We start from the raw sequence: 55,755 nt of genomic DNA on the forward strand, positions 1-55,755 counted from the left end.
CTTGGCTTCACCCGACCCAGCCGCACCCAACCTGGCCGCACCCAACCTGGCCGCACTCAGCCCAGCCGCAACCGAGCCGGCCGCGCTCAGCCCAGCCGCAACCGAGCCGGCCGCGCTCAGCCCAGCCCTGCCCGAACCGGCCGTAGCTCCTGAAGCCGTGGTGGGGCGGGTGGCGGCGGGCGAACCCGGGCGGATCTCGTTGGTTACCTCGAGGATGACGCCGCTGGGGGCGTATTCGATGAGGAGGCGGACGGGGCCGATGCCGTGTTTGTGGGCGTTGGTGAGGGCTTCCTGGACGATGCGGTACGCGGCGAGGTCGACCAGGGCGGGCAGCTCGCGGGCCAGGCCTCGCTGCTGGGGGCGTACCGAGAAGTGGGCGCTTTCGAGGGCGGTCAGGAGCTCGGGGAGGCGGGCGAGGCCGGGGGCGGGCTCGGTGCTGGTGGCTTCGTCCTCGTTGCGGAGGACGCCGACCACGGACTGGATCTCTCTCAGGACGGTGTCGGAGGCTTCGCGGATGTGGGCGAGGGCGGGGCCGACCTGGTCGGGGCGGCGTTCGAGGATGTGGGCCGCGGCGCCGGCCTGGACGCTGATGACGGCGATGTGGTGGGCGACGACGTCGTGGAGCTCGCGGGCGATGCGGACGCGTTCGTCCATGACGCGGCGGCGGGCCTCGTCCTCGCGGGTCTGTTCGGCGTGGCGGGCGCGTTCCTCGACCTCGTGGATGTAGGCCTTGTGGGTGCGGACCGCGTCGCCGACCGCCGCGGCCATGAAGATCCAGGCGAAGACGGCGAGGCTCTCGAATCGCCACCAGTCGCCGGGGGCGACGATCAGGCCGGTGACGTAGATGAGGGCCGACCCCAGCAGGGCGCAGGCGAGGCCCTTGCGGCGGCTGGTGTGGGCGGCGATCGAGTAGGTGATGACGCCGAGCGCGGCGATCAGGCCGGGGTTGCTCACGCCGTGCAGGATCGCGCCGACGGTGGAGGCGACCGCGATGCCCAGCGCGACGCGGGGGCGGACCCGGCGCAGCAGCACGGCGACGAAGGCCACGAACGCGACGATGACGTCACCCATGGCCACGTGGTCGTCGGCGGCGGCCTTGCGCAGCACCGCCCACGAGAGCACGCCGGCGAACAGGATGTCGAGCAGGAGCGGCTTCTCGGCCGCGTGCTTGAACGCCTTGATCCGCTTGAGGTCCCAGGTATCCATCACCAAGCACCGTACGCGCGATCGGCCGGTGCCTCGTCATCCCGATGTAGTAAGCAGGCCCCCGGCCGGCTACCACGATCATGGTAGGGAGCTGACTGCGCTGGGAGGACGATTTCCGGGGCCGGGAACGGGACCGTTCTGGGGTGGCTACCTACCTGTACCGGCTCGGCAAGTTCAGCTTCCGTAAGCGGAAGCTGATCCTCGCGTTGTGGCTCGCGATGATCGCGGCCCTGGGCGTCGGCGCGTTCACCCTGAACGGCCCGACCGCCGAAAGCTTCTCCATCCCGGGCACCGAGGCCCAGGAGGCACAGGACCTGCTCGCGCAGCGGTTCCCGCAGGCCGGCGCGGGTGGCGCCCAGGCCAGGGTCGTCTTCGCGGCACCGGCGGGCGCGAAGCTCACCGACAAGGCGAACAAGTCGGCGATCGAGGACACCGTCGCCGAGCTGAAGAAGGGCGCGCAGGTCGCGAACGTCTCCGACCCGCTGCAGGCCACGATCAACCAGGCGGGCACGGTCGCGTACGCCACGGTGTCGTACAAAGTGCAGGCCATTGATCTGACCGGCACCGACCGGGACGCGCTGAAGGAGGCCATGACCACCGGCCGGGACGCGGGCCTGACCGTCGAGGCGGGCGGGGACGCGATCCAGGAACCGGGTGAGCAGGGTGCCGGGGAGGCGATCGGGTTCCTCGTCGCCGCGGTCGTGCTGGTGATCACGTTCGGCTCGCTGGTCGCGGCGGGGCTGCCGCTGCTCACCGCGATCCTCGGGGTGGCCGCCGCGATGGCCGGTATCCAGATCGCCACCGGGTTCGTCGGCCTCAGCAGCACCACGCCCACGCTCGCGCTGATGCTCGGGCTCGCCGTGGCCATCGACTACGCGCTGTTCATCGTCTCCCGCTACCGCCACGAGCTCACCGAGGGACGCACAGGCATAGAAGCAGCAGGACGTGCGACGGGTACGGCCGGTTCCGCGGTCACCTTCGCCGGCCTGACCGTCGTGATCGCGCTCGCCGCGCTGACCGTCGCGAACGTCCCGTTCCTCACCCAGATGGGCCTGGCCGCCGCCGGCGCGGTCGTCATCGCCGTCCTGATCGCGCTCACCCTGCTCCCGGCCATGCTCGGTTTCGCCGGCAAGCGCGTGAACTCCTCCCCCAAGCGCCGCGTCCGCACCAAGGAACCCGCAGGCCGCCGCTGGGCGAAGATCGTCACCCGCCGCCCCGTGCTCACCCTGGTCGGCGCCGTCGTCGGCCTCCTGATCATCGCGATCCCCGCCCTCGACCTGCGGCTCGGCCTGCCCGGCGACGGCACGGCCGCCGAGGAGACCACCCAGCGCAAGGCGTACGACCTGCTGAGCGCGGGCTTCGGCGCCGGCTTCAACGGTCCGCTGATCGTGGTCGTCGACGCCGCGGGCAGCACCGACCCGAAGGGCGCGGCGGACGCCACGGCTCAGACGATCAAGGGTCTCGCGGACGTCGTCGCGGTCAGCCCCGCCACCCTCAACCCGGCCGGCAACACCGCCATCATCCAGGTCATCCCGTCCAGTGCCCCGGACAGTCAGGAGACGACCGACCTGGTGCACGCGATCCGTGACCTGCCCGAGTCCGGCGGGGCCACCCTTGCGGTGACCGGCGCCACGGCGGTCAGCATCGACATCTCCGCGAAGATGGGTGCGGCGCTGCTGCCGTACCTGGCAACGATCGTGGTCCTGGCCTTCCTGCTCCTGACCCTGCTCTTCCGCTCGATCCTGGTGCCGCTCAAGGCGATCGGCGGCTTCCTGCTCAGCGTCGCCGCGACGTTCGGCGCGGTGGTCGCGGTCTTCCAGTGGGGCTGGGGCGCCGACCTGCTCGGCGTCTCCGAGACCGGCCCGATCGTCAGCCTGATCCCGGTCCTGCTGATCGGCATCGTCTTCGGCCTGGCCATGGACTACGAGGTGTTCCTGGTCAGCCGGATGCGCGAGGAACACGTGCACGGCGCCGCCCCGACCGACGCGGTGGTCAACGGTTTCAGCCACGGCGCCCGGGTCGTCACGGCCGCGGCGATCATCATGGTCAGCGTCTTCTCGGGCTTCATCCTCTCCCCCGAGTCCATCATCAAGTCCATCGGCTTCGCGCTGGCCGCCGCGATCCTGCTGGACGCGTTCGTGGTCCGGATGACCATCGTGCCGGCGGTGATGACGCTGCTCGGGCGGCGGGCGTGGGCGCTGCCCCGCTGGCTGGACCGCGTTCTGCCGGACGTGGACGTGGAGGGCGACAAGCTGCGTACCACCCCGGATGCGGAGGAACCGGACCGGGAACTCGTCGGCGCCGCCCGGTAGCCCCGGTCAGCCCGCAGGCCGGCCGTCCCAGGAATGGGGCGGCCGGTCTTTTCATTGATCTTCCTCGATCTTAGGATGCGTGAAAGTGCTGAGGTAAGCGCATTCCTGAGGAGAGCCGATGAGCATTGCACGATGGATCACGGCCGCGGCCACGGTAGCGGTCACGGCACTGGCGAGCAGCCCGGCGGCCGCGGCAGTCGGTCCCGCGGCGAGCGGTCCGGCTGCGAGCGGTCCGGCTGCGAGCGGTCCGAGACAGACGACCGGGCTCACCGCACCGGGAACGGTGACGCGGCCGGTGCTGTCGCGCGCGGAGGCCGCTCCGTTCGTACCAGCAAATTATTTAGGATTTTCCGGGCTTTATGCCGCTCCGGTGGCGGATCCGTGGCGGCCTGCGCCGATCAGGAAGGCGCCGCCTGACTTCGTGGTCGGGGGACACGGATTCGCGACGGTGCAGGAGGCGGTGAACGCGGCTTTCCGCAAGGGCGGGACCAAGCGGTTGTATCTCGCGATCCGGCCGGGGACATACACCGGGACCGTGTTCATTCCGGCGGGCACTCCCCCGCTGACCATTTACGGGATCGGCAACCCGCGCCTCGAATTCACCGTCGACGCGATCATCACACCGGCCGCCTGGGCGGAATTGGTGAACCCCGGCGGATCGCGGTACGCGCAGGGCGACCCGGCCTGGGACATGTTCCAGTCGTGTGCGACGAGGACCAGCACCAATGCGGGCCTCTGCGCGACCGTGGTCTGGGGGCAGAGCACGGACCTGCAGCTCAAGGGGCTGACGATCACCAACACCCTGCTGGACACCGTGGACCGTGGGACGCATCAGGCACTTGCGTTGCGTACGGACGCCGATCGCACCCAGCTGGAGGAAATGCACCTGATCAGCCGGCAGGACACCTTCATGGCGAACGCGAACGACGTCGAGCGGATCGCGCGCGTCTCCGTCCGGAACAGCTACATCGAGGGCGACACCGATTTCGTCTTCGGCCGCGCCGCCGCCGTTTTCGACCACACCCGATTCCACCTCGTCTCGACCCGCAAGCCCTCCGGCGGCGTCATCTTCGCCCCGAACACCGCACCCCTTTATCCGTACGGTTTCCTGGTCACCCATTCCCTCATGACAGCCGACGCGGGGTACGCAGCCGCGCCCACCGGTTTCCTCGGCCGCGCCTGGGACCAGGGAGCGAGCGCAACCGGTTACCTCCCCGGCGTCACCCCGAACGGCCAGCTCGTCATCCGCAACAGCGTGATCGGCGCAGGCTTCACCACGGCCACCCCCTGGGCACCGGCGGCGACCACCGCGCGCCCGTTCACGGCCCCGATCGAGCCGGGCCGCGACCTGAACGACGTCAACCACAACCGCCTCTGGGAGTACGCGACCCTGATGCAACCCGTTGCCGTCCCGGGTGCGACAAGTCAGGGAGACCTCAGGACGGACTGAGCGGGAGGAGCGGGATGCGGCCCGAATTGGAGCGGCAGTACGTCGAGTATGTGCAGGGGCGGCTGCCGCGGCTGCACCGGACGGCGTATCTGCTCTGCGCCGACGCGTTCCAGGCGGATGACATCGTGCAGGCGACGCTGACATCGCTCTACACGAATTGGAGGAAGGCGTCGGCGGCCGACAACCTCGACGGGTACGTGCACCGGATCATGGTGCGGCGGTTCCTGGACGAGAAGCGGCGCAAGTGGTCGCAGGTGCTGCTCGGGGACCGGTTGCCGGATGACGGCAGGGCCGCGGCGCCGGATGTCGAGCAGCGGGACGAGGTGCTGACGGCGCTGCGGGCGTTGCCCAAGCGGCAGCGGGCCGTCGTCGTCCTGCGGTATTTCCATGACCTGTCGGTCGACGCGACCGCCGAGGCGCTCGGCTGCACGGCGGGCACCGTCAAGAGTCAATGTTCGCGCGGCCTCGCCACGCTCCGGGAAGTTCTGCCGATGGCCACCGCGGAAGGAACACGATGACCGAGAACCAGTTGCACGAGCGGCTCGCAGCGGTGCCGGTGCCGCCGAGCCGGGTCGACGTGGCCGGGCTGCTGCTGGCCGGGCGGCGGCGTACGCGCAGGCGGCGGGCCCTGCAGGCGGCGGGCAGCATCGCCCTGGTCACCGGGGTGCTGATCGGCGTGCCCCTGCTGACCCCGAAGCCCGCCCCGAAAGCGGCCCCTGTCGCCGTCGTGCCCTCGCCGGCGCCGTCGCCGGTGACAACAGGGAAGTCGTCGTGCGTGATGACGAAGCTGGCCGTGCCGAAGGGGGTCAAGGACGTCATCGCCGAGGCCGTCGACCCGACCGGGAAGTACATCGCCGGCAACGGCACGGTCGGCCAGGACTTCCGGGGCGTGCTGTGGACCGGCGGGCGCGCGGAGGCGTTGCCGGTGGACGGCGACTCGGTGCAGGCCTCCGCGGTCAACGAGCACGGCGTGGTGGTCGGGCTGCTCACGGAGAACAACCGGGACTCCGTCTTCCGCTTCGAGAACCACAAGCTGACCATTTTGCGTACGCCGCCAGGGAGCTGGACGATCTACCCGGAGCCGGCGATCAACGCGGCCGGCGACATCGTCATCAACCTGGAGCCGCTCGGCAATTCGGGCGGTAAGGACAGCTTCGCGGTGATCTGGAAGGACGGCGCCACCACCGCGACGAGGCTGCCGCTGCCCGAGGGTGCGAACGTGCACGCCATCCTCGACGACGGCACGCTGATCGGCTCGATCTACGTGGACGGCAGCGCGGTGGCCGGCTACACGTGGGACCAGCAGGGCCGGGGCACCAAGCTCAAGGTGCCGGCCGGGCAGGTCGCCGCCGCGTACGCGGGCCGCGGCGACTGGGCGACGGGCGGTCTCTGGCCGGCGCAGGAGGTCGCGCTCTGGAACCTGCGCACCGGCGAGCTGACCAGGCCCGGCAAGGAGGGACCCGCCGACACCGTGAACAGCGAAGGCTGGGTGGTCGCCGGCGGCAGCGTCTGGCACGGCGAGGACGAGATCCGGCTCGCCACCCCGGCGGGGCAGGGCGGCACCGCGATGGCCGTCTCGGACAGCAGCCTGGTCGTCGGCAGCGCCGTCTCCCTGAAGGACGGCAAGGAACCGGTCGGACCGCGCTCCTGGCAGTGCTGACGACGTGAGGGCTGACCCCGTCGGGCAGACTTGCGGGGTGACTTCGGTGAGAGAGACGGCTGCGGCCGTCGTCGGTGGGCGGATCGGGTACGAGGACGGGCTCGATCTGCTCACCGTCTCCCCCGCCGGTGAGGTCGACCCGGTGCTGACCGGGATGCTGTTCGACGCCGTCGGCCGCCTCCTGCGCGCCGGATGGCAGCCCGCGGAGCTGCACAGGGTCACGGCCCGGCGCGGCAACCCGGCCTGCGGGCACCTGATCGTCGACGCCGTGGCCGCGTACCAGAAGGATTTCAAGGCCAGGACGATCGATCCGCGCTGGCGCGCCCAGGCCGAGGATCTCGGTGCCACGGTCTGGTGGGGTTCCGACGACGGCTACGTGACCCAGGTCGTCCAGCACCGGCGTGCCGACCGCGTCACGCTCATCGACGCCGTGCTGCAGGCGCTGAAGGTGCTGACCACGCTGCCGCCGATCGAGATCCTGATCCCGCCGCCGGGGCAGGTCGCCCGTCCGGCGCGGTCCCCGGGCTCCGAGGCCCTGCTCAGCCGGGTGCGGGCGCTGCTGGCCAAGGCCGAGTCGACCACGTTCCCTGCCGAGGCGGAGGCCTACAGCGCCAAGGCCCAGGAGCTGATCTCCCGGCACAGCCTGGACGAGGCGTTGCTGGAGGCGTCGGGTGACGCCCAGGTCGTTCCGTACGCCCGCCGCATCGGCATCGACCACCCGTACGAGAGCGAGAAGGCGTCCCTGCTCGACGCCGTCGCCGGTGCGAACAGATGTCACGTGGTGTGGTCGCCCGAGTTCGGGTTCGCCACCGTTTTCGGCTTCGACGCCGACCTGGACGCCGTCGACCTGCTGCACGCCTCGCTGCTGGTGCAGGCGCACCGGGCGATGTCGCGCGCCGAGCCGCCGGGCGGCAAGGCCGGCCGGGCCCGGCTCAAGACGTTCCGGCAGTCTTTCCTGATCGGGTACGCCGTCCGCATCGGTGAACGCCTCGCCGAAGCCGACCGGGCAGCGCTGGAGGAGAGCCGGGACGCCGCCGCGCTTCTGCCCGTGCTGCGCTCACGCGACGTGCAGGTTCAACAGGCTCGGGACAAGGCCTTTCCGCGTACGGTGCGGGGCCGGGGTTTCCGGGTGGACAGCGAGGAAGGCTGGGAGTCCGGGCGCATCGCGGCCGACGCGGCGACGCTGCGCTGAACTCCCAGCCCTTCGTGTTACCGGTGCTGGTGTGCCGCGCGGATCTTGGCCAGTGACGCCGGGGCCTTGACCGGGGTTTTGGCGGCTTTTGCGGCTTTTGCCCCGGCGGCGCTGTCCAGGGCGGGCTTGGCCGGCGTGTAGAGCCAGGTCTGGAACAGGTCGTCGAGCTGCAGCCCGGAGATCTGCTCCGACAGCGCGATGAACTGCGCGGTGGTCGCGTGGTCGTAGCGGTGCTGGGCGACCCACGTCCGGAGGATCGCGAAGAAGTCGTCGTCGCCGACGGCCTTGCGCAGCTGGTGCAGGGTCATCGCGCCGCGGTCGTACACCGCGCCGTCGAAGACGTTCGCCGGTCCCGGGTCACCCGGTTCGACGGTCCAGAAATCGTCGGACTCGGTGGCGTACAGATAATCGAAGATCTCGTCCGCCGTGCCCTCGCCCTCCTTCTCCGACCAGAGCCACTCGGCGTAACTCGCGAACCCCTCGTTGAGCCAGATCTCCTTCCACTGCGCCACCGAGACCGCGTCACCGAACCACTGGTGACCGTTCTCGTGCACCACGACGTACGGGTTGGCACCGCTGCGGAAGAACGCGGCCGAATAGTTCGGGCGCGACTGGTTCTCCAGCGCGAACCCGAGCGACCCCGGCGGCGCGACAACCCCGCCGCGCGCGGTGAACGGCCACGGCCCGAAGATCGTCGACTCCCAGTCGGTGATCTCGGCGGTCCGCTCCACGCTCGCCCGCGCCGCGGCCGCATAATCCTCGGGCAACAGCTGCGAGTACGCGTTGATCACGGGCGTCCCGTCCGCGGTCACGTCCCGGGTGATGTCGTACTGCCCGATCGCGATGAACGCCAGATAGGTGGCCTGCGGCTTCGCCGAGCGCCAGTACCAGCGGCTCCACCCGAGCAGCTCCCGGGACGGGTTGCGCGGCTGCACGCCGTTGCTGATCACCTCGACGCCGTCGGGCACCGCGACGGACACGTCGAACGTCGCCTTGTCACTCGGGTGATCGTTGCTCGGGAACCACCACCAGGCCTCCTCCGGCTCCCCGACCGCGAGGGCGCCGTCGGGCGTCCGGATCCACGCCGTGTATCCCGCGGCGACCTTGTTGGACGGCACCCCCGAATAGGTGACCACAACCGTCAGCGCCTGCCCCTTGGCAACCGCCCGCGCGGGCGTGACGACCAGCTCGTGATCGCCCTGCCGCTGGAAGGTCGCGGCACGGTTGTTCACCCGGATCGAGGACACGTCGAGAATGAAGTCGAGGTTGAAGGAGCTGAGATCCTGCTCGGCGCTCGCCAGGATCGTCGTCGTCCCGGTCAGCCGATCCTGATCCGGGTAGTACCGCAGCCGGATGTCGTAGTGGGACACGTCGTAGCCGCCGTTGCCATAATCGGGAAAATACTCATCCCCGAGGCCCGCCCCACCGGGCGCGGGCGCGGCAGCGGCGGGGGCGGCCGTCCCGGCGAGAGCCAGCACCGTGGCGGTAACCGCCACCAGTAGTCGTCGCACGGTCGAGCTTCCTTCCGTCGAAGAACCAGTCAGCCCGAACATATCGAAGACAATCGCTCCCCGGGCCCCCGCACCACCCGCGATCTCAACAAATTACGGTAAACGCATGGCCTCAATCACCGCCGAGACCGACATCGAAGCACCGCTCGCCACCGTCTGGGCCGGAGTGGACCGGGCCATCATCGAGATGAGGGCAGTCCTGGAAAGCTGACCGCTTCCGCGAACCGGCGCATCTCCTCCCCCGGTTCCAGCCCGAACTCCACCCGCGCCGACCACCCTGTGTCGCCCCGGGGGTCCGCAGCTCGCAACGTCACGCCCAACGTCACCAGGGCGCGACCGTCGTGGCGGGCGTCCAGAGCCGCCGCGCCGTCCAGCGCCCGCCACCGGCGAACCCCGTGCCAGCCCTGCCAGTCGGCCGCGAGCTGCTCCACAAAGGCGGGCAGCAGCATCGCGATGTCGCCGCTCACCCCGTCGACCTGGGCCACTGTCGTGGCGGTCAGGCCCTCGTCGTGCAGCTCCATGGCAGCGGAGAAGATGTAGTCGTCTCCGTAGGAGTCGTGTGGCGGATGAACGACCCACCGCATGGCATCCGGCCTGCCCAGAACAAACCACTCACTCATGATCGGGCATTATCCCGCCGGGGTTGGCGGGCTCCGTTTCTGGCGCTGAGCCCCTACGATCGCGGGGTGACTGACGTGGCGGCGGCGGAGACCGGGACTGCAGCGGAGGTGGCCGCGCCGACCGCTGCCGGGGTGCGGGGCGTGCCGGAGGTTGTCCGGCGGCGGTTGGCGTCGTTGGAGAACTGGCTGGATCCGTATTCGTGGGTGGTTACCGCTGTGGTGGTGGCGATCGCGGCGGTGTTGCGGTTGAACGGGATCACCGGGGCGAAGGGGTATGTCTTCGACGAGGTGTATTACCCGACCGATGCGTGGGACATGCTGACGCACGGGGTGGAGTGGGATCCGGAGAAGACGAACGGGCCGGCGTACGTGGTGCATCCGCCTTTGGGGAAATGGCTGATCGCGCTCGGTGAGAAAGCGTTCGGGAACAATGAGCTGGGGTGGCGTTTTCCGGCGGCTGTCGCCGGGACGCTGATGATTCTCATTTTGATCCGGGTCGCCTACCGGATGTTCCACTCGATCGTGCTGGCCGGGACGGCCGGGCTGCTGATGACGCTGGACGGCTTTCAGCTGGTGCTGTCGCGCACGTCGCTGCTGGACATTTTCCTGGGCCTTTTCGTGCTGGCCTCGTTCGCCGCGATCGTGCTCGACCGCGACCATTATCGGCGCCGGTTACTGCACGCGCTGGAGGATTCCTACGACAGTGACAGCATGCCGGGAATGCCGCGGATCGTGCCGTGGTGGCTGCTCGTCGCGGGGGTGCTGCTCGGGCTGGCCTGCGGCGTGAAGTGGAGTGCTCTGTTCTTCCTGCCGTTCTTCGGTGCCCTGGTCGTGGTGTGGCGCGTGCAGGCGCGGCGCTCGGCGGGCATCGAGGGGTCGTGGCTCGCCGGGCTGGTCCGCGACCTGAGCTGGGGCGTGCTCAGCGTCGTGCTGACCCTCGTGACCTACCTGGCCACGTGGACCGGCTGGTTCGTCACGGACGACGGGTGGTTCCGGCACTTCCGGGAGGCGAACGGGCTCAGCGAACCGCCCGTGCTCGGCGCGCTGCTCAACCTGTGGCACTACCACCAGGAGGCGTACGGGTTCCACAGCGGCCTGACGTCGCACCACCCGTACCAATCGTGGCCGTGGCAGTGGCTGTTGCTGGGGCGTCCGGTCAACTTCTTCTTCCCGCTCAACGTGACGGGCTGCGGCGAAGCCAGATGCGCCCGGGAGATCCTGCTGCTCGGCACGCCGATCCTGTGGTGGTCGTTCCTGCCGGCGCTGGCCGCGCTGATCTGGTTCGGCATCGCCCGCCGCGACTGGCGCGCCTACGCCATCCTCACCGGCGCGGCGGCCGGCCTGCTCCCGTGGTTCTACTACGCGATCAAGGACGGCCGGACGATGTTCTCGTTCTACGCCCTGCCCGCCCTGCCGTTCCTGATCCTCGCCGTGGTCTACGCCCTGGGCGCCATCATGACCCCGCCCGAGGGGATGGCCACCGGCTCCGGCCGCACCGACCGGCAGCTGATCGGCGTCGTGGTCGCGGGCGTCTACGTCACCCTGGTCGCCCTCTGCTTCGCCTACTTCTACCCGCTCTTCGTCGGCCAGATCATCCCGTACGACAGCTGGCTCTCCCGATTGTGGCTGGGCAACCGCTGGTTCTGAGCGTCAGCCCTGGTAGCCGAGGGCGGGTGAGCCTGTGCTGATGCGGACCGGGTAGCCCCATCGGGTGAGGGCCTGGACCACCTTGGCCGCGCCGGGAGGGTTGGCGGAGTGGACGAAGACGGCGCCCACGTCGAGCGGCGTCCCCTCGAAGGCGGCCCTTTCCAGGACCTCGACCACCGGCCAGATCGTGTCGTCGCCGCCGAGGTCGTGGTCGAGCCAGAGCTCGTCGATCCGCGACCCGCGCAGCGCCGTGAGCAGCGTGACCCCTTCGGCGCTGGTGCGGGCGACCGTGGCGGGGCGACCGTCGGTGAAGTCCCGGAGGTCGTCCACGAGCACGGTTGTCACGGCACCAGGATAGGGCTGTGGGGTGTCACCCGGGCGGGGAGTTCCCCGGGTCGGGCGGGACGGGTTGGATAGAGCGTTGAGGGGGACCGGCCGGCGGGGGGCGGATGTCGACGAACGCGCCGATCGGACGGCTGACGAACTACGATCCGCGGCGGGCCGGGCGGTACCGGCTGGTCGGGCGGCTGGGCCGGGGTGGGCAGGGCACCGTCTATCTGGGTGAGGACGAGGACGGCGGGTTCGCTGCCGTGAAGGTTCTCAATGTCGACGTGCGGCTGGACGCGCGTGCGCGGGAACGGTTTCTGCGGGAGATCGCGGCGGCGCGGCAGGTGGCGTCGTTCTGCACGGCGCAGATTCTCGATGTCGACGTGGACGGCGATCCGCCCTACGTGGCGAGTGAGTTCATCGAGGGGCGCAATCTCGGTGACGAGGTCACGCTGCACGGGCCGCTGCACGGGAGCCGGTTGGAGCGGATGGCCATCAGTACGATCACCGCGCTGGCCGCGATCCACCAGGCCGGGGTGGTGCACTGCGATTTCAAGCCGGGCAACGTGGTCTGCGGCCCGGACGGCGCGCGGGTGATCGATTTCGGGATCGCGCGGGCGGCCGGGGACGCGGGGCATTCGACGGTGGTGGGGTCGCCGTCGTACATGTCGCCGGAGCGGTACGCCAATGCCGGTGTGGGCCCGCCCGCCGACGTCTTCGCGTGGGCCGCGACGGTCGCGTTCGCCGCGAGCGGGGAGCCCCCGTTCGGCACCGGCTCCATGCCCGCGATCATGAACAGGGTGCTGAACGAGCCGCCGCGGTTGCCGGGGCTCGGTTCCGCGATGGACGAGCTGCTCCGCGACTGCCTGCGCAAAGATCCGGGGGCCCGCCCGCAGGCCCGCGAGGCGTTGCTGCGACTGGTCGAGGGCCGCGGGCCGGTGCAGGACGCCCGGCTGGCCGAGTCCGTACAGCTGGTCACGCAGGTCGTCCCCCGCGAGCACCCGCGACCCCACCGCGATGTGGCGGGCATCGTGCTCGCCGTTGTCATGGGCGCGGCCGGCGCTCTCGCCGGCTACCAGGTCACGCACGAGGTCCCGCCCGCGGCGATCCTCGGTGGCGCCGCGCTCGCCGCCACCTATCTCGTCCGGACGATGTTCGCCGGCAGAGAGTCCGCCCGTGTCCCGTAACTGGAAGTCGTATCTGAGCGCGCTGCTCACCGGTGTCCTGGTGATCGGCGGTGGTACCACGTATCTGCGGTGGGGGCGTGCTCACTGCGTACCCGTGGCGGTCACGTCCTCGACCGAGAAGGCCGGCCTGATCACGCAGCTCGCCGCCCGCTTCGAGAAGGTTTCCCGGTCCGGGGGTTGTGTGTCGGTCACGGTCGACGGCGTCAACTCCGGACAGGCGGCGACGGCTCTCGCGCAGGGCTGGACCGGCGAGGCCGCGGCCGGGCATCCGCGCCGGCCCGACGTCTGGCTGCCCAGCTCGTCGATGTGGGTGACCAAGCTACGGGCCATTCCCGCGTACGCCGGGCTGCCGGCCGCTCCGCAGTCGGTGGCCCACAGCCCGCTGGTGATCGTCATGCGCCGGGAGATGGCCACGGCGCTCGGCTGGCCCGGACGCCCGCTCACCTGGAGTGACGTGCTGAGCCTGGACAAGGACGCCTGGTCCCGGCGGGGCCACGACGAGTGGGGCCGGTTCACGTACGCGAAGGACGACCCGACGCAGTCCACCTCCGGACTCGCCGCGACCGTCGCCACGTTCTACGCCGCAGCGGGCAAGACCACCGGTGGTTTCACCGAGGCGGACACGCGCTCGCCCGAAGTCCAGCACGCGGTACGCAGGGTCGAGGCCAACGTCGTCGCCCACCCGCCGGACATCGTGGACTACATCGGGCAGCTCCAGGGCTCGCCCGCCGACATCAGCGCCGTCGTGCTGCAGGAGCAGGTGGCCTACCTGCACAACACGAGCGTCACGGCGCCCGGGCGGCGGTTCGTCGCGATCCACCCGAGCGACGGCACGCTGGTGATGGATCATCCGTTCGTGACCATGCCCGGGACGAGCGGGCCGGTGCGGGACGCCGCCGCAGACTTCCTCGCGTACCTGCGGGAGCAGCACGCCGCCTTCGCCGCCGCGGGTTTCCGCGACACGGTCGACCAGGCGCCGGCCCCGGTCGCGGACTCGCTCGGTTTCGCCGCCGACCAGCGGTCGAGCACCATGCCGTTGCCGTCCGCGGCGGTGATGGACGCCGTCCTCGCGCAGTGGAAGACACTGAGCAAACGGGCGAACATCCTGCTCGTGGTCGACAAGTCCGGGTCGATGGCGGCGGCCAGCGGGATCCCGGGCGGCGGCACCCGGATGGACGCCGCGAAGCAGGCCCTGCGCGACAACCTGCGCCTGCTGAACCCGGACGACCAGGTGGGGCTCTGGTCGTTCGCGTCCGACCCGGCCGGCCTGCACCCGCAGCTGCGCATGCCGGCGCCGCTGGGCCCGACCACCGACCTGGACGCGGTGATCGGGTCGGACGCGCTGAACCCCGCGAGATATCCGTACAACGACACGGCGTTGTGCGTGACGATCCGGGACGCGCAACGGGCCGTGCTCGACCGGCTGCCACCGGAGGACCCCGCCAACCTGACGGTCAACGCGGTGGTGGTGCTGACCGACGGGCGTGACGACTACGACACCGGGCAGTGCCGCATGTCGCGCTCGGACCGGGGCAGGGGCGCGTACCTGGGTGACACCCTGCGCAAGGCCGATCCGGACCAGCGGGTCCAGGTCTTCGGCATCGCTTTCGGCGAGGCCGACCAGGCCGCCCTCAAGACGATCGCCAACGGTACGGGCGGAGTCTCCCTCGACGCCACCCGGCACCCCGAGAAGATCCGCACCGCCTTCGCCGACATCTTCACCACCCTGTCGACGCCTTCCTAACCAAGAATTGTGTACAGCGCGGTGATCCGTCCGTCCTCCACGATGGACACATCCGTGCCGCTCGCGACCGGCGGCTGACCCTCGGGGCCGAAGTTCCAGGCGAGCAACGCGAGGTTGCCGGCGACGCGCACTTCGCCGGCGGCGCTGAACACGAACCCGGGGGCGCTGTCGAGCAGCCGCTGCGCCTTCTCGTTGAGCGCCGCCCGGCCGACGACGGCCTCCTCGGGGTCGGTGAAGGTCACGTTCTCCGCGAACACCTCGTTGATCGCGGCGGCCCGCGCTTCGGGGTCACGCTCGCCGAAGACGTCGAGCAGGTTGCGGCGGGCGAGTTCGGTGAGGTCCATCGGGGCATCCTTCGAAGTAGTTGCGCTGGCAAGCAGATGGTACTTGCTCTGGCAAGGACTGTGCGAGGATGCCGGCATGGGTGTCCCTCCGGCTCCACCGCCGTCCGCTACGCCGTCCGCTACGCCTTCCGCTCCGCTTTCGGCCGGAGAAGAGCGGCTCTGGCGCGCCGTCATGCGACTGCTCTTCGTGCTGCCCCGGGCCCTTGACCAGGACCTGCAGGACCGGACCGGCCTGAACAGCTCGCGCTACGGGGTGCTGTTCAATCTCTCCGAGGCCCCGGAGCGGACCCTGCGGATGAACGAGCTCGCCGGGCTGACCGCCCTGTCCGCGAGCCGGATGACCCGGGTCGTCGACTCGCTGGAGGCCGCGGGATACGTACGCCGCTCCCCCGCCGAGCAGGACGGCCGCGGCTTCCTGGTCACCCTGACCCCCGACGGTCTTCAGCGTCTGCAAGAAGCCTGGCCGGAACACCTGCGAAGCGCCCGCGACCGCGTCATGTCCCACGTGTCAGGGAGCGCGATCGACGTCGCCGCCCTGACCGAGCTCATGGAACAGATCGTGCAGCACTCCGAGCGGCCGTCAGCCACCAAGTGATGCCACCGCAATCGCGGTGACCGTGACGAGGGCCGCCTGATTGCTTTTCAGGGTCGTGCCATGGGCGGTGCTGACGACCATCATCATGGCGCCGTGAGTGACGAAGGAATGGCAGTTGATGAAGGGATCCGCATCCCTCTTGTCAATCTCCCGGCAATATCCGAACGCACCGCCCGCGAGCGCGACCGTCCCCTTCACCGTGGATTTCGTGTCGAGGTCATCCGTCCAGGACTTGCAGGTTTCGTACGCCTTTCGCACCGCCTCAACCGGTGTCGGCGCGCTGCCGTTCCAGACGTGCACCACCTCGTTGACCCACCACCCGTTGCCCTTCCAGGTCCGGGAATCGTCGTAATGCACACTCCGGAAGTCCTCCGGGTTCATGATTTCGCTACGACAGACGTCCGAGACGACGTACTGCGCGTCGTCGTCCTCCCCGTCGGGCTTCTTGATGCCCAGCGACGCGAGACCGCCGGCGGGGATCAGCGCGTCCTTCACCGACCTCTTCAGCCCCGCGCGGTCCAGGGCCGGCGTCGTCACGACCGGCGGAGACTCGACTGTGGCCGGTGGCGTCGCGGCATCGCAGCCCGCCAGCAGAGTCAGCAGAACGGCGGCGGCTGTGCGCTTCATGCGTACCTCAGTCGGTCTCCAGGCAGAGGCAGAAAGGGTGACCTGCCGGGTCGAAGAGTACGCGGACGTTCTCCTGCGGCTGGTCCGGGGCGACGACCGCACCCAGCGCCACCGCCTCGGCGACCGCGTCGGCCAGATCGCCGACCTGGAAGTCCAGATGGGTCATCGGGCGTTGCGCTCCGGGCTCCGGTGGCCAGACCGGGGGCTGGTAGCCGTCAGCCTGCTGGAAGACCAGGAAGCTGCCGCCGGGCGTGCCGACGACCGCCGTTCCCGGTTCCTCGTGGACGAGCGGCCATTCGAGCAGGTCCGAGTAGAAGCGGGCCAGTGCGGGCGGGTCCGGGGCTTCGACGGCGGCGCCCCACCACATGCCGGGCTTTCGGGATCGCATAAACGGCAGCATGGTGGGGCTCGGCGGGGCTGTCCAGGAGAACACGCCGTGATAACTTCTTCGGTACGCCGTCGAGCTGGGAGGAGGTCAGAACAATGTCCGATGTTCTGCGCCCCGCCCGCGTTCCGGCGTCCTCGCGGGCCTGATCCTTCACGGCGCACGCGCTTTCCCGGAGGAACCATGACTTCTGTGGTCATCCGCCCGCTTGTCACGGGCGAGGAAAACCTGTTCGAATCCATGCCCGCCCCACTTCCCCAGATCCGCAAGATGTCGTACGCGGCCGGCCTCGAAATGGGCGGCTTCCGCCCGTCGCACACCTGGGTCGCCATCCGTGACGGTGTCGTGCTGGCCCGCGCCGCCTGGGTTCAGCCTCCGGGCGCCGTCGGCGAGCCCTGGCTGGAACGCTTCGACCTCGCCGCCGAGCCTGCGCTGGGCGCCGATCTGTTGCACGCCGCTCACGAGGCGCTCGGCGGGCCGAAGATTTACTACGCGGCGCTGCCCCCGTACTGGCGACGGGTCCCGGAGGCCCGCGCCGTGGTCGAGCCACCGATGGAGGCGGCCCGGCTGGCCGGGCTTGTCGAGGGTGGCGAACGGCATCGCTGCACCTGGGCGGGCACTCCCCTGCCGGAGCCCTCGGGGCGCTACACGTTCCGCCCGGCCGCCGGCGCCGACGAGATCAACGACCTGGTCGGCAAGGTCGCGGAGCCGACGCTGCTGACCGGCTCGGAGACGGCGCTCGCGGTCGCCGGGATCCCGCTGGCCACCGATCCGCTGCCCTGGATGGGCAACGGACCTTCGGGCTGGCGGATCGTTCTGCGTCATGGCGAACCGGCCGGGCTGGCCGGCACCAGCGGCGACGCATGCTTTCCGCAGATCACCTATCTCGGGCTGTTCGACGAGGGTGCGCTCGGGGACACGCTGATCGACTCGGTCCACGCGCTGATCCCGGGTGGGGCCCGCGAGGTCGTCGCCGATGTGGACAGCCACCGGGTGGCCGCGACCGCGGAGCTCGAACGCACCGGCTTCCGGCGGCTGCGCGCCCGGATCGCCTTCACCCCGGCCTCAGCCGGCTGACCCGACTGGCCGCCCACTCCGGACCGCCTGCCTCGGCCGCCTCTCTCGGCCGCCGGGGCGGGCCGCCGGGGCGGGCCGCCGGGGCGGGCCGCCCGCTTCGGCTAGCCGGCCGGGCGAGCTGCGGCGATTGCGGAGTTGACCATCTTCAGGACCTCGTCCGCGTCGGGCGGGGTCCCGTCGCGGCCGGCGAAGAGGAGATGGCCGCTGCCGATCAGGGTGAGCGCGACCATCTCGACGTCGGCGCCGGGTGCGATCCTGCCGAGGTCGCGCTCGGCGCCGAGATAGCCGGCCAGCATCGCGGTCGCCTCGGCCAGCAGCGTGATGCCCTTCGGGTAGCTCACCGGCGGGACCCCGGCCCGGGGCTGCCGCGCGGCCCGCCACAGCCGGGCCCGCAGCTCGTCCCGGGCGATGATCAACGCGACGAGGGCCACCGCCACCGAGGTGAACAGCTCGGTCAGCACGTCGGCGAGGTTGCCGGCGACCGTGCCCGTCCCGGCGGCCGCGCGCAGGGTCACGTCGCGTGCCTGGACGCGGGTGGTGCGGTCCAGCACGAGCTCGACCAGGAACTCGTCGAAGTCGGCGAAGTGCTTGTGCAGCACGCCCTTGGCGCAGCCCGCCTCGGCGGTGACGGCCCGGCTGGTGAGGGCGCCCACCCCGGCACGGACGAGCACGCGTTCGGCGGCGTCGAAGAGCTGCGTGCGTACGTCACGCATGGCTACTCCGGTCGGCACCCCACGAGCCTATCGCTTGCCTGAGTGGGCACTTGCCCATTAGTGTGGGCACATGCCCACTTACCGGGAAACAGCGGAATCCTTCGGTACGGACGCCGAGCGCTACGACCGCACCCGCCCCCGCTACCCCGACGCCATGATCAGCCGGATCGCCGCGGCCGCCCCCGGGCGGACCATGCTGGATGTCGGGTGCGGCACCGGCATCGCCGCCCGGCAGTTCCAGGCGGCGGGCTGCACGGTGCTCGGCGTGGATCCCGACCCGCGGATGGCGGCGCTGGCCCGCGGCTTCGGCCTCGACGTGGAGGTCGCCCGGTTCGAGGACTGGGACCCGGCCGGCCGCACGTTCGACCTGGTGACCGCCGCCCAGTCCTGGCACTGGATCGACCCCGTCGCGGGCGCGGCGAAGGCAGCCCGGGCATTGCGCCCCGGCGGCCGTTTCGCGGCCTTCTGGAACGCCGCCGACCCCGCACCCGACCTGGCCGGCGCATTCGCCGAGGTCTACACCCGCGTCGTGCCCGGCCTGCCCACGATCCCGGCGGGAATGTCAGCCGCCGACGGGTACGCCCTCATGCTCGACAAAGCAGCAACCGGCCTCACCACCGCGTTCACCGAACCGGACCGCTGGCGCTTCACCTGGGAACGCACCTACACCCGCGACGAATACCTCGACCTGATCCCCACCCAGGGCACCGCGACCCTCCTCCCCGCGGCCACCCTCAAGGACCTGCTGGACGGCCTCGGCGCGGCGATCGACAAGGCCGGCGGCGCCTTCACGGTCACCTACACGGCCCTCGTGATCACCAGCACCCTGGCCTGAGCCACCGCCGTCAGCCCGGCAACCCGGCGAGCCAGGTGGCCCATTCGGGGATGCGCCGCAGCGATCCGGCGGCGCCGCGGAGCTGGGCCAGGCATTCCGTCGCGGCCTGCGTCTGCGCCGCGGGGTCGTCGTCCCGGTGGCCGAGGGCGCGCCAGAGCAGCCTTTCGGCGGTCTGCAGTTGAGCGTCGACGATGCCCGGCGCTGTCCCAGTCGAGCAGGACCGGGCCGGCCGCGGTGAGCAGGACGTTGTCGGGCTTGATGTCACGATGGGAGGCCACCGGAGTCAGCGGAGGGCCGGGGCGGCTGAGGTATTCCAGGGCCGCCTCGCCGGGCCCGGTGGGATGGCGACCGTCGCACCAGCGATGCAGCTGCCAGTACTGCTACTTGCCGTCCTGGGTGAGAGCCACGACTTCGGGTGCCAGCCGGTCGGGCATGCGCACACCGGCGGCGTACGCGCAATGCTCGATCTCCGTCGACGCGGGCCAGCGGGGCGGTTGCGCGTCCCACGGCGAACGCCGCGGGAACCCGTCCGGCCTCATCCCGGCCGGAACTAGGCTGCTGCGCGTGTACATACCCGCTCACTTCGCGCCCGACGCTTCGGCTGTCCAGGATCTGCTGACCCGGGCGGACACGGCCGACCTGGTCACCGCCACGGCGAACGGGCTCATCGCCACGTACCTGCCGATACTTTACGACGCCGGGTCCGGGCCGCACGGCTCCGTGCTGGCGCATGTGGCCCGCAACAACGATCAGTGGTGTACGCCGGTGCTCGGCGAGGCGATGGCGATCGTGCACGGGCCGGACGCGTACGTTTCGCCGTCCTGGTATGCCTCCAAGGCGGAACACGGCCGCGTCGTCCCGACCTGGAACTACGTGACCGCCCACCTCTACGGCGAGCTGGTGGTGCACGACGACCCGCAGTGGCTCGTGGGGTTGGTGCGCCGGCTGACCGATCGGCACGAGGCCGGTCGCGAGCATCCGTGGTCGGTGGACGATGCCCCGGAGCGGTATGTGGCCGGGCAGCTCCGGGCGATCGTCGGTGTCGAGCTGCGGATCACCCGGGTCGAGGCCAAGTTCAAGCTGAGCCAGAACCGGCCGGCTGCCGACATCGACGGCGTGATCGCGGGCCAGACCGCGGCGGGCGCCACCGCTGCAGCCGACGCCGCCCGGGCCGCCCGCCCCTGACGGTCAGGCTGTGATGCGGTCGAGGTCGGCGAGGGCGTCGGCGGGGAGTTCGAGGGTGGCGGCGGCGATGTTCTCGCGCAGGTGGGCGACGGACGACGTACCCGGGATGAGCAGGACGTTCGGGGCCTGGTGGAGCAGCCAGGCGAGCGCGACCGCCTTCGGGCTGGTTCCGAGGCGCTTGGCGACCGTGTCGAGGATGCCGGACTGCAGCGGGTTGAAGCCGCCCAGTGGCCAGAACGGCACGTAGGAGATGCCCTGCGCGGCGAGGGACTCGATCAGCTGCTCGTCACCGCGGTGGGCGACGTTGTACCAGTTCTGGACGGTGACGACCGGGGCGATCGACTGGGCCTCCGCGACCTGGGCGGCGTCGACGACACTCACACCCAGATGCTTGATCAGGCCTTCCTTGCGCATCTCGGCCAGCGCCCCGAACGGCTCCGCGAGCGAACCGGCGACCACGGAATGCCCGTCGGCGCCGCCGCCCACGCGCAGGTTCACCACGTCGAGCGCCTCCACGCCGAGGTTCGTCAGGTTCTCGTGCACCTGGGACCGCAGCTGCTCCGGGGACCGTGCGTGCGGCCAGCCGCCGTTCTCGTCGCGGACGGAGCCGACCTTGGTGACGACGGTCAGCTCATCGGCGTACGGTGCCAAGGCCTCTTTGATGATCTGGTTGGTGACGTGCGGGCCGTAGAAGTCCGCGGTGTCGATGTGATCCACACCGAGCTCCACGGCGGTCCGCAGCACCGCGACCGCCTCGGCCCGGTCCTTCGGCGGCCCCCACACCCGCGGCCCGGCCAGCTGCATGGCGCCGTACCCCATCCGCGCGACCGTGATCCCGCCGGTCATCGTGTACGTCCCGCCCAGGTTGTTCGCTGCCATGTGGGGCTCCTCGTTCGCATCGGTGGTAACCCCACTGTCCGGCGATCAGGACGAATCAGGCAGTACCCCGCCGTTCATGGGAGTGTCAGGACCAGCCACCACGGGGTACGGTGACCGTCGCGCGGTGATCGCGCGTAAGGCGAGTTGATCTTCCAGTCCGACCTGTCTGGCAGCTCGCGGTGATGAGCCGCTGGAGTCCGCGTTGAGCACAGGTCGTTCTTTCTTTTCCGCTGCCGTCCGCCGGTATGTGCTGGTGCTCAGCGTCCCGGGCGCCGCGAGATTCTTCGTCCCGGCGGCGGTCGCACGGCTCGGTGTCGCGATCAGCGGGCTGGCGGTGCTGTGGGCGGTCCACGGAGCCACCGGCTCGTTCGGCCGGGCCGGAGCGGCAACGGGCGCCTTCGCCGTCGCCGACGCGGCCGCCGGGCCGCAGATCGCCCGCCTGATCGACCGCTGGGGACAGCGGCGGATCGTGCCGGTCACCGCTTCCGTCTTCGTCGCGGCCGGGATCGGACTGGTGCTGGCCTGCTGTTCGCCCGCGCCCGCTTGGGTTATGGCCGGGTTGGCCGCCGTCGCCGGGGCCACCGCTCCCCCGGTCGGCGCACTCTCCGCCGCCCGCTGGCGCGAGACGCTGACCGGGGGCGAGACACTGACCGGGCGTGACGTGTTTACCGGGCGCGACGCGGCGGGCAGGCGCGGGGACGTTGGCGAGGGTGGAGGCTTGGGGTCGGCGGGGCAGCTTCCCGCGGCGATGGCGCTCGAGGGCGTACTGAACGATGTGACTTTTCTGGTCGGGCCGCTGGTGGTGACCGCTCTGAGCGCGACTGTCGCGCCGTGGTCCGGGCTTGTTCTTGTCGTGGTGCTGGTGGCGGGTGGCATGGCAGGCCTGCTGAGCGCCGGGGCGACGACGCCGGCGCCGGGCCGATCGGCGGGCGGCACGGTCGTGGATCACCGGCTCGTGAACCGGCCCTTTCTCGTGCTGTTCGCGGCGAACCTGGCGATGGGGTTCTTCTTCGGCGGGATCGGGGTCGCGATCACCGCGTTCGCCCTCGCGCAGGGGGCGGGGGCCTGGGGAGGGGTGATCACCGCGGCCGGCGGGGTTGTCAGCCTGGGGGCCGGATTGGCGTACGGGGCCCGCGCGAAGGGGCAGCCGACCCGGGTGATGATCGCGGCGAGTACCGCGATCGCCCTCGGGTGTGCGCTGCTCGCGGCGACGCCGAGCGTGCCGGTCATGGTTCTCGGGTACGCGTTCGTCGGGGGATGCGTGGCCCTGGTGCTGATCCCCGCGTCGGTCGTGCTGCAGCGTGTGATCGAGGGCGAGGTCTTCACCCAGGCCATGGTGTGGATCAACTCGGCGAGCGCGATCGGGATCGCCACCGCCGCACCGCTGGTCGGCCATCTCATCCAGCACCACGGCTGGCCCGCCGGCTTTCTCGCCCTCGCCACCCTGACCACGGGCGTGCCGCTGACCTTGCTGATCGGATACCCGGCCCTGAACGCCGCCCAGCACCGCCCGCATTGACGGACCGGTCCAGCCGATCGATTGGGGTCGGCCCAATCGCCCAACTGGTCAGCCAGGTCGGGCCGGGTTCAGCCGATCCAGCCGATCCAGCCGATCCAGCCGATCCAGCCGATCCAGGCCGGTCCAGCCCGGTCCAGCCCGGTCCAATCCGGTCGGCCTGATGGCCCGGCAGATCCGGCAGGCCCGGCGGTCGGCAGATCCGGCAGGTCCGACAGGTCCGGCAGGCCCCGCGGCCGGCAGATTTGGCGGTCGGCAGATTTGGCCGGGACGGCGGGATGGCGGCGTTCGCAGAGGCGGGTAGGGGGTGGAGATACTTTCCGGTGTGGAGATTGTGTCGTTCGATGCTGGGGCGGGGCGGGCGGTGGAGGCCTTCGGCAGTGCCGGGGTGAGCGCTCAGGCGTTGTTTCGCGGGGAGACGGTGGCGGTCACCGTGCTGCGGGTGGCGGCCGGTGGGGAGATCGGGCGACATCCGGCGCCGGTGGATCAGCTGTTGGTGGTTGTTGAAGGTCATGGGTTCGTGCGGGGCGGCGACGGCGAGGCGGAAGCGGTGCGGGCCGGGCAGGCGGTGGTGTGGCGGGCCGGGGAGGAGCACGTCACCAGGGCGGTTGAGGACATCACGGCTGTGGCGATCGAGATGGCGTGATGTGCGCGCTACGGCTCGTCGGTGGTGGGCGGGGGGTCGGTTTGCGTCGCCAGTACGGCGAGGATCGCGACCGCGCGCCAGACTCCGAACATGATGGCGGCGGCGAGGGCGCAGAGCAGGCCGGTGCCGAATCCGTCGGCCACGACTCCTGCGGCGCCGAGCGCGAGGATGGCGAGGGCTTCGGGCACGGTGGCGCTCGTGGAGATGCTTGTGGGGCTCGGCGACATGGTTCGGCTCCTTCACCGGGGCATCGATGACCTTGAGCCGATACCTTACGGCCAATCCCCACGAGTCCGGCCCGCACGGAACCCGGCCCCAGCGGCCCGCCGCGCCGGGGCATGGCGGGCTGCCGGGTGCACGTACCTGGCTCGTGTCCTGAGTCTTTGATCCGTTTGCAGTAGGTGGTGAGGGCAGCAGGATGTGGCCACGGGACACGAAGTTGCGCCGAAACCCGCTATGCCGCAACCTTCTGCGGCGTCAGCTGGCAAGCGTGCGCCAATCACGTCTGGCCAGGAAACATGTGTTCTTCTGTCAGACGTGATTGGCCGGATTTGAGGAGCAACACCGCAGAAAGTTCACGCATCCCGGTGTCCAGCGCAACATTCAGCCACGCGGCAGGGACTGCGACAACTCAGGACTGGAGGAGGGCTTTCTGTTCTTTGTTGCGGTCTTTCTGGAAGCTGAAAAAGGCCGCGTAGAGCAACGCTGACACCACGAATCCGACCTCGAAGGTGATGTCACCGAAGGCTGCCACGTGGTCCGGGACGATGCCTACATATTGTTCCTGGTTGGAGAAGAGCCAGACCGAGACGACGATGCCGGCGGCCATGGCGACCGCGCCTCCCCACGGGTTGTGGGATTTGTCGTAGAGGTAGCCGTCGACCTGTCTGCCGCGCCGCAGGAACCAGTCGGTGAGGTAGACGGCCAGCCAGGGGCCGATCCAGTACGAGATGACCAGCAGGAACGATTCGTATTTGTGGCCTGCGTCGTCCAGGCCGGACAGGGCCAGCAGGAAGCCGAGAACGCCGAAGACGCCGGCGACGATGGCGCGGCGCAGGCCCAGGGGGAGGTTGATTCCCAGGGCCAGGAATGACATCGAGCCGGAGTAGATGTTGATGGCGTTCGCGCTGATGGCGCCGAGGCAGATTGCCAGGAGCGTCAGGTCTGCGACCAGGGACGGCAGGTGGCTGGTGAATGCTTCGGTCGGGTTGGTGATTCCCGGGGCCGCGATGGTTGCCGAGGCCGCGCCGACGATTTCCAGGAAGGTGCAGGAGACGAAGACGCCGAGGCCCGCCCAGACGCCGGTGAGTCGTTTGCTGACGGTGGCCGGGAGGTAGCGGGTGTAGTCCGTGGCGTAGGGGTTCCAGCCCGCGGCGTAGCCGAAGGTCGCGCCGACGGTCAGCAGGAAACCGCCGATGCTGCCGGTGCCGACCACCACGTCGGACGACGGTGTCGCCTTGGTGAGGGTGATGATGCTCGTGATCAGGAAGATGATCGCGAGCAGGGGGAACGCGTAACGCTCGAACGCCTGCACCAGGTTGTGGCCGAAGAACGCGATCGACACCTGCAGGATCACGACGACGACCAGGCACAACGCGTTCGGCAGGCCGGTCAGGGTCGCCAGCGCGAGGGCGCCGCTGACGCTGTTCACCGCGAACCAGCCGACGCCCGCGACCACCGCGTTGAGGCCCGCCGGGAGGATGTTGCCGCGATATCCGAAGCCGATCCGGGACAGGACCATCTGCGGTACGCCCATGGCCGGTCCGCGAGCCGACAGTACGCCGTGCGTCGCCGAGCCCAGCGCCGTGCCGAGCACGATGGCCGCCACCGCCTGGCCGAAGGTCTGATGGAAGAACAGGATCGCAATGACGCCGACGTAGACGGTCGCGAACTCGAGGTTCGGCGACATCCACGTCCAGAACAGGCTGAGCGGCCGGCCGTGCCGCTCGTCGAGGGGGATGAAACCGGCGCCACCCGGCTCCACGGCGGTCACCTTGGCGCCGTACCGGCCCTCACGGACCTCCGCCGAGACCTCCGCGGGCGTTTCCACCGCTGTCATAACTGGCTCCCTACCTGTGTATTGACCACACAGGTCGCAGTTAACGCCCAGCCCGTTCCGGCAATGTTGCGCGGCTGTTGCGCACTCGATGGCCATTGACGGTTCAGGCATCCACGTGCAGTGTCTACCCGGTGACTGAAGGTGACTGGGACTTCCCCTCCGACCCGCCACCCGCGTACACGAGCCTGTACCTGCCGGGCCCGCTGACCCGGATACCGTGCCCACCCGGCACAACCGCCTGGCTGGCCACCACCCCCGAAGCCGCCGGCGAGATGATCAGCCGCTTCCCCGCCGGCCCGCTCTTCAGAACCCATGCCCCAGGCCCGCTCTCCGACGCCCACGGCTCAGGCCTGCTCTCCGACGCCCACGGCTCAGGCCCGGTCTTGGGCGTCCGTGCAACGGGCAGCAGCCGGCCCCGTGGCAGCTTCGTCCGGACGGCCCGGCCTTACCGCCTGGCCGACCTCGACCAGGCGATCCGGCGCATCACCGCCCATGCGATCACCGCTCCCCTCCCTGCCGGTCTGCACCAGTCCCTCTCGCGCCGGATAACCGCGGAAGTGACCGCCGAACTGCTCGGCGGCGGCACGCTGCAGGACCGTCTCACCGACATGGTCCGGGCGCGGGCGACCCCCACCGGCGACGACGTCCTGAGTCGCCTCCTGCTGCCCGGCCCACCGGGAAACAACCTCGTAGCGGCCAACATCGCCCTGCTCACCACCCACATCGAAGCCGGCGCGGCCCTCCTCACCGACGCGATCCACACCCTCCAGCAGACCCCGCACCACTGGGAACGCCTCCGCGACGATCCCGCCCTGGCTCCCGCCGCGGCTGAGGCCCTGATGCGCCACCTCGGCGTCGGGATCGGCATCGTCCGGCGGGCACCGGCCGCCACGATCCTGCAGGGCCAGTGCGTCTCCCCCGGCGATTACCTGGTCGCCGCGGTGCAGACCGCGGATCGGGTGCCGACGGCGAGGCTCGGTTCTGTCGCAGGGCTCGGGTCCGGCTCCGGGATTCGGACGTGGGCCCAGCGCCAGGTCGCGTACCTGCAGCTCACCGCTTTGTTGCAAGGATTGACGGCGAGGGTGGCGTCGCTCGGTCCCGCGCTCAGCGCCGCGATCAATACATAGGTAAGGCGTTGAGCCGTTATGGGCTGCAGCACCTGGCCCGGTGGACGGGACAAGACTTGCGGCGACCGCGGGGCCACGGACAGGCGGAGCTTGCCGCGGGGCCACGGACAGGCAGAGCTTGCCGCGGGCGGACGGACAGACGGACAGACGGACAGACGGACGGACGGACAGAGCTTGCCGCGGGGACGCGGACAGGCAGAGCTTGCCGCGGACGGACGGACGGACGGACGGGCGGGCGGGCGGGCGGGCGGGCGGAGCTTGCCGCGGGGCCGCGGACGGGCGGAGCTTGCCGCGGGGCCGCGGACGGGTTGAGTTTGCGGCGGGCTGCGGGGTGGGGGCTCGTGGGTGTGTCGTTGGGGTCTGGTGGGGTGGCGAGCGCTTTCTTCGGTGGTGATTATGCGCAGATCAGGTCGTCCAGCAGGGTCAACTCGCGCTGCATGAGGGCTGGGGCGCGGGTGGGGTTGGCTAGTTGGGTGGTTATGGAGAGGACTGCTGAGTGGTGGCCGTCGGGGGTGACGGCGTTGAGGGTGGTTACGCCGGGCATGTCGCCGAAGTGGGCCCAGTAGCCGCCGCAGCGGGTGGGGATCCACATGATGCCGAGGCCATAGGCGATGCCGGGGCGGAGGTCCTGGATCGACTCGGCGAGCACGGTGTGGTGCAGGTCTGCCATCTGTGCCGGTGGCAGGAGGCGGCCGCGGGTCAGGGCTTGCCAGAAGCGGGCCAGGTCGGCGGTGGTGGTGATCAGGCCGCCGGCTGAGGCTGCCACGGTCGGGTTGATGATCGTCGTGTCGACCAGGGGGCCGTCCGGCGCGAACTGCTGGTAGGCCTCGGCGTGCGGGCGGGGCAGCGTCGGGCGGTCGCCGGGGTAGGACGTGTGGGTCAGGTGGAGGGGTGTCAGGATCCGGGAGCGCATCTCGGTGGACCAGGGGTTGCCGGTGAGGTGTTCGATGAGCATGCCGGCCACGAGGTAGTTGGTGTTCGAGTAGCTCCAGTGCGAGCCGGGGGCGAACAGGGGCGGGTGCTGCAGCGCTGTCGCCACCAGTTGCGCCTCGGTGTGGTGGTCGAAGCGGTGCGCCTGGAACGCTTCGGGTGACTGCAGGCCGGGGAGGTCGCCGGTGGCGTCGTAGAGGCCGCTGGTGTGCTGCAGGATCTGGCGCACGGTGATGCGGCGGCCGTCATTGCCGGTGCCGGTGACCAAGCCGGGGAGGTGGCGCTCGATCGGGTCCTCCAGGTCGATCCGGCCCTCGGCCGCCAGCTGGAGCAGCACTACCGAGACGAACGTCTTTGTGGTGCTGCCCATTCGGAAATAGCCGCCGATCGGGATCGGGGCGCCGGTGCGCAGGTCGGCCACGCCGCTGCGGGCCACCGTCACCCGGTCGCCGTCGCGGACCAGGCCCTGCGTCCCGGACACACCGAGGTCGCGCAGATCGTCGAGGCCGCGCTGCAGGAGTGCGGCTGTGCTCGGGAACCGGCGATCCACGCCCGGCGGCGCTGCCGCGTCCGGGGAATGGAGACGCGGGTGTAATGGTGCCGCCGCGTCCGGGAAATGGAGACGCGGGGGTAATAGTGCCGCCGCGTCCGGGGAATGGAGAGGCGGGGGTAGTGGTGCGGCGCGGGCGGGTCCACTGCCGACTGTCAGGGCCAGTAGGGCGCCGGTCATTGCGGCTGCTGCGATTCTGCGGAATCTCGTGGGGCCGGGCACTGCGGGATGTGTGTTCACGTCGGGGCTCCTGCCGGGAAAGCTGATGTGCTTTGACCGTACGGAGAGCCAGGACGCGGGGGCAGCCGGAAAACCCGAGTGCCGGCGTGGGGGTTATTACCCAGGTGTGCCCGTCGGGGGAAGGCCGGGACGGCAGGTCAGCCCGGCGGTCGCGGCAGATCCACTTGTTGCAGATTGTCGCGTGGTGGACTCGGTGCGGGAGGGTGGCGTACTTATAGAGGTTGGAAGTTGATCTCTTGTTCCTCGCCGTGCCAGCGGATGAAGCTGCGGGCGGGGCGGGAGCCGGCAACCACCCGGCCCGCCCGCAGCACCAGGAACCGGGGTCGCTGCAGGCGCAGCGCCTCGGCCTCGGACGTCGCGTCGAAGACCACCAGGTCGGCGGGGCCGTTGTCGCGAAGTCCGTAGTCGGCCACGCCGAGGGCGGCGGCGGGGGCGACCGTGATCATGTCCATGAGGGTGCGGAGTTCGGTGTCGCCGCTCATGTGGCCGAGGTGGGCCAGCACGAACGCTGCTTGCAGGGGATCTGCTGTGCCTAGCGGGTACCACGGGTCCATCACCGAGTCGTGGCCGATGGCGACGTTGACGCCGGCTTCGAGGAGCTGTTTGACGCGGGTGTGGCCGCGGCGGATGGGGCCCTGGTCAAATCTGCCCTGCAGGACGGCGTTGTCCAAGGGGTTTGTCACCATGTGCAGACCGGCGCGGGCGATGTTGGTGATCAGGCGGGACGCGTAGGCCGCGTTGTACGAGTGCATCGCCGTCGTGTGGCTGGCGGTGACCAGGCCGCTCATGCCGCGGCGGATCGTCTCGGCGGCCATCGTCTCGACGAAGCGGGAGTGCTCGTCGTCGGTCTCGTCGCAGTGGATGTCGACGCGCAGGCCGTGTTCCTGGGCCAGGGCCATGGCGAACTTCACGGACTCGACGCAGTCCTCGCGGGTCAGCTCGTAGTGCGGGATCGCGCCGATCACGTCCGCGCCGAGTTCCACGGCCTTGCGCATCAGGTCGGGGCCGTTGTCGAAGCTGAGGATGCCCTGCTGCGGGAACGCCACGAGCTGCAGGTCGATCAGGCCGCGGGCTTCCTCGCGCAGTTCGACCAGGGCGCGCAGGGCGAGCAGGTCCGGGTCGCAGACGTCCACATGGGAGCGGACGTACTGCACGCCGTGGGCGAGTTGCCAGCGCAGCACCTGGCGTACCCGGTTCTTCACGTCTTCGACGGTCAGGTCGCGGACGCGGTCGGCCCAGATCGCGATGCCTTCGAAGAGGGAGCCGGAGATGTTGGGGCGGGGCTGGCCTACGGTGAGTACGGCGTCGAGGTGGATGTGCGGCTCTACCAGGGGCGGGGTGACCAGGCGGCCGCCCAGATCGATCTCCTCGCGGGGTATTTGTCCGGAATATTGGACAAATCGTCCCGCCGTCACGGCCAGATCCCCGCGCGACGAATTCCGCAACAGCAAGTCGATCATGGCGTGAACCCAACAAAAGCCGCAAGCGCCCGCCGCAGCGTCACACCCAGCAGATCTGCGCGGACATGCAGCTCATCACGCAACCGGAGGGGCAGACCAGGGAGTCGCATGGCTTGCTGCAACGCAAGATCCTCGGCGAGCACAGCCTCTTCGAAGGCAACCTCCCGCCGCACCACCTCGGCCGACGGATCCGGAACCCCGCCGATGCCGTGCAACAGCATCTTCGTGTAGATCCGGGTGCTGGTCAGCGTCTCGGGCTGAGCGAAGAACAGGATCGTCTTCACGGCACCGGCATCCAGCTCCTCGAGCCGGAGCAGCAGCTGGAACGGGGCCCGGTAGACGTACGTGGCGCGCCTGCGTTGCTTCAGCGGTCGCAGGCCGGCGGCGACGCCCGGGTCCTCGGGGTTGTCGAACCACTGGTCCTGGATGCTGCGGCAGCCGTCGGGCTCGACGCTGACGTCGTAGCGCGGCACCAGTTTCTCCTCGGCCGCGCCGAACGTCTTGGCGTGCACGAACGGGAAGTGGGCGACGTCGAGGAAGTTGTCGGCGACCACCCCGGCGGACGCGGGCGTGCGGACCGGTGGCAGCCAGGCCCCCACGTACGCCGCGTCGTCGCCGTCCGCGTCGGGGAACAGCTCGGTCAGCGGCTCCTCCGGGGCGACCCAGATCAGCCCCCACCGCTCGGTCACGGCGAACGGCTCCGGGGTGACGTGCAGGATGCCGTCGTCACCGGTGTGCACGTCGTACCCGTCACCGAGCAGCGTCACCCGGCACGGCAGCTCCGAGCCGAGGGCGACCGGGTGCCACGCGCGCCGCAGCCCCGGGTGCTCGTTGGTGAGCAGGTCGGCCGGGTCGGCCGCCGTGGCCGCGAGGTCGTCGGCGGAGATGTAGATGGTGCCGTCGCTGACGCGTACCCGTGGGCCGAGGGGTAGATCCGCCCGGGGCGGCACGTGGCCGTCCTGCGACGGCAGCGCCACGCAGGCACCGGACCCGTCGAACTCCCAGCCGTGGTACGCGCACCGCAGCCGCCCGTCCACGCCGCTAGCGGCGGACAACGGCACGAGCCGGTGCGGGCAGCGGTCGGCGAAGACCACGGGCGGCCCGTCCGCGACCGGGCGGAGCACCACCAGCGGCGTCCCGCCCGCGTCCACGGCGACCGGGCGCGGCCCGACCTCGGCATCGCGGGCGACAGGTATCCACTGCATGGGTAGCAGTGTCATCCCGGCGTGTTACGACTCCGCTAACGTGCCCCCATGACGTTCTCGATCGTGGCGCGCTCCGCCGACGGAAGCGCGCTGGGCGTGGCTCTCGCCAGCAAATTCCTCGGGGCCGGCGCGGCGGTGCCGGCCGCCCTCGCCGACGTGGGCGCGGTGGCGACCCAGTCGTACGCGAACCTCGCCTACCGCCCCCAGGCGTTGTCCCTGCTCAGCACGGGAATGTCGGCCACCCACGCGGTCGCGGCACTGATCGCGGGCGACGACGGCCCGGTGGACCAGCGCCAGGTCGGCGTGGTCGGCCCCGACGGCCCGGGCGCCACCTACACCGGCGACAACTGCCACGACTGGGCGGGCGGCGCAGCCGGTGACGGCTACGCGATCCAGGGCAACATGCTGACCGGCCCGCAGGTCGTCTCCGCGATGCGCGACACCTGGCTCGCGGAATCCGGCCGCCGGCGCCTCGCATATCGCCTGCTGGCAGCCCTGAAAGCCGGTGACGAGGCCGGCGGCGACCGACGCGGCCGGCAGAGCGCGGCGGTCCTCGTCGTCGCCAAGGGCATGGGCTACGGCGGCACCAGCGACGTCGTGGTCGACCTCCGCGTCGACGACCACCCCCAACCGGTCACCGAACTCGCCCGTCTCCTCGACATGCACACCATGTACTTCGAACGCCCCGACCCCGCATCCCTCCTGGTCCTGGAGGGCTCCCTGGGCGCCGAGGTCCGCGGCCGCCTCGTCGCCGCCGGCCACCACGCCACCGACCTCGACGAGGCCCTGACGACGTGGGCCGGCATCGAGAACCTCGAGGAGCGCATCGTCCCCGGACACATCGATCCGCTGGTTCTCGCCCATCTGCGCGGGGGATCCTGATATATCCGTTTAATGACAAATGTTACAAGACGGACAGCGCTGACGGCCGCGGGCGCGGTCAGCCTCGGCGTCGTCGGCATCACCTCGATCGTCTCCACCGCGTTCGGCACCTCCTCCGGCGACGCTTTCCTGGAGACGGCCCGCGCAGGGGCGTGCACGCTGACCCCGGAGGTCACCGAGGGTCCGTACTACCTCCCGCTCGAGATCGTCCGGAAGAACATCACCGAGGGCCGCCCCGGCCTGCCGCTGACCTTGCGGGTCAAGGTGATCGACTACGCCACCTGCAAGGTCATCCAGGGCGCCGTCCTGGACATCTGGCACTGCAGCGCACTCGGCGTCTACTCCGGCTACGACGCGACGACTCTTCCCGGCGGCCCCGGAGGCGGCTCCCCCGACCCGAGCGGTGGTCCCGGCGGCGGTCCCGGCGGTCCTGGCGGCCCCGGCCCTGGGATGCCGCCGTCCGGTTTTCCCGGCGGCCCTCCTGGCGGCCCATCTGGCGGCCCTCCTGGCGGCCCTTCTGGCGGACCGGAAGGCGGGGCCGGCGGTCACGCCACCCCGACCACCAGCGAAACATTCCTCCGCGGCGTCCAGATGACCGACCACACCGGCCGCGCGGAATTCACAACGATCTTCCCCGGCTGGTACCAGGGCCGCACGGTCCACCTCCACGCCAAGGTCCACGTAGGCAGCTACCTCACCGGCGGCACCGCCAAGAGCGGCCACGTCTCCCACACCGGCCAGTTCTTCTTCCCCGAACGACTCACCAGCCGCGTGGCCACGCTCAAGCCCTACCGCACGAACACCACCGAACGCACCACCAACGACATCGACATACACTTCAACGCGGGCGGATCAGCCGGCCTCCTGAAAGTCCTCCAGCAGCACAAAGACTTCAGCAAAGGCCTCATCGCCTCGGTCACGGTCGCCGTCGACCCCGAAGCCACCCCCGCCACCATCTGAGAGACCATGTGCCGTGGCTCCCGGCCGCGGGTGTCACGGCCACCCCTTCAAGTACGCCAGCCCCCCGCACCGAGTCCACCACGCGACCACCTGCCACCAAGCATCTGCCGCGACCCCCGGGCTGACCTGCCGTCCCGGCCTCACCCCACCCAGCCCTGGCCCGCCCCGCCCCGGGCCGCCCCGGCCTGGCCTGGCCTCGGCCGCACCAGCCTGGGCCGCCCGTGAGGCCCCGATCTCACCGCGAAGCCTGCTCTCACCCGAAATGGACGAGCGCACCCTGCAGACCCGTGTCACGATGCGCGGCATGTCGGATCGCGCGCTGAGCTTCGGAGCGTCGGCGGAGGCCTACGAACGGTTCCGCCCCGGCTACCCGCCGGAACTGATCGGCCTCGTGACGGCCTACGCGGGCAGCCCGATCCGGACCGCCCTCGAAATCGGTGCCGGGACGGGCAAAGCGACCCGCCTCTTCGCCGCCCATGGGATCGCCGTCACCGCAACCGATCCGGACGCAGCCATGCTCGCCGAACTGCGCAGACACGTCCCGGCCGGCGTCACCACCCACCGCGCGGCCTTCGAGGATCTACGCCTCCGCGGCAAGTACCAGCTGGTCTTCGCTGCCGCGGCGCTCCACTGGACCGACCCGGTTCGCCGCTGGCCCCGCATGGCCGGCCTGCTGGAACCGGGCGGCGTCTTCACCGCATTCGGCGCCCCGCTCCACCTCGCCGACCCGGCATTGGAAAACGCCGTCCGCGACGCCCGCACCCCGTTCCTCCCCAGCGACGACATCCCGACGCCCTCAGGCCCCGCCCCAGCGCCCGCCCCGTCACCCTCACACCCCGCCCCAGCGCCCTCAGGCCCCGCCCCGTCACCCTCAGGCCCCGCCGCACCGTCACCCCCGGATCGGGCCATGCAGTGGCCGGGGCCGGAACTCGAGCATTCCCCATGGTTCACCGACGTTCGCCAGTCCGTGATCACGCGCCGTCTGACCTTGACCGCCTCCGACTACATCGGCCACCTGTCGACGATCTCCGCCTACCTCACCCTCCCACCCCCGCTACGCGAAGAGGCGTTCCGAAGCATCAGCGCAGTACTCCCCGAAGCAATCGAGATCAACGCCGACGTCACCGTCCACCACCTCGCCCGCCGCCGAAGCAACCAACGCCAAAGCGACCAGAACCAGAACAACCAGGACCAAGGCGACCAGGACCAGAACAACCAGCGCAGGAGCGACCGATGACGACTTTCGCGTTCGTGGGCTTCGGATTCCGCGCGGCGACGTTCCACCGGGTGGCGCAGGCGCTGCCCCACCTTCGTTGTGTCGGTGCTGTGGTGCGGAAACCGTTGAGCGTGCTCCCTTCGTACGGTGGGATGTCTGATTGTCTAAGGGAAGCGCGACCGGATTTCCTGGTCATCGCCGTCCCGCGGGAGGCGAACCCGGGTCTGATCGCCGAGGCTGTCGGGCTGGGCGTGCCCGTGCTGGCCGAGACGCCGCCAGCGCCCGACCTGGCCGGACTGCGCGCGTTGTGGGAGGTGGCCGGGCGGTCCGGTCTCGTGCAGGTCGCCGAGCAGTATCTGCTGATGCCCACCCACGCGGCCCGGCTCGCCGCCGTCCGGTCCGGGATCATCGGCACGCCGACGCAGGTGCAGGTTTCCTCCACGCAGCAGTACCACGCGGTTTCCCTGATCCGCGGCATGCTCGGCGTGGGCCATGACCCGGCCGCCGTCCGCGCGACGCGAACCGTGGCCCCGCTGCTCGACCCGCTCGACCGCGCGGGCTGGACGGGTGATCCGGAGCCGAAACCGGCGACCACGACCATTGCCACAGTGGACTTCGGCCGGGGCCGTTCCGGTGTCTACGACTTCACGACCGGTCAGACCCGCAACCTGCTGCGCTTCCGTCGCCTGCTGGTCCGCGGCACGCACGGCGAACTGCGGGACGACGAGATCGTGCACATGCCGGCCGCCGAAACGATCAGCAGGGTGCCGCTGCTGCGCCGGCAGAGCGGCCACGACCTGGACCTCAACGGCTTCGACACCGACACGATCACGCTCGGCGGCACCGAGGTGCTCTACCGCAACCCCTACCCCGGCACCCGTTTCAACGACGACGAGATCGCCACCGCCACCCTGCTCGACGCGATGGCCTCCTGGGTCCGCGGCGAGGGCCCGCCGCCGTACCCACTGGCCGAAAGCATGCAGGACCAGCTCCTCGCCCTCGCCATCGAGGACGCCGCGACCACCACTCACGAGATCACGACCGGCCCTGAGCCGTGGTCCCGGCTCTGAGATTCCAGCAGGATGCCGAGGTCACGCTCGGCGAAGAGCCGGTGCTCCCACTCCTCGTTCAGGATGATGCGCAGGCACAACCGCACCGGCGTGCCGACCGGCTCGGGCCAGCCCGGCGTCAGCCCGGTCGCCCGGTCGAGCTCCGCATCGGTGAGCCCCGTCAGCACCCGCCGCACGACCGTCATCCGATCCGCCCGCAGCGCCAGCACCTGGTCCAGCGAAGGCCGCGCGGCCCGATCCCAGGGCACCCCGTCGTCAGCGCCGCTCATCTCGTCGAACGGCAGATCCAGCGGATCCCACGGCGCCGGGTCCCCGAGGATCACCCGCAGCACCCACGCATCCGTCGCGAACAGCAGATGCCGCAACGTCTCGATGAACGACCACTCGTCGTCGACCCGCTCGTGCAGCCGCTCCTCCGGCAGCAACCGCGCCCGCGCCACGGTCTGCGCCCAGAGCCCCTCGACGATCTCCCAGGCGGCCCGGAACCCATCGGCATCAACCGGCCGCATCCGCACCCGATCCGGATAACGACGGTCCAGCTCGGCCTCCACCAACGGCATCACCTCGACCCCGTTGACGACCAGCGACTCGAATTCCCCGCTCAGATCCAGGGTCTTCGCGTAGACCCCTCGACCCACCACACCGGACAGATTCGCCCCTCGCAGACGTGCCCCGCGAAGACTCTCCCCCATGCGCCCGGCCCCCTGCCGCCTCGATCAATTGCCGCCTCGATCAATCGTTCGAACATCAGTATCAACCTCGGGTACGACATTTTCCGGGCCCCACCCTCAGCGGCGAAGATATTCCGGTGGCATGACGTCGCCCGATCCGAGCGGCGGCCCGAGCACCGTCTGCCCGGTGGCCTCGGCCGCCCGGGCGAGCGCCTCGACATCGAGCACCCAGTCCTCGGGCAGCGGCGCGGACAGGTCCCACCCGGCCGCCCGTACGAACTCCTCGAAGCCGGCCGGATTGCAGATCGTCAGCAGCTCCACGTCCTGTGAGGTGAGCACATAGGTGTGCGGCACCCCACGGGGCAGGAAGACGGTGTCGCCGGACGTCAGATCCCACCGCTGGTCGCCGGCCCAGAACGTCCCGCTGCCCGCGAGCAGGAAGATCGTCTCGTCCTCCCGGGCATGCACATGAACCGGTGACGCGGCACCTCCGTGCATGGACTGACGAATGGCGGTCAACCGCCCGCCGCTGGCCTCCGCGTCCACGACGATGCGTTGAACGCCACCCCCGATCCACGCGAACTGCTGCTCCGAACCAGAACGCGACATGTACGGCAGCGTCATCGCGCGCCCCCGTAGTAGCGATCGTCCCGCAGGTCGTCGAGCAGGCCGGGCCCGGCGGGCGCCAGCTCGGCGCTGGGCGTGATCGGCGACAACCGTACGACCGCCGCGCGCACCCACCTCCCCGCGAGCCCGATCTCGTAGTTCCCGGCGTCGACCGACGGCCCGGAGTCGCCGGTGTCGTCCTCCTTGATCGCGCGTCCCAGCCCGGCGAACGGCAGCATCACCGACAAAGCCGACCGCGCCAGGGCGACAACCTCATGACCCGCGGCGACCAGCTCAGAAACGAGCGCCGTCCCGATATGACCCGTCGCACCGGTAACAAGAATCCGCATGTTGCCCACCTCCATGACGAGACGACGTCGCATCATCGTAAGCCGTGATGCAACGACGTCGCATCACCCGTGTAGGGTTGATCACATGCCACGGTGGGAGCCCAACGCGCGCGAACGGCTGGAACGCGCCGCGATCGAACTCTTCGCAGCTCAGGGTTATGAGGCCACCACCATCGAGCAGATCGCCGCCGCCGCCGGCCTGAACCGCAGCACGTTCTTCCGCCACTTCGGCGACAAGCGCGAAACCCTCTTCGGCGGCCAGCAGGGCCTCCCGGCCCACCTCGCCGACACCATCACCAAGGCCCCCGCCGACCTCACGCCCCTGGAAGCAGTCACCGCGGCCTTCGACGCCGCCGCCACGGTCTGGTTCGCCCCCGACCGCCGCGACCTGGCCCCCCGGAGACTCGCCGTCGTCGCCTCGAGCCCCGAGTTCCGGGAACGCGAACTCCTCAAACGCCTCGACATCACCACCGCGGTCGCCGCCGCCCTCCGCTCCCGCGGCCTCAGCGACCCCTCCGCCACCGTCGCCGCCGAGCTCGCCACTCTCACGTTCACCCGGACGATCACCATCTGGGCTGACCCGGCCAACACCGAGGAGTTCTCCCCCATTGCGCGCCGGGTCCTGCGCGAACTCCACACCGCCGCGACGCAACTCGACTGACCGAAATGGGGTGCGCGGAGAGTGGCGTACCTGTTGGATCTCGGCATGAGACATGAGCTTGTCCTGCCTCGCAAGGCGCGGCCCGGGGACCGGATCGCCGTGCTGTCGCCGTCGTTCGCCGCGGCGGGTGCCTTTCCCGCGATCCACGAGCAGGCCATGCGGCGGCTTGCTGAGGTGACCGGGCTCGTTCCGGTCGAGTATCCGACCACGCGCGAGGTCGGGGCGAGCGCGGCGGCCCGGGCTGCGGACATCAACGCTGCCTTCGCGGATCCTCAGGTGCGGGGCATTCTCGCTGTTGTCGGGGGTGAGGATCAGATCACGGTCATTCCGCATCTGGACGCGGGGCTTGCGCTCGCCGATCCGAAGCCGTTCCTGGGCACCAGTGACAACACCAACCTGCACCACTGGCTCCGGGGTCTCGGCGTCGCCAGCTTCTACGGTGGATCGTCGCAGGTGCACCTCGGTCCCGGGCCTGCGGTGGACGACATCCACGCGCGGTCGCTGAGGGCGGCGTTACTCACGGGGGAACGGCTGGAGATCACCGATCCCGGGGAGTCCGAGGATATCGGGGTCGACTGGGCCGATCCGCGGGCGCTGGAGTCCTTCGGGGAGCGCGAGCCGACGGAGCCGTGGAGCTGGCACGGGCCGCGCCGCGCGGTCACCGGTGCCTCCTGGGGTGGCTGCCTGGAGGTCATCCAGTGGATCCTGGCAGCGGGACGGTTCCCGTTTCCTCCGGAGGCGCTGGAGGACGGGGTGCTGATCATCGAGACTTCCGAGGAGTTGCTCCCCGCCCGCGAGGTCAGCTGGATCGTTCGCGCGCTGGGCGAACGCGGGCTCCTCAGCGCTGTCGACGCCGTGCTGGTCGCCCGTCCGCCGGTCTCCGACCACACCCGCCGGCCGGCCGCTGCGGATCGGGCACTGCTTCGCCGGCAGCAGCGCGACACGGTCGTCGACGTGGTGGACCGCTACAACCCGGAGGCGGTTGTCTGCGTCGGCGTCCCGTTCGGCCATACCCGGCCGCAGTGGATCCTTCCCCATGGCGGTCCGATCACCATCGACGGTGTGGAACGCCGGATCTTCGCCGACTACAGATAGGGCCCTAACCCGCTCGGAGGTAGGCGAGGACGGCGCGGACGCGGCGGTGGTCGTCGGCGTCGGGTGGGAGGTCGAGTTTGGCGAGGAGGCTGCCGATGTGTTTGGCGACGGCGGCTTCGGAGACGGTGAGGGTGCGGGCGATGGCGGCGTTGGAGCGGCCCTCGGCCATCAGGCCCAGGACCTCGCGTTCCCGGGTGGTCAGGCGCTGGAGGGGGTCGCGGCGGCGGCCGAGGAGCTGGCGGACAACTTCCGGGTCGACGACGGTGCGGCCGGAGGCGACCTGGACCAGGGCGTCGACGAATTCTTCGACGTCGCCGATGCGGTCCTTGAGCAGGTAGCCGACGCCTGCTGCGGGTGCCGAGTCGAGGAGTTCCGCCGCGTAGGTCTGTTCGACGTACTGGCTGAGCACCAGGACCGGCAGGGACGGGTCGGCCGCGCGCAGGGCGATCGCCGCCTGCAGGCCCTCGTCGCTGAAGCCCGGAGGCATGCGCACGTCGGTGACCACGACGTCGGGTTTGTGCTCGGTGACCGCTGCCATCAGGGCGGGGGCATCGCCGACCGCCGCGACCACCTCGTGCCCGAAGCGCCGCAGCATCCCCGCGATCCCCTCCCGCACGATCAGCCCGTCCTCCGCGATCACGACCCGCACGGAAGCCCCCTGAGGAACAGAGCAATCACGACCCGCACGGAAGCCCCCCGAGGAACAGAGCAATCACGACCCGCACGGAATCTCCACGTGGACCAGGGTAGGGCCACCGGGTGGGCTGGACAGTGCGACCGTGCCGTCGACGGCGGCAACGCGATCGGCCAAGCCGATGAGGCCGGTCCCGCGGCTGGGGTCGGCCCCGCCGCGGCCGTTGTCGCGAACGTCGACGTGCAGCCGGTCGCCATGCACAGCCGCGGCCACCGAGGCCCGGGTGGCGGCGCTGTGTTTGGCGAGGTTGGCCAGGGCTTCGACCACCACGAAATAGGCCGCCACCTCGATGGTGGCGGGAAGGCGGGCGTCCAGCCGCAGATCCAGGTCGACCGGGACGGGAGCATGCCCGGCCGCGTCGGTCACCGCCGCGGCCAGGCCACGGTCGGTGAGGACCTTGGGGTGTACGCCGCGGATCAGCTCACGCAGCTCAGCGAGCGCCTCCCGGGCGAGCGCCTGCGCGCCGGTCAGCGCAGTATCGGCCGGTGACCCGCGCGGAACCTCGAGCCGGGCCATCCCGAGCTGCATGCTCAGCGCGACCAGCCGCTGCTGCGCGCCGTCATGGAGGTCCCGCTCGATCCGCCGGCGTTCGACCTCGAAGGCGTCGACGAGGCGGGCGCGCGAGCGGGTGACCTCGACCAGTTTGGCGTCGGTGTCGTTGCTGCGGGGGGCCAGGATCGCCCGGGCCATCGCCGCACGGGCGCCGGCCCACGCGGTGACCGGATAGGCCGCGATGACGAAGGCGAGCGGCGCCACCAGCGTCATCGGCAGGGTCACGCTGAGCGGCCGCTCGTCGATGTAGAGCGGGGCGAACAGGAACGCCGTCGGCACGAAGATCGTCACGGTGACGACGGCGGCGTCCATCCAGCACAGCGCGGCCGCGGACACGATCGTGTAGCCGAGCTCGCGCCAGGTGGACTGCTCGCGCAGCCGGAACAGCAGCCAGGCCCGCAGGCCCGGCCGGGGTGGGCGGCGGTGCGGGTCGGGCAGGACGTCGCGGTCGATCAGCCGCATCCGCCAGCGTTCGAGCCGGCCGACGACGACCCCGGCGAGCAGCGTCGCGAGGTAGGCGGCGAGCCCGATCAGCACGATCGACAGGGCGGCACCGGTGACGAGCAGCCCCGCGACGACGAAGATCGTGGCGAAGCCGAACAGCGCTCCCCCGGTCAGGTACGCCAGGGAGCGCCACGGCCACGACGACACCAGAAATCTCGTGGGGCGCATGGTGAGCGCCTCGAGCGCGTTGCGGGCCGCCATGGCAGGAACGCTAGCGCCGCGACCAGGGCGGGCACAGTAGCCCTAGGTATACGTCCCGGACTATTCCCTGCGCCAATGTGCTCGGGCGTACGGTCCGAAAGTCTTGGTGCCATGACCATCACGACCCTCAAGGCCGCGGTTGAGCTGCGGAAAGTATCGAGACAGTACGGCGCGGTGACGGCCCTGGACGCAGTGGACCTGACGATCGCCCCGGCCGCCTTCACCGCGATCATGGGCCCGTCCGGCTCGGGCAAGTCCACCCTGCTGCACTGCGCGGCCGGCCTCGACCGGGCGACCGGCGGCGACGTGATCATCGACGGTGTCCCGCTCGGCGGGCTCTCCGAGCGCGATCTCACGAAGCTGCGCCGTGAGCGGGTCGGTTTCGTCTTCCAGTCCTTCAACCTGATCCCCGCCCTGAGCGCGGAGCAGAACGTCGCCCTGCCGATGCGGCTGGCGGGACGCAGGCCCGATCCAGGGCAGGTGAAAGCCATGCTCGCCGAGGTGGGCCTGGCGGATCGCGCAAAGCACCGGCCCAGCGAGCTCTCGGGCGGTCAGCAGCAGCGGGTGGCGATCGCCCGCGCGCTGGTGTCACGCCCGGCGGTGCTGTTCGCGGACGAGCCGACCGGCGCGCTCGACACGAAGGCGTCCCGCGACGTGCTGCGCCTGCTGAGGCTGGCCGTGGACCGCCACGTCCAGACGGTGGTGATGGTGACCCACGACCCGTACGCGGCCGCCCACGCCGACCGGGTCGTCTTCCTCGCCGACGGCCGTATCGCCGACCAGACAGAGGGTTCGGTCGACGCCGCGGAGATCGCCGTGCGCATGACCAGGCTGGAGCAGCGATGAGTCTGGCGTTCACCATGGTCCGCCACCGGTTCGCGGCGTTCGCGGGCACGTTCGTGGCGATCGCGCTCGGGGTCGCCCTGGTCGCCGGCGCGTGCACGCTGTGGGCGTCGTCGCGCCCGCAGGTCCCGGAACGCTACAACAGCGCCCCCGTGCTCGTGCACTCCCCGACCATCGGCAAGGGCACCGACGGTTATCCCGACTACCGCTCCTGGACGCCGGCCGAGGCGCGGGACAAGGCCGATCAGCTCAGCACCGTTCCGGGCGTGACCGCAGCCATCCCGGACCCCACCTTCTACGTGCAAGAACTGATCAAGAACAAGGCGACAGGCGACCCCGAGGCTTCGCGTACGGCCGGACACGCCTACTCATCAGCAGAGCTGGGCGGCTACCACCTGACCGCGGGCACCCCGCCGTCGAAACCGGGCGAGGTGGTGTTGCGAGGTTCCACACCGGGCGGGACGATCGACGTCCTGACCGCCGCCGGCCCCGAGCACTGGACGGTCACGGGCACTGTCGACGGTCCGGGCTTCTACCTGTCCGACGCGGCGGCGATGGAGCAGGCGGGCGGCGTACGCGTCATCGGTTTGACGGGTGACCCGCAGACCTCGGCCATCACCGGCCTGTTCTTCACCGGCGGCGACCGCGACAAGCTCGAGGACGAGTCCGTGACCCGGATCCGCTGGCTGGGCGCGCAGCTGATCATCGCGATGGTGACGCTGGGGGTGTTCGTCGCGGTGTTCGTGGTCGCGTCGACCTGCGCGCTGAGCGCGGCCCAGCGGCGCCGGGAGATCGGCCTGCTGCGAGCGGTGGGGGCGACCCCGGGGCAGGTCGTGCGTCTGATGTACGCGGAGACCCTGGTCGTGGCGGTGCTGGGCGGCGCGGTGGGCGTACCCGTAGGGGCCCTTGCCGCTCCCCTGCTCGCGTCACCCCTGGTGAATGCCGGTCTCGAGCCCGCGGGTTTTGCAGTGACCCTGCAACCCGCCGTCCTGGCCGGGGCGTTCCTGCTGGGCGTCGTGGTGGCGCTCGCGGGTGTCTGGTCGTCGGCGCGCAGGTCGAGCCGGGTCCCGGCGCTGGACGCGTTGCGCGATGCCGCGGTGGAGCGCCGGGCGATGACCGTGCCGCGCTGGATCTTCGGCCTGCTGACGGCGGCCGGCGGTGCGGCGCTGACCGTGGCCCTGCCCTCGCTGCCGCCGACGACCCAGACCACGGCGGCCCTGTTCGCGGCGATGTTGCTGCTGGTCGCGGCGGCCCTGCTCGCCCCCGTCGTCATCGTGCCGCTGGTCCGCCTGGTCACCTGGCCGTGGCGGGGCGGTGCCACCGGCATGCTGGTCCGGGAGGGCACCCTCACGGGGGTACGCCGGGTCGCGTCGACAGCCGCCCCGGTGCTGCTCACCGTGGGTTTCGCGACGTTGCTGACCGGCACGATCGCCACCATCGAGCAGGCCACCCGGATCGACGAGACCGCCAAGCTGCCCGCCATCGAGGTCGCCGCGCCGGACAACACTCCCGGGCTGTCCGAGGCCGCCGTCGCGGGACAACCGGGCGACGCGCCGCTGAGGAGCGAGATGCTCATGACGATCGGCGGCACCACCAGCGCGTACCAGGTCACCGGCAAGGGTGACGCGAAAGGCGTGATCCTGTCCCGGGACCTCACCGACCGGCCGAAGCGGGTCGACGTCGTGTTCCGCGACGGTACGACGGCCACGTTGCCGGTGACGGGAACGCACGACGGACCCGCGGAACTGGCCGACGTCCCCCGCACACTGCTGCGTGAGCATGACCCGCAGGCCCTCGCGGACGCGGTGATGCTGAACGGCCCCGCGCACGTGGAACCGGGGATGAAGGTCCTGACCGCCCGCCAGTACGTCACCGGGCTCGTCGACGAGGAGGGCCAGATCATCGACCTGTTCCTGCTGGTGCTGATCTCGCTCACCGTGGGCTACACCGGGCTCGCCGTGGCGAACACGCTGCTGATGGCCACGGCGGGACGGCGTACGGAGTTCCGCGCGCTGCGGCTGGCCGGTGGCGGCACCGGGCACGTGCTGCGGGTGACCACCGGCGAGGCCCTGCTCGCCGTGGCGGCCGGGACGCTACTGGGTGGCGGGGTCGCGGCCGCCGCGCTGCTGGGGATGAGACGCGCGACGCAGGAGGAGCTGCGGCAGAGCGTGGACCTGGTCATCCCGTGGGGGCAGGCGGTGCCGGTGGTGCTGATCTGCGCACTCGTGGCGGTGGTGGCCGCCGGGGCGCCGGTGTTCACCAGGAAACAAAGTCGAAACGGTGGGTTCTGAAGCGGGCACGGGGCATGTTGGGATGAGACCGTCGTCACAGCGCACCGTCGGAGGACTCTCGCATGCTCAATCTCTCCATCTTCCTGGAGGACAGCGCCCGCAATCATCCCGACCGCGCCGCGGTGGTGCTCGGGCCGCAGCGGCTGACCTACGCGCAGGTGAACGCCGCCGCGAACCAGGTGGCGAACCTGCTGGTCGCGCGGGGGATCCAGCCCGGTGACAAGGTGGCGCTCTCCTGCCCCAACCTGCCGTACTTCCCGGTCGTCTACTACGGCATCCTCAAGGCCGGCGCGGTGGTCGTACCGTTGAACGTGCTGCTCAAGGGGCGGGAGATCGCCTACCACCTGGCCGACTCGCAGGCGAAGGCGTACCTCTGCTTCCAGGGCACGCCCGAGCTCCCGATGGGCACCGAGGGGTACGCCGGGTTCAGCGAGACGCCGGGCTGCGAGCACTTCTTCATGATCACGGCGGACCCCGCGGCGCCGTCGCCGGTGGAAGGCACCGAGACGCTGGGGCAGGGGATGGCCGGGCGGTCGCCGGTCTTCGAGACCGTGCTGGCCGCCGAGAACGATCCGGCGGTCATCCTCTACACCAGCGGCACGACCGGGCAGGCCAAGGGCGCGGAGCTGAGCCACTCCAACCTGGTGATGAACGCGCTCACCTGCAACCGGTTGTTCCAGTCCGCACCGGCGCAGGACACCCACCTGCTGGTCCTGCCGCTGTTCCACTCGTTCGGCTCGACGGTCAACATGAACGCCGGCTTCTCGAACGCCGCCACCCTCGTGCTCATGCCGCGGTTCGAGGCCGCCGGGGCGGTCAAGCTGCTCGAGAGCGAGAACGTCACGTTCTTCGCGGGCGTGCCGACGATGTACTGGGCGCTGCTCAACGCGCTCACCGAGGGCGTGGACGTGCAGCGCATCGCGGCGAACATGCGGGTCGCGGTCGCCGGCGGCTCGTCGCTGCCGGTCGAGATCATCACCCAGGTACGCGAACGGCTCGGGCTCACCATCCTCGAGGGGTACGGGCTGTCCGAGACCTCGCCCGTCGCGACGTTCAGCCCGCTGTCGGCCGAGCCGCGCCCCGGGTCGATCGGCATCCCGATCTGGGGCGTCGAGGTGAAGCTCATCGACGAATCGTGGACCACGATCGAGGGAACCGACGAGATCGGCGAGATCGCGATCCGCGGCCACAACATCATGCGGGGTTACTACAACCGGCCCGACGCGACCGCCGAGGTGATGAAGGACGGCTGGTTCCGCTCGGGTGACCTGGGCCGGCGCGACAAGGACGGCTGGTACTACATCGTCGACCGGGCCAAGGACATGATCATCCGGGGCGGCTTCAACGTGTACCCGCGCGAGATCGAGGAGGTCCTGATGACGCACGAGGCCGTGTCGCTGGCGGCTGTCATCGGGGTGCCCCACCCGCGCCACGGCGAGGAGGTCAAGGCGTACGTCATCCTGAACGAGGGCGCCACGATCACCGAGGAGGAGCTCGTCGCGTGGGGCCGGGAGCAGATGGCGAGCTACAAATATCCCCGGATCGTGACCTTTGCCGACACACTGCCCATGACCGCGACCGGGAAGCTGCTGAAGCGCGCCCTCGACTAGAAACCGTCATGAAAAAAGAGGCCACCTGGGACAAGATCGTTTGCGTGGATACGGCACAGTGTCGGGTGTGACCGCACCAGCACGCACGGCACCGGCGCGCCCCGCCGGCCCGGCACCCGCGCCCGCGACGGTGGTCGTTGCGCCCACGCCCGCAGCCGTCAAGCGCCCGGGCCCGTTCCGGCGGCTGGCCGCCCTGCGCCGGACCACGCCCGGGCGGCTGCGGCTGCGGCTGATCGCGCTGGTCACCGTCGCCCTGCTCACCGGGCTGGTCGCGGGCATCACCGCGGCCTCCGCCGGCTCCGGCACCGACGACCTCGGCGAGCGTGCCCAGCCGCTGCTGGTCGAGGCCGAGACCGTCTGGACCGCCCTCGCCGACGCCGACACGACCGCCACACAGGCGTTCCTCGCAGGTGGCCTCGAGCCCGCCGACCTCACCCGGCGCTACGAGGCCGACCTGGACCGCGCGGCGCAGGCCGTCGCGTCGGCGTCGCGGCTCTCCCCGGAGACCAGCGAGGCCGGCCAGGCCGTCCGCGAGCTCTCCATCGGCCTCCCGCAATACACCGCGCTGATCGCGAGCGCCCGCGCGAACAACCGCCAGGGCCTGCCGCTCGGCGCGTCCTACCTGTCGTCCGCCTCCGAGCTCAACCGTGTCACCCTGCAGCCCCAGGCGGAGGCCCTGCTGCACGCCGCACAGGTCGAGGTCGACGGCTCCTACTCCAGCGCCCGCAGCTCGCTCTGGTCGGCGCTGCTCTCCGTGCTGCTGATCGTGCTGCTCGCGATGCTGCTCATCACCCAGGTGCAGCTGAGCGCCCGCACCCGGCGCACGTTCAACGTCCCGCTGCTCGCGGCCACCGTCGTCACCGCGCTGCTCGGCCTCACCACGCTCACCGTCCTGACCATCCAGCGCGACCACCTGCACAACGCCGACGAGGGCGGTTCCCAGCCGGTCGCCCTGCTCGCCCAGGCCCGCATCCTCGTTCTCAACGAGCGCAGCTACGAGGCGCTGACCCTGGTCGGCCGGGCCGGTGACGACGACAACGAGACGCAGTTCAAGGACACGGTGCAGAAGCTCGCGGGGGTGCTCGACGAGACCGAGCGCTCCGTGCAGGGCACCCGCGCCGAGGAGTCCCTGGAGTCCGCGCAGGAGTACCACCAGCAGTACCTGGCCGCCCACAAAGAGGTACGCGCGCTGGACGACCAGGCCGACTACGCCGGTGCGGTGAAGCTCGCGATCGGCACGGAGACGACCCGGACGTTCCAGCGCCTCTCGGACAGCCTCAGCAAGGCCCTCGAGGACCGCAAGGACGTCTTCACCCACGAGAGCAGCGTCGCCGGTCGCGGCCTGGGCCTGCTCACCGTTCTCGGGCCGGCCCTGGCACTCGCGGTCGCCGCCCTGTCCGTCGCCGGCCTCCGTGCCCGCCTGGAGGAATACCGGTGACGCGCCCGACTGGAGGAATGCCGGTGACGCGCCCGACTGGAGGAATACCGCTGATGCGAAGCCGTCTGCCCGCCGTCATCGTGGCCCTCACCCTGCTCGCCGTCGCGGGGTGCTCGGGCGACTCCGACAACAGCGCCACCCGGGTCCGCGCGTCCACGGCCCCTTCCGCCGGCGCTGATGGTGGCGGCGCGAAGAAGCCCGCGGACACGTCCTGCAACCCGCGGGCCAGCCTGCGGCCCCAGGGCGCGCTGCCGGCGCCGGGGAACATGCCCGCCGGCACGTTCATGAAGACCATCCAGGACCGGGGCTACCTGACACTGGGCACCAGCCAGGACACGCTGCTGTTCAGCTCGCGCAACCCGTTCAGCGGCACGATCGAGGGCTTCGACGTCGACCAGGGCCGGCAGATCGCACAGGCCATCTTCGGCAACCCCGACAAGATCAAGATTCAGGTCATCCCGTACGAGGGCCGCTCCGACCTCGTCTCCGCCAAGGACAGCAAGATCGATCTCGTCGCGGACACCATGACCGCCACGTGCGAGCGCTGGGTCGACACCGACTTCTCGACCGTCTACTACGACGCCGGGCAGCGGGTCCTCGTCTCCTCGACCTCCACCGTCAAGGGCATCGCCGACCTGGGCGGCAAGAAGGTCTGCGCGGCCTCCGGCTCCACCTCGCTGGACAACATCAAGCTCGCCACGTCCCACCCGGTCGCGGTCGGCAAGCCGACGTTCGGCGACTGTCTCGTCGCGTTCCAGCGCAACCAGGTCGACGCGATCTCCACGGACGACACCATCCTCGCCGGCCTGGCCGCCCAGGACCCGTATGCCAAGGTCGTCGGCGCACCGATGTCCAAGGAGCCGTACGCCATGGCGATCTCCCAGGACCACAAGGAATTCACCAGGTTCGTCAACGCCGTCCTGGAGAAGAACCGCGCCAACGGCACCTGGAAGAAGACGTACGAGCACTGGCTCGGGGACTTCGGCGACGCGCCGAAGCCGCCCGCCGCGGTGTACAAGGACTGACGGCGGCGATGACCGGACCGTTCCCGGCGCTGCTGACCCGCGCGGACAATGAGCTCTCCCGCCTCGAGGCCGCCGCCGCCACCATCGCGGCCAACCTGGTCGACCTCGACGACAACCGCGCCCGCAAGGACCTCGACCGCGGCCCGCTCACCGGGCGCACGGCGACCCAGTGGCAGGACGCCACCGCCGCGCTGACCCAGCTGTGGGACGGCTACGGGATGCTGACCGCCCTGATCACCGAGGCGCGCACGACCCGGGCGCAGCGGCGCTTCGGTGACGCGGAACGCTCGGTCTACGTCGACCAGGTGCTCGGCCGCTCGATCACGCTGTCCACGACGACCGTGCCCCTCGCACGCCGGGGACTGCTCGGCGCCGGCCAGATCAGCACCACCTGTTCCCCCGCCGAGCTGCTGTCCGCGATGGAGGCCGCGTTCCGCACCGCCGTCTCGGTGGCGACGTGGGCCGGAGAACGGTGGAGCAAGCTGCTGCCGGAGACCGCGGACCTGACGGCCCGGCTGACCCATCTGCGTACGCTCACCAGCTCCGCGACGCTCGACGAGGCCGACACCCGCCTCGGTGACTTCACCGCCACCCTCGCCACCGACCCGATCGGCTGCGACGACAACATCCTCGACCGGGTCCGCGCCCTGCTGGACCGCGCCGACGCCGAGCGCACCTCCGCCGGTGAGCTGCGCGAGACGCTGACCCAGCGGCTCGCCGACGCGCACGGCCTGGCCACCCGGCTCGCCGCGGCCGCGCACACCGCCGCGGCCGCCGAGGATGCCGTGACCGGCCGGTTCGCCGACGGCGACATCGCCCGCGTCGGCGGCCCCGACCTGCGACCCGACCTGGCCGCCGTCGACGCGCTCGCGGCGGCGGGGCACTGGGCGCTGATCAGTCCGCGGCTCGCCGCGTGGACCAGGCAGGCCAAGGAACGCCTCGCCGCCCTGGGCGACGCCACGACGCGCAACTCGGCCATGCTGTCGGGGCGCAACGAGCTGCGGGGCCGGTTCGACGCCTACCGGGCCAAGGCGGGCAGCCGGGGCCTCGCCGAGCACGGCACACTGGTGCCGCTCGCCGAGCGGGCCCGGGCGGCGCTCACCGAGGCGCCGGTCAACCTCGACTCGGCACGGGCCGCCGTCGCGGCGTATCAGGACGCGGTCGCCGCGTTGACCAGGGAGGTCCCGAGATGACATGCCGCCGGAACTGCCCGGGGACGATCGAGGACGGCTACTGCGACACGTGCGGGATGGCGCCGCTGAAGGGCCCGGCTCCGGCCGCGGCACCCCGGCAGGCGGTCCCCGCCGAGGTCACCGGGGTCACCGCCGGGTCGCGCCCACGGCGCCCGCCGCTGAGCGGCAGCGCCGACCCGGTCATCGCGCGGACGGCGACAGCGCCTTCCGTGCGGACGGCCGCGCTCAGTACGCGTACCGGAGGATCCGCCCGCACCGGCAGCTCCCGCAGCATGAGCAGACGGCGGTTCGGGGGTGGCCTGGTCGACGTCGCGCCACTGGAGCCACGCGACCCCGCGTCGGCGATCATGGCCGTCGCGGAGGTCCCCGAGGACAAGCGGTACTGCGCCAAGTGCGGCAACGCCGTCGGCCGGTCCCGCGGCGACCGCCCCGGGCGTACGTCGGGCTTCTGCCCGTCCTGCGGTGAGGCCTTCGACGTCACCCCGAAACTCGCCAAGGGTGACCTGGTGGCCGGGCAGTACGAGGTCGTCGGCGCCCTCGCCCACGGCGGGCTCGGCTGGATCCACCTGGCGGTCGACAAGAACGTCTCGGACCGCTGGGTGGTGCTCAAGGGCCTGCTCAACTCCGGTGACGAGGACGCCCTGGCCGCGGCGGTGGCCGAGCGCCGGTTCCTGGCCGAGGTCGAGCACCCCGGCATCGTCAAGATCTACAACTTCGTGGAGCACGACGGCGCCGGCTACATCGTCATGGAGTACGTCGGCGGGGAGTCGCTCAAGGACATCCTCAAGACCCGCCGCACCCAGGCCGGGCACGCCGATCCGCTGCCGGTCGACCAGGCCCTCGCGTACGCCCTCGAGGTCATGCCCGCGTTCGGCTACCTGCACGACCGCGGGCTGATCTTCTGCGACTTCAAGCCGGACAACGTGATCCAGACCGGCGACCAGGTCAAACTCATCGACCTCGGCGGCGTCGTGCACATCGACGACCACGACGCCGCCCTCTACGGCACGCTGGGCTACCAGGCACCCGAGATGGCCACCGCCGGGCCGTCGATCCAGAGCGATCTTTTCACCATCGGGCGTACGCTCGCCGTGCTCACCACCGACTTCCGCGGCTACCAGAGCACGTTCAAGGACAGCCTCCCCGAACGCCGGGACTTCGAGGTGTACGAGCGGCACGAGTCGTTCTACCGGCTGCTGCTGCGTGCCACGAGCATCGACCCGGCGGAGCGTTTCGTCGACGCCGCCGAGATGACCGAGCAGATGCTGGGCGTGCTGCGCGAGGTGCTCGCCGCCGACGGCACCCCGCGACCGGCGACGTCGCGGCTGTTCACCGGCGAGATGCGCACGGAAGCGGGCCGCGACGAGCCGCAGTGGCGTTACCTGCCGTCGCCGATGGTGGACCTGACCGACCCGGCGGCCGCGTTCCTGGCCTCGGTGACGGTCACCGACCCGCGCGAGGTGCTCGCGCTGCTGGGCAAGGCACCCGAGCACACCATCGAGGTGCAGTTGCGGGCGCTGCGGGCGTATGTGGACATCGGTGCCGACGCGCACGCTCATGCCACCAAGCTGCTCAACACGATCGTCACCGCGTACGGGCAGGACTGGCGGGTCGGCTGGTACGACGGCCTGCTCGCGCTGGCGTCCGGCGATCACGGCCGGGCCCGCGAGCGGTTCGACGCGGTCTACTCGGTGCTGCCGGGCGAGCTCGCCCCGAAACTCGCGCTGGGGCTGAGCCTGGAACTGGCGGGGAAGCACGCCCTGGCCGCCGGGTACTACGACGTGGTCAGCAGGACCGACCCGGCGTACACGACGGCCGCTGCGGGGCTGGCCCGGTGCCGGCTCGAGGTGGGAGACCGCGACGGCGCGGTCGAGGCCTACAACCGTGTTCCGGGTACGTCCTCCGCGTACCGCAGCTCCCAGGTCGGCGCCGTGCGTGCGCTGGTCCGGGCCGAGTCCCGCGACCCGTCCGACGTGGCGGCGCTGGCCACCGCCGCGGCGCTGATCGAGAAGCTCGAGATGGAGGCCGCCCAGATCGCCGCGCTGCGGGCGGAGCTGCTCGAACGAGCGCTCACCGCGATAGCCAAGGGGCTGCAGGTGCCGCAGGCGGTGCTGGGCACGGGTGACGGCAACGCCCGCGAGCGCGAGGTCCGGTTCGCGCTGGAGGGCGCCTACCGTGAGATGGCCCGCGCGGTGAGCGGGTCCGAGAAGATCAGCCTGGTCGACAAGGCCAACTCCGTACGCCCGAGGACCCGCACATGAGCGACTCCTGTCCCGTCTGCGCCGACGAGCGCGCCGCCGGCGCCGCGTTCTGCGAGAGCTGCGGGCGCCCACTGGCAACCGGTGCCACCAAGGCTGTGGGCACGGACTGCGCGTCCTGCGGCTCCACCGGCACGGTCGGCGCCGACGGCTACTGCGAGAATTGCGGGATGCTCGCCGGGCGCCCCCGCGACCACGTCGAGGCCGACGCCGGGACCGTCGCGGCCGCGGTGACCGACCGGGGCATCCGGCACCACCGCAACGAGGACGCCATGTGGCTCGCCGTGCGGGGCACCGAGGCCGACATCGTGGTCTGCGACGGTGTCTCCTCCTCCGCCGACCCGGATGTCGCCTCGGAGGTCGCCGCCGAGGCCGCGGGCAAGGCCCTCGCCCTGGACGCCACCGTGGAAGCCGCCATCTCGGAGGCCGCCCGCGCCGTCGCCGACCTGATCTCCGCCGGGGATCCCCGCCGGGCCGTCTCCAACCCGGCCTGCACGATCGTCGCCGCCCGGGTCCGCGACGGCGAGGTCACCTACGGCTGGGTCGGCGACAGCCGCGCCTACTGGATCGCCCTGGACGGTTCCCACGTCGAGCAGCTCACCGAGGACGACTCGTGGGCCACCCACGCGATCGCGATGGGCGCCGACCCCCAGGCCGCGTGGAACGACCCGAAGGCGCACGCGATCACCGCCTGGCTCGGAGCCGACGCCGGCATCGTCCGGCCCCGCGGCGCCACCCTCCCGGTCACGACGCCCGGGCTGCTCGTCCTCTGCTCCGACGGGCTGTGGAACTACCTCACCGAGCCCGCCGCCTTCGCGAACGCGGTGCTGGCCGCCGTACACACCAATCCTGATCTTGTCTCTGCAGCCCGCGCCCTGGCCACCCTGGCCGTGGAAGCGGGCGGCGCGGACAACATCACTGTCGCACTCACTCCGATAACCCCCTAGGAGAGTCATGGGATACACCGCGGAGACCTTCCAGAACGAGTTTCTGGCCCTGGGCGCGACCGAGGTCAACGCCATCGTCACCGTCACGTCGTCCGGCGCGGAGGGCGGGCTGCGCACGGCCGGGGCCAGCGAGATCATCATCGTGGACTGCTCCGGCTCGATGCAGGCCGAGGGGCGCATGCAGGCCGCCCGGCAGGCCGCCAAGGCCGCGGTGGGCTGCATCGACGACGGCGTCCACTTCGCCATCATCGCCGGGGTCAGCACCGCGCAGCAGCTCTACCCCGCGCCCGGGCAGCTCGCCGTGTCGGCACCGGAGACCCGCGCGCAGGCCGTCACCGCGATCGACCGGCTGCAGGCCAACGGCGGCACCGCGATCGGGGCGTGGCTCAAGCTCGCCGGGCAGCTCCTCGCGCAGCGCCCCGGGGACATCCAGCACGCGATCCTGCTCACCGACGGCGAGAACGGTGAGTACAAGGGGTACCTGGAGAGCGTACTGACGGAGATCGGTGGCTCGTTCACCTGTGACTGCCGCGGCGTCGGCACCAACTGGACGGTCTCCGAGCTGCGCAAGGTCGCGAACGCCATGCTGGGCACGGTCGACATCGTGGCCCGCCCCGAGGACCTCAGCGCCTCCTTCACCCAGATGATGACCTCCGCGATGGGCAAGACCAGCGCCGACGTGCAGCTCAAGGTCTGGACCCCGGTCAACGCCACGGTCCGCTTCGTCAAGCAGGTCGAGCCGCAGGTCGCCGATCTGAGCGGCAAGCGGGTCCAGGACGGGCCGCGCGCCGGTCGTTACCCGCTCGGCTCGTGGGGTGCCGAGGCCCGCGACTACCACGTCTGCGTGGACGTGCCCCCGGGCGCGGCCGGCGACGAGATGCTTGCGGCCCGGGTGTCCGTCGTGGAAGGTGAGAACGTGTTGTCGCAGGCGCTGGTCCGCGCGGTCTGGACCGAGGATTCCGCCCTGTCCACCCGGATCAACCGTCAGGTAGCCCACTACACCGGGCAGGCCGAGCTCGCCGACGCCATCCAGGCCGGCATCGAGGCCCGCAAGAACGGCGACGACCACACCGCCACGATGAAGTTCGGCCGCGCCGCGCAGCTCGCCCACGAGAGCGGCAACAAGGCCACCGAGGAGCTGCTCGCCACCGTCGTCGACATCGAGGACGCCGTGACCGGCACGGTGCGGTTGCGGCGCAAGGTCGAGGCCGCCGACGAGATGGCCCTCGACACCCGCTCCACCAAGACGGTCCGGGTGGGCCGGGCACAGTGACGACGTACGCCTGCCCGAAGGGCCACGCGTCGTCCACCGACGACTTCTGCGACGAGTGCGGCGCGAAGATCAGCGCGTCTTCTCCTCCGGCTCCCCTTGCCGCACCCGCTGTCCCTGCGACGGCGGCCAACCCCTGTCCGCACTGCGGGGCGCCGCGGGCCGGGTCGGGGCGGTTCTGCGAGGACTGCGGGTTCGATCATCAGACGGGCAAGATCCCGGTTCTGACGGCGCCTGTCGCCACGCCGGCCCCGGCCACGTGGACGGCGAGCATCGAGCCCGACCGCGAATACTTCGAGGCCAACGCGATCGAGGGCGTGAGCTTCCCGGCCGCGGTCTCCCCGCGTACGGTCGCCGTGGTGCCGCCGCAGATCCGCATCGGCCGCGGCAGCTCGTCGAAGGGCACCGCCCCGGAGATCGACCTCAAGGACGACGACCCGGGCGTCTCGCACAACCACGCGCTGCTGACGCTCAGCGTCGACGGCGTGTGGCTGCTCTCCGACCTCGGCTCGACCAACGGCACCTACCTCAACGACGAGCAGAAACCGCTCACCGCCGGGCAGAGCCGGGCGCTGGCCGAGGGCGACCGGGTGCACGTCGGCGCCTGGACCACGATCACGCTGCATCGAACCAGTCCCATATAGCCGCGCCCTTTTGTCCCGATGCGATAGGTTCGGCCCGCTATGAGGGACGAACGCATCGGGACGGTGCACCGCACCCAGGTGATCGACCTGCTCAACCAGGCGCTCGCCGAGGGCACCCTGCCCGAGCCCGAGTACGACAACCGCGTGGTGGCCGTCAGCTCGGCCACCTACGCCTCCGACCTGCTCGGCCAGGTCCAGGACCTGCCACCCCGCCTGCAGTGGGACCCGCGCAACGCCGCCCCGCCGACCCCGCCGGACAAGAACGCCGGCCGCAGCGCCCTGGTCCTCGGCATCCTCGCGATCCCGTTCTCGTTCTGCCTGCTCGGCGGTCTGCTCGGCATCGCCGCCATCGTGCTCAGCGCCCGCACCGGCGGCACCCACGGCGTCGGCCCGGCCCTGATCGGCCGCGTCCTCGGCATCGTCAGCATCGTCCTGACGATCGGCGCGGCGGCCGCCCTGCTCAGCCTCAGGTGAGTGCTGCGGCTGCGGTCGCGACCTGTGCCCGTACTTCCTCGGGCAGGGGCACATACCCGGCGCCCGCGGCATCCCGCTGCCCGTCCGCGCTCGCGGTGTAGCCGAGAAAACCCTTCAGAACCCCGAGCCGGTCCGGCTGGTGACCACTGCCGCAGATGATCTCGTACGTCACCAGCACGATCGGATACGCCCCGGCGCTCGCGGTCGCGTAGTCGATCCCGAGCCGCAGATCATCGTTCCCCGCACCCGCCACCGTGGTAGCCACGGCGTCATCGGTCAGCGCCACGAACTCCCCCGAGCTGTTACCCACCCGCGCCGCCCCGAGATGGTGGAACGTCGCATAGGACCGCTCCACGTACCCGATCGCGCCGTCCGCCCGCGCGATCGCCGTCGCCACCCGGTTGCTGCCCCTGGCCGCCGTCCCGCCCGGCGCGAGCCATTTACCGCCGCGGCCGTACCGCCAGTCCTTGCCCGCCGCCGCGGCCAGGAACGCGGTGAAGTTGTCCGTCGTCCCCGAACTGTCCGCCCGATGAACGGTCTGAATCCTCGTCGCCGGCAGGGTGCTGCCCGGGTTCTCCGCGACGATCACCGGGTCGTTCCACACCGTGATCGTCCCCGCGAAGATCCGCGCGATGGTCGCGGGCCGCAACCGCAGCTCCGACACCCCGGCGACGTTGTACGCCAGCGCGACCGGCCCCACCACCATCGGCAGATGCACGGCCGGCACACCGTGGCACCGCTCGGTGGCACGCTGCTGCTCCGCCGCGCTCAGGGGCGAATCCGAGCCCGCGAAGTCGGCCTTCCCGGCGAGGAAGGCCGCCACCCCCGCGCCGGAGCCCACACTGTCGTACCCGACGGTCGCCTCCCCGCACGCCGCCTGATAGACCTTGATCCAGGTGTTGACCACGCTGGCCTGCGCCGACGACCCGCTCCCGGCCACCGCCCCCGCGCCACACTCAATCTGCACCCGCGACTCGTCCGCCGCGCCCTCGCCAACTACAGCCCCGCCCACCGCCGCACATCCGCCCAGCGCGAGCACTACAGCGACCCCCGTGGCCGCCACCTTCATCG

54 protein-coding genes are annotated in these 55,755 nt (G+C 70.8%); 32 read left to right on the top strand and 22 right to left on the bottom strand.

Going from position 1 to position 55,755, the window contains the following annotated elements:
* The coding region (locus Ahu01nite_RS26505; protein WP_203839344.1) for a sensor histidine kinase at positions 1-1,206 on the bottom strand (1,206 nt) is incomplete at its 3' end.
* Positions 1,207-1,349: 143 nt separating this feature from the next.
* Here Ahu01nite_RS26505 and Ahu01nite_RS26510 point away from each other — a divergent pair.
* From Ahu01nite_RS26510 to Ahu01nite_RS26530, 5 genes are all read left to right on the top strand, one after another.
* Positions 1,350-3,518, top strand: a complete 2,169-nt coding sequence (locus tag Ahu01nite_RS26510) for an MMPL family transporter (RefSeq protein WP_203839345.1) — start codon at positions 1,350-1,352, stop codon at positions 3,516-3,518.
* 118 nt (positions 3,519-3,636) lie between these two features.
* On the top strand, positions 3,637-4,968 hold the full coding sequence (locus Ahu01nite_RS26515) for a pectinesterase family protein (RefSeq protein WP_203839346.1): 1,332 nt from the start codon (positions 3,637-3,639) through the stop codon (positions 4,966-4,968).
* A 14-nt stretch (positions 4,969-4,982) separates the two neighbouring features.
* Entirely contained in the window at positions 4,983-5,486 is a 504-nt protein-coding gene (locus Ahu01nite_RS26520) for a SigE family RNA polymerase sigma factor (RefSeq protein ID WP_203839347.1), read from the top strand.
* A complete protein-coding gene (locus Ahu01nite_RS26525) occupies positions 5,483-6,628 on the top strand; it encodes a hypothetical protein (protein ID WP_203839348.1) in 1,146 nt (381 codons plus the stop codon). The genes Ahu01nite_RS26520 and Ahu01nite_RS26525 overlap by 4 nt, the downstream gene beginning before the upstream one ends.
* Before the next feature lie 46 nt (positions 6,629-6,674).
* Complete coding sequence (locus tag Ahu01nite_RS26530) at positions 6,675-7,820, top strand: DUF2786 domain-containing protein (RefSeq protein ID WP_239159153.1); 1,146 nt, start codon at positions 6,675-6,677, stop codon at positions 7,818-7,820.
* A gap of 17 nt (positions 7,821-7,837) precedes the next feature.
* On the opposite strand, the gene Ahu01nite_RS26535 is transcribed toward Ahu01nite_RS26530, so the two are convergent.
* Positions 7,838-9,373, bottom strand: a complete 1,536-nt coding sequence (locus tag Ahu01nite_RS26535) for a M1 family metallopeptidase (RefSeq protein WP_203839350.1) — start codon at positions 9,371-9,373, stop codon at positions 7,838-7,840.
* 137 nt (positions 9,374-9,510) lie between these two features.
* The gene (locus Ahu01nite_RS26540; protein WP_203839397.1) at positions 9,511-9,951 is read right to left on the bottom strand and encodes a DUF6228 family protein; all 441 of its coding nucleotides are present in this window, start codon (positions 9,949-9,951) and stop codon (positions 9,511-9,513) included.
* Between the two features lie 66 nt (positions 9,952-10,017).
* Here Ahu01nite_RS26540 and Ahu01nite_RS26545 point away from each other — a divergent pair, with 66 nt between their 5' ends.
* Complete coding sequence (locus tag Ahu01nite_RS26545) at positions 10,018-11,598, top strand: dolichyl-phosphate-mannose--protein mannosyltransferase (protein ID WP_438874832.1); 1,581 nt, start codon at positions 10,018-10,020, stop codon at positions 11,596-11,598.
* Positions 11,599-11,601: 3 nt separating this feature from the next.
* Here Ahu01nite_RS26545 and Ahu01nite_RS26550 read toward each other — a convergent pair whose 3' ends face one another.
* The gene (locus Ahu01nite_RS26550) at positions 11,602-11,943 is read right to left on the bottom strand and encodes a cyclic-phosphate processing receiver domain-containing protein (RefSeq protein ID WP_203839352.1); all 342 of its coding nucleotides are present in this window, start codon (positions 11,941-11,943) and stop codon (positions 11,602-11,604) included.
* A 104-nt stretch (positions 11,944-12,047) separates the two neighbouring features.
* Here Ahu01nite_RS26550 and Ahu01nite_RS26555 point away from each other — a divergent pair, with 104 nt between their 5' ends.
* Both Ahu01nite_RS26555 and Ahu01nite_RS26560 read left to right on the top strand, forming a co-directional pair.
* Entirely contained in the window at positions 12,048-13,112 is a 1,065-nt protein-coding gene (locus tag Ahu01nite_RS26555; RefSeq protein WP_203839353.1) for a serine/threonine-protein kinase, read from the top strand.
* On the top strand, positions 13,102-14,856 hold the full coding sequence (locus Ahu01nite_RS26560) for a substrate-binding and vWA domain-containing protein (protein ID WP_203839354.1): 1,755 nt from the start codon (positions 13,102-13,104) through the stop codon (positions 14,854-14,856). Before Ahu01nite_RS26555 ends, Ahu01nite_RS26560 begins: the two co-directional genes overlap by 11 nt.
* Here the strand turns inward: Ahu01nite_RS26560 and Ahu01nite_RS26565 are convergent.
* Positions 14,853-15,200, bottom strand: a complete 348-nt coding sequence (locus tag Ahu01nite_RS26565; RefSeq protein ID WP_203839355.1) for a nuclear transport factor 2 family protein — start codon at positions 15,198-15,200, stop codon at positions 14,853-14,855. The genes Ahu01nite_RS26560 and Ahu01nite_RS26565 overlap by 4 nt on opposite strands.
* 76 nt (positions 15,201-15,276) lie before the next feature.
* Here Ahu01nite_RS26565 and Ahu01nite_RS26570 point away from each other — a divergent pair, with 76 nt between their 5' ends.
* The gene (locus Ahu01nite_RS26570; RefSeq protein ID WP_203839356.1) at positions 15,277-15,795 is read left to right on the top strand and encodes a MarR family winged helix-turn-helix transcriptional regulator; all 519 of its coding nucleotides are present in this window, start codon (positions 15,277-15,279) and stop codon (positions 15,793-15,795) included.
* Here Ahu01nite_RS26570 and Ahu01nite_RS26575 read toward each other — a convergent pair.
* Together Ahu01nite_RS26575 and Ahu01nite_RS26580 are read right to left on the bottom strand one after the other, a co-directional pair.
* The gene (locus tag Ahu01nite_RS26575) at positions 15,781-16,422 is read right to left on the bottom strand and encodes a hypothetical protein (RefSeq protein WP_203839357.1); all 642 of its coding nucleotides are present in this window, start codon (positions 16,420-16,422) and stop codon (positions 15,781-15,783) included. The genes Ahu01nite_RS26570 and Ahu01nite_RS26575 overlap by 15 nt on opposite strands.
* Positions 16,423-16,429: 7 nt before the next feature.
* Positions 16,430-16,810, bottom strand: coding sequence for a VOC family protein (locus Ahu01nite_RS26580; RefSeq protein WP_239159155.1), 381 nt, complete (start codon positions 16,808-16,810; stop codon positions 16,430-16,432).
* A gap of 180 nt (positions 16,811-16,990) precedes the next feature.
* Here Ahu01nite_RS26580 and Ahu01nite_RS26585 point away from each other — a divergent pair, with 180 nt between their 5' ends.
* The gene (locus Ahu01nite_RS26585; RefSeq protein ID WP_203839358.1) at positions 16,991-17,884 is read left to right on the top strand and encodes an acetyltransferase; all 894 of its coding nucleotides are present in this window, start codon (positions 16,991-16,993) and stop codon (positions 17,882-17,884) included.
* Positions 17,885-17,985: 101 nt separating this feature from the next.
* On the opposite strand, the gene Ahu01nite_RS26590 is transcribed toward Ahu01nite_RS26585, so the two are convergent.
* Positions 17,986-18,597: a TetR family transcriptional regulator gene (locus tag Ahu01nite_RS26590; protein ID WP_239159156.1), complete on the bottom strand. Its 612-nt coding sequence runs from the start codon at positions 18,595-18,597 to the stop codon at positions 17,986-17,988.
* A 70-nt stretch (positions 18,598-18,667) separates the two neighbouring features.
* On the opposite strand from Ahu01nite_RS26590, the gene Ahu01nite_RS26595 reads away from it, so the two are divergent.
* Positions 18,668-19,432 carry a class I SAM-dependent methyltransferase gene (locus Ahu01nite_RS26595; RefSeq protein WP_203839360.1) on the top strand — a complete coding sequence of 255 codons (765 nt, stop codon included), beginning with the start codon at positions 18,668-18,670 and terminating at the stop codon, positions 19,430-19,432.
* Here Ahu01nite_RS26595 and Ahu01nite_RS51870 read toward each other — a convergent pair.
* Entirely contained in the window at positions 19,396-19,800 is a 405-nt protein-coding gene (locus Ahu01nite_RS51870) for a phosphotransferase (RefSeq protein WP_203839394.1), read from the bottom strand. The two genes, Ahu01nite_RS26595 and Ahu01nite_RS51870, sit on opposite strands and share 37 nt — an antisense overlap.
* A 12-nt stretch (positions 19,801-19,812) precedes the next feature.
* Positions 19,813-20,004 (bottom strand): hypothetical protein, encoded by a 192-nt coding sequence (locus Ahu01nite_RS26605; RefSeq protein WP_203839361.1) that lies wholly within the window; start codon positions 20,002-20,004, stop codon positions 19,813-19,815.
* Here Ahu01nite_RS26605 and Ahu01nite_RS26610 point away from each other — a divergent pair.
* On the top strand, positions 19,997-20,617 hold the full coding sequence (locus tag Ahu01nite_RS26610) for an FMN-binding negative transcriptional regulator (RefSeq protein WP_203839362.1): 621 nt from the start codon (positions 19,997-19,999) through the stop codon (positions 20,615-20,617). The two genes, Ahu01nite_RS26605 and Ahu01nite_RS26610, sit on opposite strands and share 8 nt — an antisense overlap.
* Before the next feature lie 3 nt (positions 20,618-20,620).
* Here Ahu01nite_RS26610 and Ahu01nite_RS26615 read toward each other — a convergent pair whose 3' ends face one another.
* Positions 20,621-21,496 (bottom strand): oxidoreductase, encoded by an 876-nt coding sequence (locus Ahu01nite_RS26615; RefSeq protein ID WP_203839363.1) that lies wholly within the window; start codon positions 21,494-21,496, stop codon positions 20,621-20,623.
* Positions 21,497-21,698: 202 nt separating this feature from the next.
* On the opposite strand from Ahu01nite_RS26615, the gene Ahu01nite_RS26620 reads away from it, so the two are divergent.
* Complete coding sequence (locus tag Ahu01nite_RS26620; RefSeq protein ID WP_203839364.1) at positions 21,699-23,015, top strand: MFS transporter; 1,317 nt, start codon at positions 21,699-21,701, stop codon at positions 23,013-23,015.
* A gap of 322 nt (positions 23,016-23,337) precedes the next feature.
* On the top strand, positions 23,338-23,658 hold the full coding sequence (locus tag Ahu01nite_RS26625; protein ID WP_203839365.1) for a cupin domain-containing protein: 321 nt from the start codon (positions 23,338-23,340) through the stop codon (positions 23,656-23,658).
* Positions 23,659-23,666: 8 nt separating this feature from the next.
* Here the strand turns inward: Ahu01nite_RS26625 and Ahu01nite_RS26630 are convergent, their stop codons facing one another.
* Both Ahu01nite_RS26630 and Ahu01nite_RS26635 read right to left on the bottom strand, forming a co-directional pair.
* Complete coding sequence (locus Ahu01nite_RS26630) at positions 23,667-23,885, bottom strand: hypothetical protein (RefSeq protein WP_203839366.1); 219 nt, start codon at positions 23,883-23,885, stop codon at positions 23,667-23,669.
* Between the two features lie 404 nt (positions 23,886-24,289).
* Complete coding sequence (locus Ahu01nite_RS26635) at positions 24,290-25,717, bottom strand: purine-cytosine permease family protein (protein ID WP_203839367.1); 1,428 nt, start codon at positions 25,715-25,717, stop codon at positions 24,290-24,292.
* Positions 25,718-25,848: 131 nt separating this feature from the next.
* Here Ahu01nite_RS26635 and Ahu01nite_RS26640 point away from each other — a divergent pair, with 131 nt between their 5' ends.
* Positions 25,849-26,844: a cytochrome P450 family protein gene (locus Ahu01nite_RS26640; RefSeq protein WP_203839368.1), complete on the top strand. Its 996-nt coding sequence runs from the start codon at positions 25,849-25,851 to the stop codon at positions 26,842-26,844.
* Between the two features lie 394 nt (positions 26,845-27,238).
* Here the strand turns inward: Ahu01nite_RS26640 and Ahu01nite_RS26645 are convergent, their stop codons facing one another.
* The 3 genes from Ahu01nite_RS26645 to Ahu01nite_RS26655 all read right to left on the bottom strand — a co-directional run bounded on the left by Ahu01nite_RS26645 (position 27,239) and on the right by Ahu01nite_RS26655 (position 31,229).
* Positions 27,239-28,324 (bottom strand): serine hydrolase domain-containing protein, encoded by a 1,086-nt coding sequence (locus tag Ahu01nite_RS26645; RefSeq protein WP_239159158.1) that lies wholly within the window; start codon positions 28,322-28,324, stop codon positions 27,239-27,241.
* 452 nt (positions 28,325-28,776) lie between these two features.
* Entirely contained in the window at positions 28,777-30,024 is a 1,248-nt protein-coding gene (codA, locus tag Ahu01nite_RS26650) for a cytosine deaminase (RefSeq protein ID WP_203839370.1), read from the bottom strand.
* Positions 30,021-31,229, bottom strand: coding sequence for a Rieske 2Fe-2S domain-containing protein (locus tag Ahu01nite_RS26655; protein ID WP_203839371.1), 1,209 nt, complete (start codon positions 31,227-31,229; stop codon positions 30,021-30,023). The genes codA and Ahu01nite_RS26655 overlap by 4 nt, the downstream gene beginning before the upstream one ends.
* 48 nt (positions 31,230-31,277) lie before the next feature.
* On the opposite strand from Ahu01nite_RS26655, the gene Ahu01nite_RS26660 reads away from it, so the two are divergent.
* From Ahu01nite_RS26660 to Ahu01nite_RS26675, 4 genes are all read left to right on the top strand, one after another.
* The gene (locus Ahu01nite_RS26660) at positions 31,278-32,111 is read left to right on the top strand and encodes a DUF1028 domain-containing protein (RefSeq protein ID WP_203839372.1); all 834 of its coding nucleotides are present in this window, start codon (positions 31,278-31,280) and stop codon (positions 32,109-32,111) included.
* Between the two features lie 12 nt (positions 32,112-32,123).
* Entirely contained in the window at positions 32,124-33,071 is a 948-nt protein-coding gene (locus tag Ahu01nite_RS26665; RefSeq protein ID WP_203839373.1) for an intradiol ring-cleavage dioxygenase, read from the top strand.
* 262 nt (positions 33,072-33,333) lie between these two features.
* Positions 33,334-34,308, top strand: coding sequence for a class I SAM-dependent methyltransferase (locus Ahu01nite_RS26670; protein WP_239159159.1), 975 nt, complete (start codon positions 33,334-33,336; stop codon positions 34,306-34,308).
* Entirely contained in the window at positions 34,305-35,357 is a 1,053-nt protein-coding gene (locus tag Ahu01nite_RS26675) for a Gfo/Idh/MocA family oxidoreductase (protein ID WP_203839374.1), read from the top strand. Before Ahu01nite_RS26670 ends, Ahu01nite_RS26675 begins: the two co-directional genes overlap by 4 nt.
* Here the strand turns inward: Ahu01nite_RS26675 and Ahu01nite_RS26680 are convergent.
* The 3 genes from Ahu01nite_RS26680 to Ahu01nite_RS26690 all read right to left on the bottom strand — a co-directional run bounded on the left by Ahu01nite_RS26680 (position 35,315) and on the right by Ahu01nite_RS26690 (position 36,984).
* Positions 35,315-35,998, bottom strand: a complete 684-nt coding sequence (locus Ahu01nite_RS26680; protein ID WP_239159160.1) for a DinB family protein — start codon at positions 35,996-35,998, stop codon at positions 35,315-35,317. The genes Ahu01nite_RS26675 and Ahu01nite_RS26680 overlap by 43 nt on opposite strands.
* Before the next feature lie 147 nt (positions 35,999-36,145).
* Positions 36,146-36,637 (bottom strand): cupin domain-containing protein, encoded by a 492-nt coding sequence (locus Ahu01nite_RS26685; protein WP_203839376.1) that lies wholly within the window; start codon positions 36,635-36,637, stop codon positions 36,146-36,148.
* Between the two features lie 11 nt (positions 36,638-36,648).
* Entirely contained in the window at positions 36,649-36,984 is a 336-nt protein-coding gene (locus Ahu01nite_RS26690) for an NmrA family NAD(P)-binding protein (RefSeq protein ID WP_203839377.1), read from the bottom strand.
* 85 nt (positions 36,985-37,069) lie between these two features.
* On the opposite strand from Ahu01nite_RS26690, the gene Ahu01nite_RS26695 reads away from it, so the two are divergent.
* Entirely contained in the window at positions 37,070-37,645 is a 576-nt protein-coding gene (locus tag Ahu01nite_RS26695) for a TetR/AcrR family transcriptional regulator (RefSeq protein ID WP_203839378.1), read from the top strand.
* Positions 37,646-37,690: 45 nt separating this feature from the next.
* Positions 37,691-38,740, top strand: a complete 1,050-nt coding sequence (locus Ahu01nite_RS26700; protein WP_203839379.1) for an LD-carboxypeptidase — start codon at positions 37,691-37,693, stop codon at positions 38,738-38,740.
* A 4-nt stretch (positions 38,741-38,744) separates the two neighbouring features.
* Here Ahu01nite_RS26700 and Ahu01nite_RS26705 read toward each other — a convergent pair whose 3' ends face one another.
* The gene (locus Ahu01nite_RS26705; RefSeq protein ID WP_203839380.1) at positions 38,745-39,389 is read right to left on the bottom strand and encodes a response regulator transcription factor; all 645 of its coding nucleotides are present in this window, start codon (positions 39,387-39,389) and stop codon (positions 38,745-38,747) included.
* A gap of 63 nt (positions 39,390-39,452) precedes the next feature.
* Positions 39,453-40,691: a sensor histidine kinase gene (locus tag Ahu01nite_RS26710; protein WP_203839381.1), complete on the bottom strand. Its 1,239-nt coding sequence runs from the start codon at positions 40,689-40,691 to the stop codon at positions 39,453-39,455.
* 111 nt (positions 40,692-40,802) lie between these two features.
* On the opposite strand from Ahu01nite_RS26710, the gene Ahu01nite_RS26715 reads away from it, so the two are divergent.
* From Ahu01nite_RS26715 to Ahu01nite_RS26765, 11 genes are all read left to right on the top strand, one after another.
* Positions 40,803-41,537: an ABC transporter ATP-binding protein gene (locus tag Ahu01nite_RS26715; RefSeq protein WP_203839382.1), complete on the top strand. Its 735-nt coding sequence runs from the start codon at positions 40,803-40,805 to the stop codon at positions 41,535-41,537.
* Positions 41,534-43,825, top strand: coding sequence for an ABC transporter permease (locus tag Ahu01nite_RS26720; protein WP_203839383.1), 2,292 nt, complete (start codon positions 41,534-41,536; stop codon positions 43,823-43,825). The genes Ahu01nite_RS26715 and Ahu01nite_RS26720 overlap by 4 nt, the downstream gene beginning before the upstream one ends.
* Positions 43,826-43,887: 62 nt before the next feature.
* The gene (locus Ahu01nite_RS26725) at positions 43,888-45,435 is read left to right on the top strand and encodes a long-chain-fatty-acid--CoA ligase (RefSeq protein WP_203839384.1); all 1,548 of its coding nucleotides are present in this window, start codon (positions 43,888-43,890) and stop codon (positions 45,433-45,435) included.
* A 67-nt stretch (positions 45,436-45,502) separates the two neighbouring features.
* A complete protein-coding gene (locus Ahu01nite_RS26730) occupies positions 45,503-46,873 on the top strand; it encodes a GlnX family signal transduction membrane protein (protein ID WP_239159161.1) in 1,371 nt (456 codons plus the stop codon).
* Positions 46,874-46,926: 53 nt separating this feature from the next.
* Positions 46,927-47,898 carry a glutamate ABC transporter substrate-binding protein gene (locus Ahu01nite_RS26735; RefSeq protein WP_203839385.1) on the top strand — a complete coding sequence of 324 codons (972 nt, stop codon included), beginning with the start codon at positions 46,927-46,929 and terminating at the stop codon, positions 47,896-47,898.
* Between the two features lie 8 nt (positions 47,899-47,906).
* A complete protein-coding gene (locus Ahu01nite_RS26740) occupies positions 47,907-49,091 on the top strand; it encodes a hypothetical protein (protein WP_203839386.1) in 1,185 nt (394 codons plus the stop codon).
* Positions 49,088-51,352, top strand: a complete 2,265-nt coding sequence (locus Ahu01nite_RS26745) for a serine/threonine-protein kinase (RefSeq protein WP_203839387.1) — start codon at positions 49,088-49,090, stop codon at positions 51,350-51,352. The genes Ahu01nite_RS26740 and Ahu01nite_RS26745 overlap by 4 nt, the downstream gene beginning before the upstream one ends.
* The gene (locus tag Ahu01nite_RS26750) at positions 51,349-52,296 is read left to right on the top strand and encodes a PP2C family protein-serine/threonine phosphatase (RefSeq protein ID WP_203839388.1); all 948 of its coding nucleotides are present in this window, start codon (positions 51,349-51,351) and stop codon (positions 52,294-52,296) included. Before Ahu01nite_RS26745 ends, Ahu01nite_RS26750 begins: the two co-directional genes overlap by 4 nt.
* A gap of 7 nt (positions 52,297-52,303) precedes the next feature.
* A complete protein-coding gene (locus Ahu01nite_RS26755) occupies positions 52,304-53,569 on the top strand; it encodes a vWA domain-containing protein (protein WP_203839389.1) in 1,266 nt (421 codons plus the stop codon).
* Complete coding sequence (locus Ahu01nite_RS26760; protein ID WP_203839390.1) at positions 53,566-54,210, top strand: FHA domain-containing protein; 645 nt, start codon at positions 53,566-53,568, stop codon at positions 54,208-54,210. Before Ahu01nite_RS26755 ends, Ahu01nite_RS26760 begins: the two co-directional genes overlap by 4 nt.
* A gap of 39 nt (positions 54,211-54,249) precedes the next feature.
* Positions 54,250-54,684 carry a DUF1707 SHOCT-like domain-containing protein gene (locus Ahu01nite_RS26765; RefSeq protein WP_203839391.1) on the top strand — a complete coding sequence of 145 codons (435 nt, stop codon included), beginning with the start codon at positions 54,250-54,252 and terminating at the stop codon, positions 54,682-54,684.
* On the opposite strand, the gene pstS is transcribed toward Ahu01nite_RS26765, so the two are convergent.
* The coding region (gene pstS / locus Ahu01nite_RS26770) for a phosphate ABC transporter substrate-binding protein PstS (protein ID WP_203839392.1) at positions 54,677-55,755 on the bottom strand (1,079 nt) is incomplete at its 5' end. The genes Ahu01nite_RS26765 and pstS overlap by 8 nt on opposite strands.

This window comes from Winogradskya humida, assembly GCF_016862215.1.
Classification (GTDB): Bacteria; Actinomycetota; Actinomycetes; order Mycobacteriales; family Micromonosporaceae; genus Actinoplanes; species Actinoplanes humidus.

Bases quoted from the DNA above. Each gene is read 5' to 3' on its own strand.
- Ahu01nite_RS26515 (WP_203839346.1), top strand. From the start codon at position 3,637: ATGAGCATTGCACGATGGATCACGGCCGCGGCCACGGTAGCGGTCACG.
- Ahu01nite_RS26520 (WP_203839347.1), top strand. From the start codon at position 4,983: ATGCGGCCCGAATTGGAGCGGCAGTACGTCGAGTATGTGCAGGGGCGG.
- Ahu01nite_RS26525 (WP_203839348.1), top strand. From the start codon at position 5,483: ATGACCGAGAACCAGTTGCACGAGCGGCTCGCAGCGGTGCCGGTGCCG.
- Ahu01nite_RS26535 (WP_203839350.1), bottom strand. From the start codon at position 9,373: ATGTTCGGGCTGACTGGTTCTTCGACGGAAGGAAGCTCGACCGTGCGA.
- Ahu01nite_RS26540 (WP_203839397.1), bottom strand. From the start codon at position 9,951: ATGAGTGAGTGGTTTGTTCTGGGCAGGCCGGATGCCATGCGGTGGGTC.
- Ahu01nite_RS26555 (WP_203839353.1), top strand. From the start codon at position 12,048: ATGTCGACGAACGCGCCGATCGGACGGCTGACGAACTACGATCCGCGG.
- Ahu01nite_RS26565 (WP_203839355.1), bottom strand. From the start codon at position 15,200: ATGGACCTCACCGAACTCGCCCGCCGCAACCTGCTCGACGTCTTCGGC.
- Ahu01nite_RS26570 (WP_203839356.1), top strand. From the start codon at position 15,277: ATGGGTGTCCCTCCGGCTCCACCGCCGTCCGCTACGCCGTCCGCTACG.
- Ahu01nite_RS26575 (WP_203839357.1), bottom strand. From the start codon at position 16,422: ATGAAGCGCACAGCCGCCGCCGTTCTGCTGACTCTGCTGGCGGGCTGC.
- Ahu01nite_RS26580 (WP_239159155.1), bottom strand. From the start codon at position 16,810: ATGCGATCCCGAAAGCCCGGCATGTGGTGGGGCGCCGCCGTCGAAGCC.
- Ahu01nite_RS26585 (WP_203839358.1), top strand. From the start codon at position 16,991: ATGACTTCTGTGGTCATCCGCCCGCTTGTCACGGGCGAGGAAAACCTG.
- Ahu01nite_RS26590 (WP_239159156.1), bottom strand. From the start codon at position 18,597: ATGCGTGACGTACGCACGCAGCTCTTCGACGCCGCCGAACGCGTGCTC.
- Ahu01nite_RS26595 (WP_203839360.1), top strand. From the start codon at position 18,668: ATGCCCACTTACCGGGAAACAGCGGAATCCTTCGGTACGGACGCCGAG.
- Ahu01nite_RS26605 (WP_203839361.1), bottom strand. From the start codon at position 20,004: ATGTACACGCGCAGCAGCCTAGTTCCGGCCGGGATGAGGCCGGACGGG.
- Ahu01nite_RS26615 (WP_203839363.1), bottom strand. From the start codon at position 21,496: ATGGCAGCGAACAACCTGGGCGGGACGTACACGATGACCGGCGGGATC.
- Ahu01nite_RS26630 (WP_203839366.1), bottom strand. From the start codon at position 23,885: ATGTCGCCGAGCCCCACAAGCATCTCCACGAGCGCCACCGTGCCCGAA.
- Ahu01nite_RS26635 (WP_203839367.1), bottom strand. From the start codon at position 25,717: ATGACAGCGGTGGAAACGCCCGCGGAGGTCTCGGCGGAGGTCCGTGAG.
- codA (WP_203839370.1), bottom strand. From the start codon at position 30,024: ATGATCGACTTGCTGTTGCGGAATTCGTCGCGCGGGGATCTGGCCGTG.
- Ahu01nite_RS26655 (WP_203839371.1), bottom strand. From the start codon at position 31,229: ATGCAGTGGATACCTGTCGCCCGCGATGCCGAGGTCGGGCCGCGCCCG.
- Ahu01nite_RS26660 (WP_203839372.1), top strand. From the start codon at position 31,278: ATGACGTTCTCGATCGTGGCGCGCTCCGCCGACGGAAGCGCGCTGGGC.
- Ahu01nite_RS26665 (WP_203839373.1), top strand. From the start codon at position 32,124: ATGACAAATGTTACAAGACGGACAGCGCTGACGGCCGCGGGCGCGGTC.
- Ahu01nite_RS26670 (WP_239159159.1), top strand. From the start codon at position 33,334: ATGGACGAGCGCACCCTGCAGACCCGTGTCACGATGCGCGGCATGTCG.
- Ahu01nite_RS26675 (WP_203839374.1), top strand. From the start codon at position 34,305: ATGACGACTTTCGCGTTCGTGGGCTTCGGATTCCGCGCGGCGACGTTC.
- Ahu01nite_RS26685 (WP_203839376.1), bottom strand. From the start codon at position 36,637: ATGTCGCGTTCTGGTTCGGAGCAGCAGTTCGCGTGGATCGGGGGTGGC.
- Ahu01nite_RS26690 (WP_203839377.1), bottom strand. From the start codon at position 36,984: ATGCGGATTCTTGTTACCGGTGCGACGGGTCATATCGGGACGGCGCTC.
- Ahu01nite_RS26695 (WP_203839378.1), top strand. From the start codon at position 37,070: ATGCCACGGTGGGAGCCCAACGCGCGCGAACGGCTGGAACGCGCCGCG.
- Ahu01nite_RS26700 (WP_203839379.1), top strand. From the start codon at position 37,691: ATGAGACATGAGCTTGTCCTGCCTCGCAAGGCGCGGCCCGGGGACCGG.
- Ahu01nite_RS26710 (WP_203839381.1), bottom strand. From the start codon at position 40,691: ATGGCGGCCCGCAACGCGCTCGAGGCGCTCACCATGCGCCCCACGAGA.
- Ahu01nite_RS26715 (WP_203839382.1), top strand. From the start codon at position 40,803: ATGACCATCACGACCCTCAAGGCCGCGGTTGAGCTGCGGAAAGTATCG.
- Ahu01nite_RS26720 (WP_203839383.1), top strand. From the start codon at position 41,534: ATGAGTCTGGCGTTCACCATGGTCCGCCACCGGTTCGCGGCGTTCGCG.
- Ahu01nite_RS26725 (WP_203839384.1), top strand. From the start codon at position 43,888: ATGCTCAATCTCTCCATCTTCCTGGAGGACAGCGCCCGCAATCATCCC.
- Ahu01nite_RS26735 (WP_203839385.1), top strand. From the start codon at position 46,927: ATGCGAAGCCGTCTGCCCGCCGTCATCGTGGCCCTCACCCTGCTCGCC.
- Ahu01nite_RS26740 (WP_203839386.1), top strand. From the start codon at position 47,907: ATGACCGGACCGTTCCCGGCGCTGCTGACCCGCGCGGACAATGAGCTC.
- Ahu01nite_RS26745 (WP_203839387.1), top strand. From the start codon at position 49,088: ATGACATGCCGCCGGAACTGCCCGGGGACGATCGAGGACGGCTACTGC.
- Ahu01nite_RS26750 (WP_203839388.1), top strand. From the start codon at position 51,349: ATGAGCGACTCCTGTCCCGTCTGCGCCGACGAGCGCGCCGCCGGCGCC.
- Ahu01nite_RS26755 (WP_203839389.1), top strand. From the start codon at position 52,304: ATGGGATACACCGCGGAGACCTTCCAGAACGAGTTTCTGGCCCTGGGC.
- Ahu01nite_RS26765 (WP_203839391.1), top strand. From the start codon at position 54,250: ATGAGGGACGAACGCATCGGGACGGTGCACCGCACCCAGGTGATCGAC.